Origin of the sequence: Roseobacter sp. (genome assembly GCF_045106495.1) — a bacterium.
Lineage (GTDB): Bacteria > Pseudomonadota > Alphaproteobacteria > Rhodobacterales > Rhodobacteraceae > Roseobacter.
Map to the genome: position 1 here is coordinate 57,672 of NZ_JBGCEQ010000021.1, position 45,706 is coordinate 103,377.

Annotated in this window: 50 protein-coding genes (1 of these 50 running past the window's edge); 28 read left to right on the plus strand and 22 right to left on the minus strand. The window is 54.1% G+C overall.

The genetic code is table 11. The annotated features are described in order from the left end of the window. Positions 1–894: the 5' portion of an NAD-dependent succinate-semialdehyde dehydrogenase gene (locus AB8B75_RS14555; protein WP_405363306.1), read on the minus strand. It extends 585 nt beyond the left edge of the window; only the first 894 of its 1,479 coding nucleotides appear in the window; it begins with the start codon at positions 892–894; its stop codon lies off the left edge, out of view. 83 nt (positions 895–977) lie between these two features. Between AB8B75_RS14555 and AB8B75_RS14560 the strand changes: the two genes are divergently transcribed. From AB8B75_RS14560 to AB8B75_RS14575, 4 genes are all read left to right on the plus strand, one after another. Further along, on the plus strand, positions 978–1,769 hold the full coding sequence (locus AB8B75_RS14560; protein ID WP_405363307.1) for an alpha/beta hydrolase: 792 nt from the start codon (positions 978–980) through the stop codon (positions 1,767–1,769). Positions 1,770–1,890: 121 nt separating this feature from the next. Beyond that, positions 1,891–3,114 (plus strand): aminopeptidase P family protein, encoded by a 1,224-nt coding sequence (locus AB8B75_RS14565; RefSeq protein WP_405363309.1) that lies wholly within the window; start codon positions 1,891–1,893, stop codon positions 3,112–3,114. Between the two features lie 261 nt (positions 3,115–3,375). Next, the gene (locus tag AB8B75_RS14570; RefSeq protein WP_405363311.1) at positions 3,376–3,642 is read left to right on the plus strand and encodes a hypothetical protein; all 267 of its coding nucleotides are present in this window, start codon (positions 3,376–3,378) and stop codon (positions 3,640–3,642) included. Positions 3,643–3,655: 13 nt separating this feature from the next. Further along, positions 3,656–4,306 carry a DUF1523 family protein gene (locus tag AB8B75_RS14575; protein WP_405363312.1) on the plus strand — a complete coding sequence of 217 codons (651 nt, stop codon included), beginning with the start codon at positions 3,656–3,658 and terminating at the stop codon, positions 4,304–4,306. Here AB8B75_RS14575 and AB8B75_RS14580 read toward each other — a convergent pair. Together AB8B75_RS14580 and AB8B75_RS14585 are read right to left on the minus strand one after the other, a co-directional pair. Then, positions 4,300–4,680, minus strand: coding sequence for an HIT domain-containing protein (locus AB8B75_RS14580; protein ID WP_405363314.1), 381 nt, complete (start codon positions 4,678–4,680; stop codon positions 4,300–4,302). The two genes, AB8B75_RS14575 and AB8B75_RS14580, sit on opposite strands and share 7 nt — an antisense overlap. Before the next feature lie 9 nt (positions 4,681–4,689). Beyond that, on the minus strand, positions 4,690–6,267 hold the full coding sequence (locus AB8B75_RS14585) for a DUF5928 domain-containing protein (RefSeq protein ID WP_405363316.1): 1,578 nt from the start codon (positions 6,265–6,267) through the stop codon (positions 4,690–4,692). 138 nt (positions 6,268–6,405) lie between these two features. Here AB8B75_RS14585 and AB8B75_RS14590 point away from each other — a divergent pair, with 138 nt between their 5' ends. After that, positions 6,406–7,224, plus strand: a complete 819-nt coding sequence (locus tag AB8B75_RS14590; protein ID WP_405363318.1) for a sulfotransferase family protein — start codon at positions 6,406–6,408, stop codon at positions 7,222–7,224. 8 nt (positions 7,225–7,232) lie between these two features. Here the strand turns inward: AB8B75_RS14590 and AB8B75_RS14595 are convergent, their stop codons facing one another. After that, the gene (locus tag AB8B75_RS14595; RefSeq protein ID WP_405363320.1) at positions 7,233–8,084 is read right to left on the minus strand and encodes a hypothetical protein; all 852 of its coding nucleotides are present in this window, start codon (positions 8,082–8,084) and stop codon (positions 7,233–7,235) included. Between the two features lie 161 nt (positions 8,085–8,245). Between AB8B75_RS14595 and smpB the strand changes: the two genes are divergently transcribed. The 3 genes from smpB (at position 8,246) to AB8B75_RS14610 (ending at position 10,930) form a co-directional block, all read left to right on the plus strand. Beyond that, positions 8,246–8,734: an SsrA-binding protein SmpB gene (smpB, locus tag AB8B75_RS14600; protein WP_405363321.1), complete on the plus strand. Its 489-nt coding sequence runs from the start codon at positions 8,246–8,248 to the stop codon at positions 8,732–8,734. A 157-nt stretch (positions 8,735–8,891) separates the two neighbouring features. Further along, positions 8,892–9,746 (plus strand): 3-mercaptopyruvate sulfurtransferase, encoded by an 855-nt coding sequence (gene sseA / locus AB8B75_RS14605; RefSeq protein WP_405363323.1) that lies wholly within the window; start codon positions 8,892–8,894, stop codon positions 9,744–9,746. Further along, positions 9,746–10,930 (plus strand): aromatic amino acid transaminase, encoded by a 1,185-nt coding sequence (locus AB8B75_RS14610; RefSeq protein ID WP_405363325.1) that lies wholly within the window; start codon positions 9,746–9,748, stop codon positions 10,928–10,930. Before sseA ends, AB8B75_RS14610 begins: the two co-directional genes overlap by 1 nt. Positions 10,931–11,027: 97 nt before the next feature. Here the strand turns inward: AB8B75_RS14610 and AB8B75_RS14615 are convergent, their stop codons facing one another. Beyond that, a complete protein-coding gene (locus tag AB8B75_RS14615) occupies positions 11,028–12,350 on the minus strand; it encodes an ammonium transporter (RefSeq protein WP_405363327.1) in 1,323 nt (440 codons plus the stop codon). 30 nt (positions 12,351–12,380) lie between these two features. Beyond that, positions 12,381–12,719, minus strand: a complete 339-nt coding sequence (locus AB8B75_RS14620; RefSeq protein ID WP_405363328.1) for a P-II family nitrogen regulator — start codon at positions 12,717–12,719, stop codon at positions 12,381–12,383. A 255-nt stretch (positions 12,720–12,974) separates the two neighbouring features. Between AB8B75_RS14620 and AB8B75_RS14625 the strand changes: the two genes are divergently transcribed. Next, a complete protein-coding gene (locus tag AB8B75_RS14625) occupies positions 12,975–15,176 on the plus strand; it encodes a transglycosylase domain-containing protein (protein WP_405363329.1) in 2,202 nt (733 codons plus the stop codon). A gap of 24 nt (positions 15,177–15,200) precedes the next feature. Here the strand turns inward: AB8B75_RS14625 and AB8B75_RS14630 are convergent, their stop codons facing one another. Continuing rightward, a complete protein-coding gene (locus AB8B75_RS14630; RefSeq protein WP_405363330.1) occupies positions 15,201–15,800 on the minus strand; it encodes a phospholipid-binding protein MlaC in 600 nt (199 codons plus the stop codon). Next, complete coding sequence (locus tag AB8B75_RS14635) at positions 15,790–16,569, minus strand: VacJ family lipoprotein (RefSeq protein ID WP_405363331.1); 780 nt, start codon at positions 16,567–16,569, stop codon at positions 15,790–15,792. The genes AB8B75_RS14630 and AB8B75_RS14635 overlap by 11 nt, the downstream gene beginning before the upstream one ends. A gap of 450 nt (positions 16,570–17,019) precedes the next feature. Between AB8B75_RS14635 and AB8B75_RS14640 the strand changes: the two genes are divergently transcribed. Genes AB8B75_RS14640 through AB8B75_RS14660 form a run of 5 tightly spaced genes read left to right on the plus strand, consistent with a single transcriptional unit; the run spans position 17,020 to position 20,618 of the window. Next, a complete protein-coding gene (locus tag AB8B75_RS14640; RefSeq protein ID WP_405363333.1) occupies positions 17,020–17,478 on the plus strand; it encodes a RidA family protein in 459 nt (152 codons plus the stop codon). After that, complete coding sequence (locus tag AB8B75_RS14645) at positions 17,475–18,242, plus strand: glycerophosphodiester phosphodiesterase family protein (RefSeq protein ID WP_405363335.1); 768 nt, start codon at positions 17,475–17,477, stop codon at positions 18,240–18,242. Before AB8B75_RS14640 ends, AB8B75_RS14645 begins: the two co-directional genes overlap by 4 nt. 49 nt (positions 18,243–18,291) lie before the next feature. Further along, positions 18,292–19,479: a GNAT family N-acetyltransferase gene (locus AB8B75_RS14650; RefSeq protein WP_405363336.1), complete on the plus strand. Its 1,188-nt coding sequence runs from the start codon at positions 18,292–18,294 to the stop codon at positions 19,477–19,479. Then, positions 19,476–19,772 carry a 4a-hydroxytetrahydrobiopterin dehydratase gene (locus tag AB8B75_RS14655; protein WP_405363337.1) on the plus strand — a complete coding sequence of 99 codons (297 nt, stop codon included), beginning with the start codon at positions 19,476–19,478 and terminating at the stop codon, positions 19,770–19,772. The genes AB8B75_RS14650 and AB8B75_RS14655 overlap by 4 nt, the downstream gene beginning before the upstream one ends. 3 nt (positions 19,773–19,775) lie before the next feature. Then, on the plus strand, positions 19,776–20,618 hold the full coding sequence (locus AB8B75_RS14660) for a mechanosensitive ion channel family protein (RefSeq protein ID WP_405363339.1): 843 nt from the start codon (positions 19,776–19,778) through the stop codon (positions 20,616–20,618). A 56-nt stretch (positions 20,619–20,674) separates the two neighbouring features. Here the strand turns inward: AB8B75_RS14660 and AB8B75_RS14665 are convergent, their stop codons facing one another. After that, positions 20,675–21,163 (minus strand): peroxiredoxin, encoded by a 489-nt coding sequence (locus AB8B75_RS14665; RefSeq protein ID WP_405363341.1) that lies wholly within the window; start codon positions 21,161–21,163, stop codon positions 20,675–20,677. Positions 21,164–21,261: 98 nt separating this feature from the next. On the opposite strand from AB8B75_RS14665, the gene AB8B75_RS14670 reads away from it, so the two are divergent. Next, positions 21,262–22,470 carry an NAD(P)/FAD-dependent oxidoreductase gene (locus tag AB8B75_RS14670; RefSeq protein ID WP_405363342.1) on the plus strand — a complete coding sequence of 403 codons (1,209 nt, stop codon included), beginning with the start codon at positions 21,262–21,264 and terminating at the stop codon, positions 22,468–22,470. Then, positions 22,467–23,024, plus strand: a complete 558-nt coding sequence (gene rsmD, locus AB8B75_RS14675) for a 16S rRNA (guanine(966)-N(2))-methyltransferase RsmD (protein ID WP_405363343.1) — start codon at positions 22,467–22,469, stop codon at positions 23,022–23,024. The genes AB8B75_RS14670 and rsmD overlap by 4 nt, the downstream gene beginning before the upstream one ends. A gap of 185 nt (positions 23,025–23,209) precedes the next feature. Here rsmD and map read toward each other — a convergent pair whose 3' ends face one another. Then, on the minus strand, positions 23,210–24,028 hold the full coding sequence (gene map, locus AB8B75_RS14680) for a type I methionyl aminopeptidase (protein WP_405363344.1): 819 nt from the start codon (positions 24,026–24,028) through the stop codon (positions 23,210–23,212). A 67-nt stretch (positions 24,029–24,095) separates the two neighbouring features. Then, entirely contained in the window at positions 24,096–24,803 is a 708-nt protein-coding gene (sfsA, locus tag AB8B75_RS14685; RefSeq protein ID WP_405363346.1) for a DNA/RNA nuclease SfsA, read from the minus strand. A 50-nt stretch (positions 24,804–24,853) separates the two neighbouring features. Between sfsA and AB8B75_RS14690 the strand changes: the two genes are divergently transcribed. From AB8B75_RS14690 to AB8B75_RS14705, 4 genes are read left to right on the plus strand one after another with little or no spacing between them, the layout of a single operon-like run. Then, a complete protein-coding gene (locus tag AB8B75_RS14690) occupies positions 24,854–25,579 on the plus strand; it encodes a competence/damage-inducible protein A (RefSeq protein WP_405363347.1) in 726 nt (241 codons plus the stop codon). Then, positions 25,576–26,289, plus strand: a complete 714-nt coding sequence (locus AB8B75_RS14695; RefSeq protein WP_405363349.1) for a GNAT family N-acetyltransferase — start codon at positions 25,576–25,578, stop codon at positions 26,287–26,289. The genes AB8B75_RS14690 and AB8B75_RS14695 overlap by 4 nt, the downstream gene beginning before the upstream one ends. A gap of 12 nt (positions 26,290–26,301) precedes the next feature. Next, entirely contained in the window at positions 26,302–26,874 is a 573-nt protein-coding gene (locus AB8B75_RS14700; RefSeq protein WP_405363351.1) for a peroxidase-related enzyme, read from the plus strand. Continuing rightward, positions 26,871–27,827, plus strand: coding sequence for an OmpA family protein (locus AB8B75_RS14705; protein WP_405363353.1), 957 nt, complete (start codon positions 26,871–26,873; stop codon positions 27,825–27,827). Before AB8B75_RS14700 ends, AB8B75_RS14705 begins: the two co-directional genes overlap by 4 nt. Positions 27,828–27,891: 64 nt before the next feature. On the opposite strand, the gene AB8B75_RS14710 is transcribed toward AB8B75_RS14705, so the two are convergent. From AB8B75_RS14710 to AB8B75_RS14725, 4 genes are all read right to left on the minus strand, one after another. Then, the gene (locus AB8B75_RS14710) at positions 27,892–28,797 is read right to left on the minus strand and encodes a LysR family transcriptional regulator (RefSeq protein ID WP_405363354.1); all 906 of its coding nucleotides are present in this window, start codon (positions 28,795–28,797) and stop codon (positions 27,892–27,894) included. Positions 28,798–28,944: 147 nt separating this feature from the next. Next, positions 28,945–29,685: an anti-sigma factor family protein gene (locus AB8B75_RS14715; RefSeq protein WP_405363356.1), complete on the minus strand. Its 741-nt coding sequence runs from the start codon at positions 29,683–29,685 to the stop codon at positions 28,945–28,947. Further along, on the minus strand, positions 29,682–30,176 hold the full coding sequence (locus AB8B75_RS14720; protein WP_405363357.1) for an RNA polymerase sigma factor: 495 nt from the start codon (positions 30,174–30,176) through the stop codon (positions 29,682–29,684). The genes AB8B75_RS14715 and AB8B75_RS14720 overlap by 4 nt, the downstream gene beginning before the upstream one ends. Before the next feature lie 163 nt (positions 30,177–30,339). Further along, positions 30,340–32,367 carry an FAD-dependent oxidoreductase gene (locus AB8B75_RS14725; RefSeq protein ID WP_405363359.1) on the minus strand — a complete coding sequence of 676 codons (2,028 nt, stop codon included), beginning with the start codon at positions 32,365–32,367 and terminating at the stop codon, positions 30,340–30,342. 270 nt (positions 32,368–32,637) lie between these two features. Between AB8B75_RS14725 and AB8B75_RS14730 the strand changes: the two genes are divergently transcribed. Both AB8B75_RS14730 and AB8B75_RS14735 read left to right on the plus strand, forming a co-directional pair. Further along, complete coding sequence (locus tag AB8B75_RS14730; RefSeq protein WP_405363361.1) at positions 32,638–32,934, plus strand: GNAT family N-acetyltransferase; 297 nt, start codon at positions 32,638–32,640, stop codon at positions 32,932–32,934. Beyond that, complete coding sequence (locus tag AB8B75_RS14735; RefSeq protein WP_405363363.1) at positions 32,931–33,413, plus strand: RNA pyrophosphohydrolase; 483 nt, start codon at positions 32,931–32,933, stop codon at positions 33,411–33,413. Before AB8B75_RS14730 ends, AB8B75_RS14735 begins: the two co-directional genes overlap by 4 nt. Here AB8B75_RS14735 and AB8B75_RS14740 read toward each other — a convergent pair. The 3 genes from AB8B75_RS14740 to nth are packed head-to-tail and all read right to left on the minus strand — an operon-like array spanning position 33,410 to position 35,636. Next, complete coding sequence (locus tag AB8B75_RS14740; protein WP_405363365.1) at positions 33,410–34,006, minus strand: GNAT family N-acetyltransferase; 597 nt, start codon at positions 34,004–34,006, stop codon at positions 33,410–33,412. The two genes, AB8B75_RS14735 and AB8B75_RS14740, sit on opposite strands and share 4 nt — an antisense overlap. Positions 34,007–34,008: 2 nt before the next feature. Beyond that, a complete protein-coding gene (locus tag AB8B75_RS14745; protein WP_405363366.1) occupies positions 34,009–34,995 on the minus strand; it encodes an adenosine kinase in 987 nt (328 codons plus the stop codon). Next, positions 34,992–35,636 (minus strand): endonuclease III, encoded by a 645-nt coding sequence (gene nth / locus AB8B75_RS14750; protein ID WP_405363367.1) that lies wholly within the window; start codon positions 35,634–35,636, stop codon positions 34,992–34,994. The genes AB8B75_RS14745 and nth overlap by 4 nt, the downstream gene beginning before the upstream one ends. 148 nt (positions 35,637–35,784) lie before the next feature. On the opposite strand from nth, the gene AB8B75_RS14755 reads away from it, so the two are divergent. The 4 genes from AB8B75_RS14755 (at position 35,785) to AB8B75_RS14770 (ending at position 39,241) form a co-directional block, all read left to right on the plus strand. After that, on the plus strand, positions 35,785–36,870 hold the full coding sequence (locus AB8B75_RS14755) for a Hint domain-containing protein (RefSeq protein WP_405363369.1): 1,086 nt from the start codon (positions 35,785–35,787) through the stop codon (positions 36,868–36,870). A gap of 52 nt (positions 36,871–36,922) precedes the next feature. Next, positions 36,923–37,789: a bifunctional helix-turn-helix domain-containing protein/methylated-DNA--[protein]-cysteine S-methyltransferase gene (locus tag AB8B75_RS14760; protein ID WP_405363371.1), complete on the plus strand. Its 867-nt coding sequence runs from the start codon at positions 36,923–36,925 to the stop codon at positions 37,787–37,789. A 133-nt stretch (positions 37,790–37,922) separates the two neighbouring features. After that, on the plus strand, positions 37,923–38,591 hold the full coding sequence (locus AB8B75_RS14765; protein WP_405363372.1) for an OmpA family protein: 669 nt from the start codon (positions 37,923–37,925) through the stop codon (positions 38,589–38,591). Positions 38,592–38,698: 107 nt separating this feature from the next. Beyond that, positions 38,699–39,241 carry an NADPH-dependent FMN reductase gene (locus AB8B75_RS14770; RefSeq protein WP_405363373.1) on the plus strand — a complete coding sequence of 181 codons (543 nt, stop codon included), beginning with the start codon at positions 38,699–38,701 and terminating at the stop codon, positions 39,239–39,241. Here the strand turns inward: AB8B75_RS14770 and AB8B75_RS14775 are convergent. Together AB8B75_RS14775 and AB8B75_RS14780 are read right to left on the minus strand one after the other, a co-directional pair. After that, complete coding sequence (locus AB8B75_RS14775; RefSeq protein ID WP_405363374.1) at positions 39,238–39,660, minus strand: VOC family protein; 423 nt, start codon at positions 39,658–39,660, stop codon at positions 39,238–39,240. The two genes, AB8B75_RS14770 and AB8B75_RS14775, sit on opposite strands and share 4 nt — an antisense overlap. Before the next feature lie 82 nt (positions 39,661–39,742). After that, entirely contained in the window at positions 39,743–40,774 is a 1,032-nt protein-coding gene (locus AB8B75_RS14780; RefSeq protein ID WP_405363376.1) for an NAD(P)/FAD-dependent oxidoreductase, read from the minus strand. Positions 40,775–40,837: 63 nt separating this feature from the next. Here AB8B75_RS14780 and mnmD point away from each other — a divergent pair, with 63 nt between their 5' ends. Beyond that, positions 40,838–41,515 carry a tRNA (5-methylaminomethyl-2-thiouridine)(34)-methyltransferase MnmD gene (gene mnmD / locus AB8B75_RS14785; protein WP_405363377.1) on the plus strand — a complete coding sequence of 226 codons (678 nt, stop codon included), beginning with the start codon at positions 40,838–40,840 and terminating at the stop codon, positions 41,513–41,515. A 249-nt stretch (positions 41,516–41,764) separates the two neighbouring features. Here mnmD and AB8B75_RS14790 read toward each other — a convergent pair whose 3' ends face one another. After that, entirely contained in the window at positions 41,765–43,738 is a 1,974-nt protein-coding gene (locus AB8B75_RS14790) for a lytic transglycosylase domain-containing protein (protein ID WP_405363383.1), read from the minus strand. A gap of 128 nt (positions 43,739–43,866) precedes the next feature. Between AB8B75_RS14790 and dapA the strand changes: the two genes are divergently transcribed. Beyond that, entirely contained in the window at positions 43,867–44,742 is an 876-nt protein-coding gene (dapA, locus tag AB8B75_RS14795) for a 4-hydroxy-tetrahydrodipicolinate synthase (RefSeq protein WP_405363378.1), read from the plus strand. Positions 44,743–44,921: 179 nt separating this feature from the next. On the opposite strand, the gene AB8B75_RS14800 is transcribed toward dapA, so the two are convergent. Then, positions 44,922–45,706, minus strand: a 785-nt coding sequence (locus AB8B75_RS14800; RefSeq protein ID WP_405363380.1) for a dimethyl sulfoxide reductase anchor subunit family protein, incomplete at its 5' end; no start/stop codon positions are given.

The following is a 45,706-nucleotide window of genomic DNA, read 5'->3' on the forward strand; positions in this document are numbered from 1 at the left end:
AGTCTGGCCATTATTGCGGAATTTGCAAAGCATCGCACCTTCGACGGCAGCATCCAAATCGGCATCGTCAAACACGATAAAAGGCGCGTTGCCGCCCAGTTCCATCGAGCATTTCATGACTTGATCTGCGGCTTGTTTCATCAAGATCCGTCCCACTTCGGTGGAGCCGGTAAAAGTCAATTTACGCACGGCAGGGTTTTCGCAGAACTCCTTACCAACGGCGGAAGACGAGGAAGAGGGTACAACGTTGAATACGCCTGCGGGGATGCCTGCCCGTTCTGCCAGCACACCCATCACAAGAGCGCTCAATGGTGTTTCGGCAGCGGGTCGCGCGACGAAAGAACACCCAACCGCCAGTGCAGGCGCAGCCTTGCGGGTGATCATTGCATTCGGAAAGTTCCAAGGCGTAATCGACGCCGCGACGCCAATCGGTTGTTTTAATACCGTGATGCGCTTGTCACGTTGGTGGCCTGGAATGGTTTCGCCGTAAACGCGCTTGGCTTGTTCACCCATGAATTCGATAAAACTGGCGCCATAAACTATCTCGCCTTTGGCTTCGGCCAGCGGTTTGCCCTGTTCGGCGGTCAGGATTGTAGCCAGATCATCCGCATTCTCCATCATCAGATCGAACCATTTGCGCATCACGGCTGCGCGTTCCTTCCCGGTCCAGGCGGCCCAGTCCTTTTGAGCCTTTTCGGCATGGGCAATGGCATCTGCCACTTGGGCACGGCTCAAATCTGCCACGGAGGCGATTACATCGCCGCGCGCCGGGTTGGTCACATCAAATGTCCCATCCGCGCCGTCGACCCATTGGCCGCCAATATAGGCGCGCGTTTCAAGAAGGCTTTGGTCCTTGAGAAGGGATTTCAGATCGGTGTTTAGAATATCTTTCATTTCGGGTCCTCCGCGAAAATGCTTGTGGTTCTCAAATCAACTCTGAGTATGTTTGTCCAGTTCTGAAAAACAGGAAGATGTGCATGAAGCCGTTGGATGATGCTTATGAAAATGGAGCCTACATTGCTGGGGCGGAGACCTATCCACCCAAATGGGAGAAGGCGGCAGCGCGGTTTCGCGACAGCCTTGGCGCGCGTGCGGAATTGAGTTTGTCCTATGGATCGGGTGACCGCCAGGTGTTTGATTTCTTTAACGCCAAGGGGACGTCGAAGGGCTCGCTGATCTTTGTACATGGTGGCTATTGGAAGGCTTTTGACCAAACCTACTGGTCTCATTTGGGGGCAGGGGCCCTCGCATCAGGGTGGTCCGTGGCGATGCCGGGGTATGATCTTTGTCCACAGGTGCGCATTTCCGAAATTACCAAGCAGATTGCGTCGGCTGTGGCCAAAATTGCCGATCGTACTTCTGGACCCATTGCGCTGGCGGGTCATTCGGCGGGCGGGCATCTTGTGTCGCGGATGATGGACCCCGCGATTCTGCCGGAAGCAGTGCGCAGACGCATCACCCGGATCGCTTCAATCTCCCCGGTCGCCGATCTTGCGCCTTTGTTGGAAACTTCAATGAACGACATCTTGGGTTTGGACGCCGTTGAAGCGCGCGCGGAGAGCCTTATCGCAATGGCGCCGCCGCAAGAAGCGGAGGTGAAGATCTGGGTGGGCGCAGATGAGCGCCCAGCGTTCCTGGAGCAAGCCACGGCACAGGCAAAGGCCTGGGGGTCCGAACAGACTATTTCACCGCAGAAACACCATTTTGATGTCATCGAAGCATTAGAAGACCCAAACAGCGATATGGTGCGTTACCTGACCGGGCAATAAGGCTTGATCGGTTTCGGAAAATCATTCATGGATTTTACTAGGCTGAGGGCGATGGCGTCGCCTTTGATGCGCCCGAAACTGTCCTGAACGCCGGGACCTTTCTGAGCAAGGAGGGTCTGACATGACCGCCCAAAATCTTCCCGACCGACCGGATATGTATCGCTATCATAATGGCGCCAAATCACCATTGCCCTTTGAAGATATGGAATATGAGGCGCGCCTGACGGAATTGCGCGAACGCATGGAGGCCGCAGGAACGTCTGCCGCTGTGTTCACCTCAATGCACAATATCGCATATTATTCGGGATTTTTGTATTGCGCTTTTGGGCGCCCTTACGGGCTGGTGGTGACCGATACGGATGCGGTAACCATCAGTGCTGGCATTGACGCAGGCCAGCCGTGGCGTCGCAGTTTCGCGGATAACATCACCTATACAGACTGGCAGCGCGACAATTTCTGGCGTGCGGTCGCCTCCGTGACCGGCAAGAATGCAATCATCGGATATGAAGGCGATCACCTGACGCTGATGCAGCGCGACAAGCTTGAAGACTTCCTGAGCCCGCTGACCATGGTGGATCTTTATGAGACCACGATGCGCCAGCGGATGCATAAATCCGATGCTGAAATCGCGCTGATCCGCCATGGGGCGCAAGTGGCTGATGTGGGCGGCTATGCGATCCGCGACGCGATCAAGGCTGGCGTGCGCGAAATAGATGTGGCCATGGCAGGCCGCGATGCGATGGAGCTGGAAATTGCCAAACGCTTTCCGGATGCGGAATACCGCGATACTTGGGTATGGTTCCAATCTGGCGTGAACACCGATGGTGCGCATAACCCGGTCACCGGACGGGTCCTGGAACGGGGCGATATCCTGTCGCTCAACACTTTTCCGATGATTTCGGGTTATTACACAGCCTTGGAGCGCACGCTATTCGTGGAGGAAGTCGATCCGGCAAGTCTGAAGATATGGAATGCCAACGTCGAAGCCCATGAATATGGCATGAGCCTGTTGGAACCGGGCGCGTCCTGCGCCGAGATTACACACAAGATCAACGACTTCTTTGCTGAGCGTGATTTGCTGCAGTATCGCACATTTGGGTATGGTCATTCTTTTGGTGTACTGAGCCACTATTATGGTCGAGAAGCCGGTTTGGAATTGCGCGAAGACATTGACACTGTTCTCGAGCCTGGAATGGTTATTTCAATGGAACCCATGTTGACCCTTGCAGCAGATCAACCGGGCGCAGGCGGATACCGCGAGCACGACATTCTGGTGATTACGGAAGACGGTCATGAGAACATCACCGGATATCCTTTCGGTCCAGAGTTCAACGTTGTTGGTTGAAGCATCACAGCAGACGGGGCGAAATTCAGGACAAGACGGAACCGTCAAGACGCCAATTCACTTCCCGTGCAGGCCTTGCTGGGCCAAGGCCTGCCAACGACGCCAAGTTTTTTTTGGGCCAAAAAGGTGGTTCGGCATGGTGCAATTGACCCTGAAAATGTGAGAAAATTGGTCAAGGACAAAATAAGAGGTATAGGCGCACGATGTAACATGCATTCAATTGCTCTATATTGGCCATGATGCACAGACTGGGGGTCAGGGATGTTCGCGCTGGCACGACTATTGGTATTGGGCTTTGTCGTTTTAACGGTGATTTATATATGCCTGTCTTTCTATTCGCGCGCGGTGAGACGCGGTAAACTGGAGGCTGAGTGGGACGATACGCAAGGCCCCGGCGACCGGAAGAGTTTTGTGCAAGCAGGTTTGAAAGACTACGATGGGTCATTGCGGCGCAAGTTGATTCTGGGTGTTTATGTGATACCGACCGTTGCAGTTGGTTTGCTGATCTATTTTACGAATTTCGCCTGAGAAAGGGCCTTTCATGTTTTATGTCAAATGGGGTTTCATCATTACCTTGTGGGCTTTGATTGGGTCAGTGTTTCACTACACGCTGCCGCAAGTTGATATTGTTCGAGTGACAGATACCTATGAAAAGCGCATTGATCCTGGCGAAAACCGCTGGTTCTGGGCGCAGGCGGATGCAGGGACGAACGCGAATGCCACCAGCAGGGATGTATTTTTCATCCAGTCCCGGCGCGTGGATGACAAGGTTATGGTCTACCGAAACGAAGATACGGGCTGGGGGTGGCCGCCATACTTCAAGTTCGATACGTCCAACCTGCAGGCTGAGGCCGCAGATGCTAAATCAACCGCGTCAGATCCGCAGTATGTTGCCATTCGGCACTACGGCTGGCGCCTGGAGTTTTTTACCATCTTCCCAAATGCCATTTCGCTCTGGTTTGTCGATGGTCCGGATGCCAGCAAGCCTCTGCCATGGTTAAACACACTGATCTTAGGCGGTTTTGCGGCGATTTTCTTCGGTATCTGGACGCGCTGGCGGCGGTTTCGTCAAGCGCGCATCGACCCAAAATTGGAAGAGATTCAAGACAACTGGGAAGCGGTTGAAGATACCTTTGCAGAAAAACGAGGCCGCTTGCGACGCTGGTGGGCCGCCAAACGTCGAGGTTACTGAGCCTTTGCCAACATACGACCCAAACCACGACCACCCAGAATATGGACATGCAGGTGGGGCACTTCTTGCACCCCATCTGCACCGGCGTTGGAAATCATGCGAAACCCTTCGCCGGCCGTCAGTGTGACACCTTCCATTCGACAGACTTCGCCGATGGCACGCGTATAGTCGACAATTTCCGCCTCCGAGGCTTCGGCTGCAAAATGATCGTAGCTTACGTAGGGGCCTTTAGGGATCACCAATACATGGATTGGTGCTTGAGGATACAGATCCCGGAACGCGAGGCTGTGCGTGGTTTCCAAAACGGTTGTGTTCGGGATGTCGCCACGCAGGATTTTCGCAAATATGTTTTCGTTGTCGTAAGTGTAACTCATCGGTTTTCCTCAATCAGCGAACAGTTGCGGATGACTGGCGATGTCCTGCACGACCTTCTGTGAAACAGATAAAAATTCGGCCAAAGCCTGGGTGTTGTCTGCCAGATTGCCGGTTTCGCGAAGACGGTTGTAGTTCTTGAAATCCGCGTCTCGTATGCAATCGCTTTCGAACAGAATGTCGTTGCGGATCGTGGGCAACAAACCAGACATGTTTTCCGGCGCGGTTGTCGCGCCTGCCAACCCTGTACGTCGGGCATGCCCGATCAGATATTCGTCTGAAAAAGCGCACTCGATGTCTAGCAATCGGGTGACGGACCGGTCGGCGACAAAGTCTTGTAAAAGTTCAAAGTTGCCAGGATCCATACACACAATCATGCGGTCTGTTTCGTAATAGTCAAACAACATCCGCATAAGAGCGCGCCTGTGCCGTGTGCGTTTCGTAAGGGAGGTTTGGATGCCACCTAAATCAGGTAAGGGTGTGTCATCTTCGTTGAAAACATATTCGACGGCCGGCAGGTTGGTCGCGTTGCGAATGAGTTCGAGCACCCGTTTGGCGACATGCCACTTTTTGCAGATAACGATCATCAACTCGCGTTTACGTCCAAGCGTTGATTCGGTTTCCCAAAATCTTGCGCCAAAGCGCTGTCCGATCCGACCCCGGCCCGTGAGGAACTTAAACAGATTGGCTCCCTCGCCAGAGATCTGAAATTTGACGTTTGACGCGGCATAGAGCAATCCAAGCTTGTGCTTGAGATCCTGCGCCTCCGGGCTGATTTTTCGCGCAAAAAGGAAATCCTGGCCAATCAGCATGTCGTAATGATCGTTGTAGAAATTCACCGGCATACCGTAATCGGTGAATAACAGGAAAGTTAGGGTCCGGCTGCGTATTTCGGGCTCAGGTACAAGATGTGGCACAAGGGTTTGAAAGAACGTTTCATCAGGTATCCACGTGGTTGAGAAAAAGCGTATCAAATCGCGGCGTTCTTGTGCGAAGGCCAGCACCTTTTTGATGGTCTCACGGCGCAGGCACCACCATTGGCTGCCAATCCTGATCTGAATATCTTGCGGGGGTTTGCGGTTTAACCTGATCCGTTTTTGCAGGTCCATCGCAGCATAAAACAGGCGTTTGTTTTTGCGCTCATTGAAGAAATGACGGTAGATCAGTCTTTCCTCCCGCATGCCCGTCTTGATCCAATCGCTATCGAAATAGTCAAAGTTTTCAATGTAATCAGCACCATTTTCATCTAGAAACTGGTGGGCATATTCCGCGCTCTTTATTGCCATGCAATCGCCCGAAAGCATGTAGAAATGTGTGGCTTGCGGATAGGTCTCAATCGCTGTCTGTACCGTGTTCAAAGTGGCCTGTACCAAGGACCACTCGCCCCATCCGCATTTTACCCTGCGCGAGGCAAACGTGACATTTGAATTTCCCTTCAAAGCCTTTTGAATCGTCTCAAAATCCAATGGGTCGGCCCGGGCATCGAAATGGATTGCCATGTAGTCGCCTGCCGCGGTGAGCTGTTCCGACTGCCGAATAATGGCGTCGGGGTCTTTGTGGCACAAAAGGATAAAGGCGATTTTTGCCAAGGTTAATCTACTCTTATTGAAGCCGCACTATACGTTGATAAGCGTGAACGAGCATTGAATAAACAGCATTAATTTTACTTTTCACAACCAATGCGTGAGTCAGTCCTTGTCCTGATCGACTAAGCTGGAGTTAGATTTATGGGTTTCCCGGGAACCTGGATGACCGAGAGCGAAAGCATGGTGTACCGTGTTGTGCCCAAATGCGCCTGCTCGACCATTGGTCAAATCATGTACTGTTCTGATCAAGGGCAATTCTACGACGGCGATATCCATGATTCGCGCGAGGGGCTGCACAAATGGGCGCAAGACGACAGTCAGGCGCTGATCCGTGAGAATGTTCGACACCATAAGTCTTTTGCATTTACCTGCGTCCGAAACCCCTATGCGCGCATATTGAGTTCGTTTTTTGACAAGATTTGCGGCATTCAGCGCAATGGTAAGCGGTACCGCGGAAATCTTGTTCCAATATTGACGCAAAAATATGGGATAGACGTCGGCGGGGATGACGGACAGGGTGACTTCGATCAGATCGCCTCTTTCAGACGTTTCCTGCTTTTTGCGCGAGATACGATCCGATTCCGCAAACCGATGGATCCTGACATCCACTGGTCTGCAATGTCAGGTCACATCAGCACCTTTATCGTGAACGGTGGCACATACGACAAGATCATATGGACGGAAGCATTCAACGATGGAATGCAGGATGTCCTTTCTTCTGTGGAAACGCCGCATTCGGTCTCTCTTTCGGAGGTTCCGCGGTTTAACGAGAGTGAAAGCCACGGACCTAAACGGGCGCATCCGATTGCGGACTATTTCGATGATTTGTCCATGCACCTTGTGTATGAAATCTATAAACGCGATTTCGAGTTGTTCCGGTATGACTTTGAAAATCCAAGCAACAAGATGCCGATGAGCGATATTGATTTACAAGAGGTGCACGCTAAACTGGGCGACTGAAATCGGGTTCATGCGCCGCTGAAAGGACCCAACACGCTGGTCCGATGATCCACCTGAAAAATATGATTGTAGAGTTGGGCAACCCATTGCTTTCCTTCCATGGTCTGCTCCAGGTGTCCCAATGCAGGCCCAATCAACGGCTGCACTTGCGACCAAAAGAAGTCTGGAAACTTTTCCATCAGATCCACAGCGCTTTGGTATCCAAGTTGTTCTGCCATGCCGGTTTCTTTGAATTCGAGAAAGAGAGCGCCAATTTTTCGATGATAAAACGGGTCCGCCATCTGTCCGATCAGGTCGGCAGCCCGCACCAGTGCAGGTTCACTTGAGGTTGAACGGTAGTATTCGTCCTCGGGAACGGGAAAGCGGGTGTAATCAAGGGCAGTTGCGATACGTTCCTCGTCGATGAGCATCGATTCAGCAAAGCGACGCCGCGCGTACATCATGCCGCGATCAACATGGTAGGGGGCCAGGAAGGCGTCAGAAGCACCACGCGGTGGCGTGACTGTATTGCCCTCGGGATCGATGACCACGTTGGCCCCTTCATCGCCCTCGCAGATATCGCGCAAATAACCAACGTCATGCACGAGCAAGGAGACGATGTAGTGTAGCCAATCCCGTGGTTGGATAGCCTCGGTCACCAATCGGCCACGCATGATCTGTTGCCCAACCAGCGTGACCATAATCGTATGTTCCGCGTTGTGGTAAAGCGCATCGGAGTTTGCAAGACGTTCCAGCACCATTTTTGCACAGCCATTGATAAAGGCTGCGTATTCCGGATCACGACCCGAAAAATACTGGAGAAACGTCTCCGACAAATGGTCTCCAAATGAAGATGCCAGCGTTGCCGTCGGATTAAACATCGGGACTCCCGCTCAAGTGGTGGAACCCGTCATACACCATTTTGATGCGATCGCATATCCAGAGATGGAATTCGACAAGTATTGGGTGGTGAATGCGCATTTGCCGGCTGTTTTTCGGGGTCAACTTGCACAGGCGAGCAACTCGGCCTACATCTGCGCGCATGGCGCAAGTGAAATCCGCATCCAAGTCCGACCCGAACTATAAAGTCGTTGCCGAGAACCGGCGGGCGCGTTTTGATTATGCGATCGAAGAGGATGTGGAATGCGGGATTATTCTGGAAGGGTCCGAAGTGAAATCGCTGCGCGAAGGCGGGGCCAATATTGCCGAAAGCTATGCTGCAGTCGAAGAAGGGGAGCTTTGGCTGGTGAACAGTTACATCGCGCCCTACAAACAAGCCAAGACGTTTCAACATGAAGAGCGTCGCCGTCGCAAACTGCTGATTTCACGCAAGCAGTTGTCTGATTTTTGGAATGCAACCCAACGCAAGGGTATGACTTTGGTGCCTTTGGTTTTGTATTTCAACCATCGCGGTATGGCAAAAATCAAGATCGGTGTTGCCAAAGGCAAGAAGCTTCATGACAAAAGGGAAACCGCGGCCAAGCGGGATTGGTCGCGTCAAAAGTCCCGCCTCATGAAAGATCACGGGTGACACCAAGGGTGCCCCAAGGACCAGCCTAGATGCGAGAAACTCTAGGTGTGGGGATTTGGTAAGGTAGGCGTTACACCACTTCTCGCCAACCAAGTGGCTTGATACCAATGCCAGTGGACGTTACCCAGAACGAGGCAAAAACTATAGGGGACCGCGCATGGTCGATGATCCGAAAACACTGGTTTCCACCACTTGGTTGTCTCAACATTTGAAGGATCCGGATCTGCGAGTGCTCGATGCGTCATGGTATTTGCCGGATGCCGGACGCAACCCGCGCGAGGAATATGATGCCGCTCATATTCCTGGTGCGCGTTTCTTCGACATTGATGATGTTTCGGACAACCGTTCAGATTTGCCACATATGGCGCCACCCATCGAGAAATTCATGTCCAGGCTTCGTGCTATGGGCGTAGGCGATGGTCACCAAGTGGTAATCTACGATGGCGCGGGTCTTTTGTCCTCGGCCCGTGTTTGGTGGTTGTTTCGCCTCATGGGTCAGGAAAACGTCGCAGTTCTTGATGGCGGCTTTCCAAAATGGCAATCCGAAGGCCTCGCTGTCGAAGACATGTCGCCTCTTGTTCGGGACCGTCATATGACGGTTCGTATGCAGAACCAGTTGGTGCGCGATGTCACACAGGTTTCATCAGCATCCAAACTTGGCGATCATGTCATTGTGGATGCAAGGGCTGCAGCGCGCTTTAGAGGCGATGCTCCAGAACCGCGAGAAGGGTTGCGTGCCGGGCACATTCCCGGTTCCAGAAATGTGCCCTATACAGCTCTTTTGAACGACAACATGACCATGAAAGATCCGCAGACGTGCCGCACGATTTTTGAGGCGGCTGGTGTCGATCTGACGAAACCGGTCATTACGACCTGCGGGTCCGGCGTGACAGCGGCCATTCTGGCTCTTGCTCTTGAGCGCCTCGGTCACATGCATTGGTCGCTCTATGATGGGTCATGGGCCGAGTGGGGGATGTTCCCCACGGTACCTGTCGCAACCGGAGACGCATGATGTTTGAAAGCCTGAAAGAGCAACCCGCTGACGGCATCCTTGCCCTGATACAGATGTACAAAGATGATCCGCGTCCAACCAAGATTGACCTCGGTGTGGGCGTTTATAAGGACGCCACAGGACTGACGCCGATCATGCGTGCCGTCAAAACGGCTGAAAAACAGCTTTGGGAAGAGCAGGACACAAAAACCTATACCAGTCTCGCTGGTGACCCAGCTTTTACGAACGCAATGACCCAACTTGTGCTTGCGGATGCCGTTCCGCTCGAAAACGTAGCGGCTGTGGCAACACCAGGTGGTACAGGTGCCCTGCGCCAGGCTTTCGAACTCGTGAGGATGGCGCGTCCGGATGCGAGGGTATTTGTGCCTGACCCGACCTGGCCCAATCATATTTCGATCCTGAACTATCTTGGTATTGAAATCGTCCGGTATCGTTACTTTGACGAAGAAAGCCGAGGTGTCGATTTCAATGGTATGATGGAAGATATCAAAACAGCCAAAGCAGGCGACGTAGTGTTGTTACATGGCTGCTGCCACAATCCGACAGGCGCCAATCTGAATATGACGGAATGGGCTCAGGTTGTTGATGTGTTGAATGACACAGGCGCTGTGCCAATGGTCGACATCGCCTATCAGGGTTTTGGAGACGGTCTCGAAGAAGACGCGGCCGCAACCAGACTTGTGGCGTCATCTGTTCCCGAGTGTCTGGTTGCCGCAAGTTGTTCCAAAAACTTTGGAATCTACAGGGAACGTACCGGTCTTTTGATGGCTTTGAGCAACAACGCCGACGGCCGCAAATTGCGTCAGGATAACATGACCTTCTTGAACCGTCAGAATTTCTCTTTTCCGCCGGACCATGGCGCACGCCTGGTCAGCATGATCCTGAACGATAACGTTTTGCGCGCCGATTGGATGTCAGAACTCGAAGAGGTGCGCACTGGCATGCTGAGCCTGCGCAGCCAGCTGGCGTCAGAACTGCAGCGCTTGTCTGGGTCGGATCGCTTTGGCTTCATTGCACAGCATCGTGGCATGTTCTCACGGCTTGGTACTACGCCTGACAAAGTCGCGTTAATGCGTGAGAAAAATGGTATCTATATGGTAGCTGATAGCAGGATGAACATCGCTGGTCTCAACGCAAACACCATTCCGATACTGGCAGAAGCGATAATTGATGCGGGAGTCTAGCACTGGATTGTAGCTTCAAAGCGGATAAAAATCTCCGTTTTTTGACAAAAAAACCCGGGCGCATCGGCCCGGGTTTTCTCTTTTTTTGCCAAAGAGCTTAACCTTTGGAGAACTCCGGATAGGCTTCCATGCCGAGTTCTGATGTGTCGAGGCCGTTGATCTCGGCTTCCTCGTCCACTCGGATGCCCATGGTTGCTTTGAGGATGAACCACAAAATCAGTGAGGCAAAGAAAGTGAACACGCCGTAGGCGATGATCCCGGTAAGCTGGGTCATCAAGGAAGCTTCGCCGTAGAAGATCACGGCAATTGTGCCCCAGATACCTGCCAGCAAGTGGACTGGGATTGCACCGACCACGTCATCGATCTTGAATTTGTCCAGCATGGGTACCGCCAGAACAACGATGATACCGCCCACAGCACCGATCCATAGAGCGCCGAAAAGCGTGGGTGCCAGAGGTTCTGCCGTAATCGAGACCAAACCGGCCAGAGCACCGTTGAGCACCATGGTCAGATCGACCTTCTTGTACATAACCTGTGTCATGATCAGTGCTGCGACGGAGCCTGCCGCCGCGGCCATGTTGGTATTCGCGAAGATGCGAGATACGTCCGAGATGTCGCCTACGGTACCAGCTGCAAGTTGCGAACCACCGTTGAAACCAAACCAGCCGAGCCACAAGATGAACGTTCCCAAAGTGGCAAGTGCGAGATTGGACCCAGGGAACGGGTTCACTTTCCCATCTTTGCCATATTTGCCGATGCGAGGTCCGAGCACAATTGCGCCTGCGAGCGCCGCCCAGCCTCCGACGGAGTGCACAACAGTTGAACCGGCGAAGTCAGAGAAACCTGCTTCGGACAACCAACCGCCGCCCCACTGCCATGATCCGGAGATCGGGTAGAATACGCCGGTCAGCACGATCACGAAGATCAGGAAAGGCCAGAGCTTGATGCGTTCGGCCAACGCGCCGGACACGATCGAGGCTGTTGCCGCGACGAACACAAGCTGGAAGAAGAAATCTGACCCGATCGAGGCATAATCAAGCGCTGCGTCAGCGGCGGCCACGCCAACCGGATCCAGGACGGTTTGCGAGAAGAATGGCCCAACCCAGCCCGCGATGGTCCAGCCGTCGCCCGGGTACATCAGGTTAAAGCCGATCAACCAATACATGATGGCCGCGAAAGAGAAGAGCGCCATGTTTTTTGTCAGCTGCATCGCAACGTTTTTAGATCGCACGAGACCCGCTTCGAGCATGGCAAAGCCAGCCGCCATGAAGAAAACGAGAAAGCCAGCCACAAGAAACAGCAGCGTTGTCATGATGTACGGGCCGATTTCATCGAACCCGGGCGCGGCATCCTGCGCCATTGCCAGCGACGGCAGCGCGACGAGCGCAGCGGCAGACGCAAGTGTCTTAATCTGTACCATAGTGTTTATCCCTTTTAGAGAAGTGCCGCTTCACAGCGCGTCTTCATTTGTTTCGCCGGTGCGGACGCGAACGGCCTGATCAACGTTCAGGACAAATATCTTGCCGTCGCCGATTTTTCCCGTGTGTGCGGTCTTGGTTATCGTCTCCACAACTTGATCGACAGCGCTTGCTGCTACGACGATCTCGATCTTTACTTTGGGTACGAAATTCACGGCGTATTCCGCGCCACGGTAGATTTCGGTATGGCCTGACTGCGAGCCAAACCCCTTGATCTCGGTTACCATCATGCCGCGCACTCCTGCTTCGGTCAGTGCTTCGCGCACCTCCTCCAGCTTGAACGGCTTGATTGTTGCAATGATGAGCTTCACCTCGTGTCCCCTTTAAATGGCAGATTTATCTGCGATGGTTGCGTAAGCAGAAAACGCTATCAGGCCGTGGACATGGAGGTTTTGGCAGAAAACTGACAGTAAAATACGCTGTTTGTGCCTAAAAATTAATCAATATTGCTAAATCGCATAAACAATATGCAATATTAAAATTGCGCTTATCTGTCACACTCTCTCAACAATTAACGCCATACCCGTTAGACTGGCAAAAACAACAATGGGCCGAGCAGGTTCTACATGAGTGATTCACGAAAAGGTAAACGGCCTCTGGTCGCGGACAAGCGCTATCCTGCGCAGCCGAAAAAAGTGCGTAAAGCCAAAGTTAAACCCAAGGCCAAGCCGCGCAAAACTGCCAGGCGCAAAAGACCCGCCAAACAGCGAAAGGGAATCGTCGGGTTCTTCCAGCGCTTGATCAGATGGATCATACGCTTGATCTGGCGGATCACCTGGCGAATTGGCGCTGTTGTTTGCCTGCTTCTTGGGCTTGCCGTTGGCTATTTTTATACCACTTTGCCGGATGTGAATGATCTACTCGATGCGCGCGCGCGCGGATCGGTGACCTTGCTGGACGATCAAGGTCAGGTGTTTGCCTGGCGTGGCGATCAGTTTGGCGGAGTTGTTACAACCGAGACGGTGTCGCCCTATCTGCGCGATGCTATTATCGCCACTGAAGACAAGAGGTTTTATCGGCATTTCGGGGTCAGTCCTCGAGGGATCGCCAGCGCTGTGCGCATCAATCTTAGCGAAGGGCGGGGCCCTCTGTCAGGTCACGGCGGATCTACGATCACACAGCAAGTTGCCAAATTGCTCTGTCTTGGCGTGCCTTATGATCCGACAACCCAAAGCGAAGCAGAATATGAGGCCGAGTGCCGGCGTGGCACAATCAAACGCAAAGCATCCGAGGCAATTTATGCGTTGGCCATGGAAGCGAAGTATTCCAAGAACGATATCCTGACCATTTATATGAACCGCACCTTTCTCGGCGCTGGTGCGCGCGGATTTGAGGCAGCAAGCCAGCGTTACTTTGGGAAATCGGCGGCCAATGTGAGCCCGGCAGAAGCCGCCATGCTGGCCGGTCTGTTGGTGGCACCGACGCGGTTTGCACCGACAAATGATCTGACGCGCTCACAGGGTCGGGCCGCAACGATTGTTCGACTGATGAACGAGCAGGGCTATTTGACAGACGCGCAGGCGCGCGATGCTCAAAACAAGCCGGCGCAATTATCTGAAGCTGCAGAGGCGCGGGCAGGCGGGTACTTTGCCGATTGGGTAATGTCTTCTGGTCCTGAGTTTTTTACCCGCAAGACAACCGAAGATGTGATTATCAGAACGACATTGGACCAACGTATCCAGCGCGCTGCCGATCAGGCAATGAAATGGGTCTTTGAAAACAAGATTCGTGAAGGCAGCAAGGCGCAGGCAGCCATCGTTGTCATGTCAGCGGACGGCGCCGTACGTGCCATGGTCGGTGGGCGCAAAACCAAGGTCTCCGGTGCGTTCAACCGCGCGGTACAGGCCAAACGTCAGACTGGTTCGGCTTTTAAACCTTTCGTCTATGCTGCGGCGCTGGATCTTGGATATTCGCCCAATGATACAGTGACGGATGAACCACTGACCATTGATATCCCAGGGTCCGGCCCTTGGTCGCCCAGAAACTACACGAACCAGTTTTACGGAAAAGTGTCACTGACCCGTGCTCTGCAGGACAGCCTGAATATCCCGGCAGTTAAGGTTTCGGAATTTGTAGGGCGTGATTTGGTGCGTCAGGTCGCCAGCGATTTTGGATTACAGAGCGACCTGGCCGCCGGTCCTGCATTGGCGCTGGGCGCCTCGGAAAGCACCTTGATCGACATGACGGGCGCTTATGCGGGTATTTTGAATGGCGGCTCATCCGTTGTCCCTTACGGCTTGGTAGAACTCCGCCTGCTGGGTGACGATGAGCCGCTGATGGGCACCGGCGGAGGTATAGGGGAGCGGGTGGTTCAAGAGCCCGCCGCGCGTCAGTTAATCTATATGATGGAAAAAGTGGTGTCCGAAGGGACTGGCAAGCGTGCGCAGTTCGGTGGACGTGAGTTGGCAGGTAAAACGGGCACGACCCAGGCCGCACGAGATGCCTGGTTTGTTGGGTTTTCAGCCGACTATGTCGCCGGTGTCTGGATGGGGTACGACGACAACACGCCACTCACAGGCGTTACTAGAGCTGGGTTGCCTGCGGATATCTGGCGCGAAACCATGATGCGTGTACACGAAGGCGTACCGCTGCGGCCGCTACCAATGATGAATCCATCTCAGGCGGGCGAAACGCGTGATACGTCAAGCAACGAACAAGCCAGCGGTGGCGCGGTTGGACTGCTGGAAGGTCTGCTGCGCGACATCCTTGGCGGCGGCGGTGGTGGTGACGGTCGCAGACAACCTACTGTGGAGGGTGGAGACCGCTAAGCAGCAAGTCTGTTCGAGCTGCCCCTAGCTGGTTTTCTTCAGATCGGCAATTAGTGCGTTGATATCGCCGCTGCGGCTGTCCAGCATGGAGCCGATCTCGCTGCGCTCGGTCAGCAGCAGATTTACACCTTCAATGAAAATATTGAAGAATTTATCTCGCCCCGATTTATCCGACACGTGAAACGAAACTTCGAAGGGTCCGTCGCCGCGAAGGTATGCAAGCGTTTTAACTTCGTAACCTGCCTTGATCTGGCGGGTAGATTGAATTTCGACCCTGCCTCCTACGAAATCACGGAACTGCTTGCCATATTTGCGCGCTATATAGCCGGTAAAGGCTTCGCTGAAAGCCCGTTTTTGTGATGCCGATGCAGACCGTCCGTCCGCACCAAGAGCGTATTGCGCCATGATGTTCACGTCGGCATATCGCACAAAAAGTTTTTCAAATTCGCGCAGAATGGCCGCATCGGATTTTCCAGAGGAAATGACGCGATCAATATCTGAAACGACCTGGTTTACCAGATTGCGTGCGGCGTCTTCCGTCAATGCCATCGCCGGATTTGCGATCAGCACTGACAAGGCCACCGAACTTAGAAAAAATTCGCGGCGGTTTAGACTATTCGGCATAGGGGTCCTCATATGGATCAACTGCGAATGGATCGATGTCGTCTGCTGCATCCAGTCCCAACTCAAAACGACGGTTCTGAAGATAGATCAGGCGGGACTGCGCATAGCTGTCGGCGCTGTCATAGAGCACCGAGTCAAAGCTGTCACTGAACCTTTCCCGATCATTTAGCGCTGCCACACCCTTTGATGCAGGCGGGATGATCCGTGCATCGCCGTCAATTGTGTTATAGGTCAGTGGGTTGGTAAAAAAGTCGACGACCAAACCAGCTGTTGCGCGTTGCGTTGACGGGCCCAGGAAAGGCAATTCGATGTAGGCACCTTCACCCACTCCCCAAACAGCAAGGGTTTCGCCAAAATCGGTCGTGTGAGCAGGGATATTGAACTCATCAGCTGCATCAAAGAATCCGCCAAGGCCGATTGTGGTGTTCATCAAAAAGCGAACAGTGGCGAGCCCGGTGCCGCGCAAGTCGCCTTGCAATAAACTGTTGATTGCCACGCCTGGCATGCCCAGGTTTTCCGAGAAATTGTTCACGGTATTTCGCATCTCAACAGGGACAACGCCATATCCTTGTGAGACTGGGCGGAAAATGTTCGTGTCAAATCCTTTGTTGAAATCATGAACTCTGCGATTCTGTTTCTCATAGGGATCGTTGATCCCATCGGAGCGAGTCGCGACGTCTTGGGATGTGGCACATGCACCCAACGACAGAACAACCGAAACTAGAATAAGAGCGCGCCAAGGGGCCGTCGGTTTTTTGGAAAGAGACACTGGGAGAATCCTGCGAATTTGATAAACGGGTAGGTAAGCTTTTTTGACGGTATGCCTAGAGGGCAAAAGTTAGGAATTAGTATCATGTGGCTGATGCGCGACATAACAACCCTATCGCGAATTCGCCTGCAACGTCCATAATCTCGGAAGTAGCTGCGGAAATGTAAGCGGAAATGTGTCCAGTAGACGCACGATGCGCGAGGCGATTACACTCCGTGCTGGCCAAAAGCCCTACGTTGATCGCGATAAGTTGATGCGCGGCAGTGGGCAAGTTCACATTTAGTTGGCAGAAAAACGATGCTGAAGCAGTGCAGTTGCTGCACAATTTTAGGAACGATGTGATTGTCACTAATCACCGGGCGCACCCAAAACATCAAATTGCGCCTGATTTCATAATCCGTCATTACTGTGAATCGCGACAACTCTCATGCGACCCAAAAGGACACTGAAATGAGTTTTTCTTCCCGCCTCGCCGAGCTTGGCGTTACCTTGCCCGATGCGCCAGCACCTGCGGCCAACTATGTGCCTTTCGTAAAGTCGGGCAACACACTTTATGTGTCTGGCCAAATCTCGAATGGTCCCGATGGTCTTGTTACTGGCAAACTGGGTGCGGACATGGAAGTGGCAGAGGGCGCCAGTGCGGCGCGCCTATGTGCGATCAGTCTGTTGGCACAAGTCAAGGCGGCGTGCGATGGGAATATCGACGGTTTGGTGCGCGTCGTTAAGTTGACGGGTTTCGTGAATTCCACTGCTGATTTCACGGACCAACCAAAGGTAATCAATGGGGCGTCAGATTTTCTTGTCGAAGCCTTGGGTGATGCGGGTCGCCATGCGCGCTCTGCTGTTTCCGCGGCGTCTCTTCCTCTCGGCGTGGCGGTTGAAATTGAAGGCATTTTCGAGATCAAATGAAGGTCGCTCTACCTGAATGCTTTTTGACGACGCCATTGGCGCACCGAGCCCTGCACGATGTGTCAAAGGGCCGCCCAGAAAACAGTAAGGCGGCCATTCGCGCAGCTATTGCTGCGGGTTATGGGATTGAGATTGACGTCCAACAAAGTGCAGATGCGCAAGCCATGGTTTTTCATGACTACACCATGGATCGCTTGACCGAGGCCACGGGCCCATTGCGAGGTTTTTCTTCGAAAGCACTGCGGAAAATACCGCTAAGAGGCGGGGACGAAGGGGTTCCCGCTCTCCCAGAAGTGCTTGAATTGGTTGAAGGGCAAGTGCCGCTCTTGATTGAGGTCAAAGATCAGGATGGGACCATGGGTCCGGACGTCGGCTGCCTTGAAGGCGCCGTGGCGCAAGCGCTGGAAAGTTATGCAGGACCTGTGGCTTTGATGTCGTACAATCCGCATTCCGTCAAATACCTGGCTACAGTCTGCCCTGATGTGCCACGCGGAATTGTGACCGAGGCCTATCCGGAAAGTGACTGGTCATTGCCGGTGGCAACCCGCGACCGCCTGCGTCAGATCCCTGACTATGAAATGGCAGAGTGCAGTTTTATCAGCCACGACATCGATGATCTCGACCGACCAAGGGTGGCGGAACTGAAAGCGCAGGGCGCGGATATCCTGTGCTGGACGGCTAAATCGCCTCAGGATGAGGCACGCGCGCGCAGGATCGCGCAGAATATCACATTTGAACATTACAACCCGGCGCTTTCAGGTTGAACCCGCGTGTCGGGGCCACAGATTGTTAGGCTGTGGAGAGCAAGAGTTGATGCAAAATCAGAAATTCGAAATTAGGATCATTCCGTCTTTGAGCGCCATTGCCGCGCAAGACTGGGATGCGTGCGCTTGCCCGGAAGCAAAGTCGGGAGGACGGCCAAACGATCCTTTCACAACCTATCGGTTCCTCAACGCTTTGGAGCAAAGTGGATCAGTTGGCGTCGGCACCGGTTGGCAGCCGCAGTATCTGACCGCCTATGTCGGCGATCAGTTGATTGGCGTGGCCCCGATGTACGTCAAATCGCACAGCCAGGGTGAGTACATTTTCGATCACAACTGGGCGCATGCCTACGAGCGTGCAGGTGGGCGCTACTATCCCAAGTTGCAGATTGCGGTTCCCCACACGCCCGCGACCGGGCGGAGGTTGTTGGTGCGGCCCGGATTTGAAGAAGTCGGCAGCGCTGCGTTGATCCAGGGCGCGGTCCAACTCGCAGATACCAACAATGTATCGTCGTTGCATCTGACGTTTTGCACTGAAGAAGAAGCGCAGCGCGGCGAAGCGCTTGGTCTGATGTTGCGTAAAACCCAGCAGTTTCACTGGATCAACGAGAAATACGCCGATTTTGACGCGTTCCTGGCCTCCCTAAGCTCAAGAAAACGCAAAAATATTCGCAAAGAACGAGCGCGGGCGCAGGGGTTTGGTGGGGACATTCATTCTTTCACCGGAGATGATCTTCGGCCGGAACATTGGGATGCTTTTTGGCGGTTTTATCAGGATACCGGAGACCGTAAATGGGGCACGCCGTATCTGACGCGGAAATTTTTCGACATCGCTCAAGCGACGTTGCGTGATGATATGATTCTCGTTTTGGCAGAACGGGATGGTCGCTGGGTTGCGGGTGCGCTCAATTTTATCGGGTCGCAAACCCTTTACGGCAGGTACTGGGGTTGCTCCGAACACCACCCCTGTCTGCATTTCGAACTTTGTTATTACCGGGCCATCGACATCGCAATTCAACAGGGCTTGGCGCGCGTCGAGGCCGGCGCGCAGGGGGAGCACAAACTGGCGCGCGGTTACTTGCCGACGCCAACGTGGTCCTTGCATTGGGTCAATGATAAGGGGTTTGCAAATGCCATCGACAGCTACCTCAAGGCAGAGCGCGATGCGGTGGACGAAGAAATCAACGTTTTGACAGAATATGGCCCTTTCAAGAGGGCAGAAATCGAGGAACGGGAATGACCGAGAAATTGAGCGATGAAACACGCGGTCCCTTACTGGAACCCCTTTTTGCCGTTGGCTGGCAAATGGTGGAGGGACGCGATGCGATGCAGAAAACCTTCGTTTTCAAAAATTTCATAGACGCGTTTGGGTGGATGACCCGCGTCGCAATCTGGGCAGAGAAGTGGGATCACCATCCCGAGTGGCACAATGTCTACAAAACCGTTGAAGTTGTGTTGACGACCCATGATGTAGGTGGCATCAGCGCGCTCGATGCGAAACTGGCGCGTAAAATGGAAAGCCTTGCGGAGTAAGAAATGGACGAACTAATGACCACCGAGATCTGGCAGGGGAAAACTGTGTCAGATGTTCTCACGATGGAGTTTATCATGGGCGCGGCAGGCTCGGTGTTTGCGGCCATCGCCATTCTGATCATCGGCTGGACGATATCAGCCTGGTTGCAGCGTCGGGTCAAGGCTTTGGGCGCAAAGCATGAACACCTCGATAGCATGCTCTTCGACTTTCTGGCGTCGATTGTACGCTATGTGGTTCTGGGTTTCTCGTTTCTGTTTGTTCTCAATACCTTCGGGGTGCAAACCACGTCAGTTGTGGCGATCCTTGGTGCAGCCGGTCTTGCGATCGGCTTGGCCCTGCAGGGCACGCTTTCCAACATTGCAGCGGGCGTGATGCTGATTCTTTTCCGCCCAATCAAGCTGGGTGATTTCGTGGATATTGCCGGTACGATGGGCTCAGTAAAAGCCATCACGCTGAATTTCACCGAGTTGGCAGATGTCAGCAATGTTCAGGTGATCATTCCCAACTCGCAGGTGTGGGGAAATGTCATCACCAACTATTCCACCAACCCAACGCGTCGTGCCGAGTGGACGTTTGGCGTAGGCTATGGCGTGAACCTTGCGGATGCAGAAAAGATCATCCTGGACACTGTGATGGCGGACCCACGGTCAAAATCCGATCCAGCGCCTTTTGTGCAAGTGAACAACCTGGGCGCAAGTTCAGTGGATTTTCTCGTGCGGGTCTGGGTCGATGCGTCTGAGTTCTTTGGCTATCAGGCCGATGTAAAGCGCGCGGTCAAAGAAGCGCTGGATGCAGGAAACATCGACATTCCCTTTCCGACGACGACAATCGTTCAAGCATCCTGACGGGCATACCCGGAGGGGCAATTGGCCCGGAACTTCTGCTCCGGGCCAGGTTTTTCTCACATGTTGTCCAGCAGGGCTTCGCCCGCGGAAACTTCGCATACACCAGGATTTTCTTCCGGCTGCAGCAGCGTGACTTTGCCGTCTTCCACCAGCATGGCATAGCGCTTTGAGCGGGCCAGCAAGCCTGCAGGCGGAGCATCAAAATCCATGCCAATGGCTTTTGTAAAGGAGCTGTCAGCATCACCCAACATTGTGATCCCAGCGGCTGAGGCGCCTGTGGCTTCACCCCATGATTTCATTACAAACGGGTCATTGACCGACACACAGATGATCTCGTCCACGCCTTTTGCGTCAAACTGATCTTTCGTGCGTACAAAGCTGGGCACATGCGCGGAATGGCAGGTCGGTGTGTACGCGCCTGGAACAGCAAAGATAACAACCTTGCGGCCCTTGGTCTTGTCGGCGAGTGAGACAGGCGCGGGTCCTTCTGCGCCCAATTCTACCAAAGTTGCGTCGGGAAGCTGGTCGCCTTGTGAAATCGTCATGGGGATACGCCTTTCTTGCAATTGCGTTTGTCGCTGTCGTGGATATAGGTTGCGATCTGCGGCAGGACCAGAAGAATTCGTGAGCAAGGGGAAGCGGCATGCGCCAAATCATCGTGATTGGAGCTGGACAGGCTGGGGCCTCTTGTGTGGCCAAGCTGCGCAATGGCGGTTGTACCGACCTGATCACACTCATTGGGGCTGAACCCGTCATACCCTATCAACGGCCACCTTTGTCCAAAGCCTATCTGATGGGAGATATGGACTTGGAGCGCCTCTACTTGCGCCCAGAGAGTTTTTACCGAGATCATGATATTTCGCTGCGCATGGGAACGAACGTAACGTCGATCCATTCTGATGCGCAGACCATATCGCTTGGTGAAGAAACGCTGTCCTATGATGATCTCGTGCTCACCACCGGATCTGTACCGCGCCGTTTGCCCGCACAGATTGGTGGCGATCTGGAAGGGGTCTATGTGGTGCGCGATCTGGCGGATGTGGATGCCATGGCCCCGCAGTTTCAGGCTGGTCAACGCGTCCTGATCGTGGGCGGAGGTTACATAGGGTTAGAGGCTGCCTCTGTTGCTGCCAAACTGGGTTTGAAAGTCACGCTGGTCGAAATGGCAGACCGTATTTTGCAACGTGTGGCAGCGCGGCAAACCAGTGATTATTTTCGGGCGTTGCACCGGTCGCATGGCGTAGAAATCCTCGAAGGCGTTGGCTTGAACCGGTTGGTGGGCGAAGATGAGGTGCGTGGTGCGATCTTGAGTGATGGATCCGAACTTGACGTCGATTTTGTGATCACCGGCGTGGGTATTGGCCCGGCCACGGCATTGGCCGAAACCGCAGGTTTGAAGATCGACAACGGCATCAAGGTCGACGCGATGGGTCGCACATCATGCTCGAATATATGGGCTGCTGGGGATTGTACGTCTTTTCCTTATCAGACAGGCCGCATCCGGTTGGAGAGTGTTCCCAATGCCATCGATCAGGCCGAGACCGTAGCCGAGAACATCATGGGTGCTGAGAAAACCTATGTCGCCAAACCTTGGTTCTGGTCCGACCAATACGATGTGAAATTACAAATTGCGGGTTTGAATACCGGCTACACAGAGGTGGTCAGCCGCATCGGGGAAGGGCAAACGTCCTCTTTTTGGTACTATCGCGATGGCCTATTGGTTGCTGTGGATGCGATGAACGACCCAAGGGCGTATATGATTGGCAAACGTCTGATCGAGGCTGGTAAGTCGGCAGATCCTGCCGTCGTTTCCGACCCAACCGCCGATCTGAAACCGCTTTTGAAAAAGTGAGGATCATTGCCGGACAATATCGCGGTACGGCTCTTGCAAGCGTTGGCAAAGGCGACAAGGGCGCGCATCTGCGCCCGACTGCGGACCGCGTGCGCGAGAGCCTTTTTAGCATGCTGACGCACTACGGAGTGTTACACGATGCACGGGTTTTGGACCTTTTCGCCGGTACCGGCGCCTTGGGATTGGAGGCTTTGTCGCGCGGCAGTGTGCATGCAACCTTTGTCGACGACGGGCGAATCGCGCAAAAACTCATTCGACAAAACATTGGCAAATTGAGCGTGGAGGAGAAGACGCAAGTGGTATCCCGTGACGCGTGCAGTCTGCCTCCCAACGATACTTTACCCTTTGATCTGATCTTTCTGGATCCGCCTTACGGCAAGGATCTTGGTTCCAGAGCTTTGATGCAAGCTGAAGGCGCTGGATGGTTGGCGCAAGACGCATTTGTCGTTTGGGAAGAGGCCAGCCCGATGCGCCCGCCAGAAGGATTTGACCCGGTAGATCAGCGCAAATACGGGGATACCTATGTGACCTTATTGTCGAAGTCGGCACGTTGATGTGCTACTGTCGTTCCAATGATTGCTTCACGTCTCGCCTTTTTCTGGCCAACGGCTGCGCCGGAACGCGCGGTTGAGAGCCCACCCACAACACGACCGTCGCCTGTATTCATAGGCGACGCAGTCCAGCCGTGGGGTCAAGAAACGATGCTGTTGTCGATTCTGCGCCGCGACCAGGAAAGCGATCAGTCAGTGGAATAGGTGGGGTGAAACATGCCCTTTGGTGAGAGCGTAAAGATCTCCGCACCGGCAGCTGTTACGCCAATTGAGTGCTCAAATTGGGCCGACAGCGATTTGTCTCGGGTCACAGCTGTCCAGTCAGCCGCAAGCGTCTTTGTCTCCGGGCGCCCCAGATTTACCATTGGCTCAATGGTGAAAAACATACCTTCTTCAAGTACGGCGCCTGTGCCTGGGCGACCATAGTGCAGCACGTTTGGGGGGGCATGAAACACCCGGCCCAGCCCGTGACCACAAAAATCACGCACGACCGACATGCGTTGACTTTCAACAAATGACTGAATGGCGTACCCAATATCGCCGAAGGTATTGCCAGGTTTGACCGCCTCAATGCCGCGCATCAGCGCGTTGTGTGTGACTTGAACAAGGCGTTCGGCCTTGCGGGGCAGTTTGCCTGCAACATACATGCGGCTGGTGTCCCCGAACCATCCATCGACAATCACCGTGACGTCGATATTGAGAATATCGCCGTCCTTCAATGTTTTGTCGCCAGGGATGCCATGACACACGACATGATTGACCGAAATGCAGCTTGCGTGTTTGTAACCCTTGTATCCGATGGTCGCAGATGTCGCACCGGCAGCGTCAACCATGTCCGTGATGGCTTTGTCAATTGCGCCGGTGGTTTGGCCAACGAATACATGAGTTGCAATCTCGTCCAGGATATGCGCGGCCAAGGCGCCCGCTGCATGCATGCCAGTGAAATTAACTCTTTCGTAAATGCGTATACCGTCTTTGGTGTGACGGCCCCGAAGGTCTTCGTTCACGCACGTGCTCCATCTTAAGTGTTCTTTGCGCTTTTAACGCGCATGTTGTTCAAGGACCAGAGGGCCTTCAGATCGAAATTTCCAACGTGTCGGCTACCATTACTCCCTTGGTCGAGATATCGGCACGATAGCAGAAAGTTTCAACACCTGCTTCTCGAGCGGCCCGATAAGCGGTCGCGTAGGTCGGATCGATGTCGGTGGCCAGACCGAAACAGGTGCAATCGGTGCGTTGAACCAGATAGAACATCACGGCGCGATGTCCCGCAGCAACCATATGCGCCAATTCACCCAGATGTTTCGCGCCACGTGCCGTTACACTATCGGGGAATTCGGCAAGACCGGGTTGGCGCGACAGCGTCACGCTTTTGACCTCCATGTACACGTCCAGAAGCCCATCTGCCTGTAGTAAAAAATCGATCCGGCTGTTTTGGCCATATTTCACCTCGGGCCGGATGCGGTCATATGCGCTAAAAGGCGCAATGGCGCGGGAATTCAGTGCCGATTTGAGGGCGCGATTCGGAACCGCGGTATCAACGCCAGTGAAATGCCCGTTTTCGTGCTCAAAAAGCCGCCAGCCATACTTGAGTTTCTTTTTGGGATCATCATTGGGTTCCAGCCAGACCCGAGTGCCGGGTTCGGCCAGGCCCATCATGGAGCCCGGGTTGGCGCAATGCGCCGTGACTTTTTGACCTGTGTCTTCTAGCACGCAATCTGCAAGAAAGCGTTTATAGCGACGGGTCAACCGCGCGGGGACAAGTTCGGTTTGAAAGCGCATGGGCGCAGGTCTATACCTCGCATGAGGTGAGACGCAAGGAGTGCCACGTGATGCCCAATCCAACGGCCGCAATGCTAGTAATCGGCGATGAGATTTTGTCCGGCCGCACACGGGATGCCAATATGTTCCATCTGGCAGGTCAGTTGACGAAAGCCGGTATCGATCTGAGGGAGGTTCGGGTTGTTAGCGACGATCGTGAAGCAATTGTTGGGGCTGTCCGATCCCTTTGCACCGTTCACGACCATGTCTTTACAAGTGGCGGAATAGGCCCGACACATGACGACATAACAGCGGATTGTATTGCTGCTGCGTTCGGCAAAGCCATTGACGTGCGCGAGGACGCGCGCGAGATTCTGGAACGGCACTACCAAAAAACCGGCATAGAAATGAACGCAGCGCGCCTGCGCATGGCACGTATTCCCGATGACGCCCATCTGATCGAGAACCCGGTGTCCTCAGCGCCTGGGTTCACGCTTGAGAATGTACATGTCATGGCAGGGGTGCCGTCGGTATTTCAAGCGATGGTTGAGAGTTTGCTGCCGACACTGATAGGAGGCGCACCTTTGGTCTCAGAAACCCTGCGCATAGAGCGCGGCGAAGGTGATATCGCCGGGCCGCTCGGAACCTTGGCGGCGGAATATCCAACGCTCAGCATGGGGTCTTATCCGTTCCAGCTGAAGTCCGGGAAATACGGGTCAAACGTCGTTGTGCGTGGTTCAGATGCAGATCTGGTCCGAGTTGCAATTGAACGCCTTGCCGCGTCCTTTCCGAAATGACGCGCGATAAGGTTTTTGCAGCGATAGACGCCACCTGGCCTGCGGCTGAAAAGGCCACGGTAGGCGCTTTTACCATTCGCCGTGGTGACGGCGGCGGCAAACGCGTTTCAGCGGCAACTCTTGAGGGTCAGATGCAACTGGCGGACTTGGCGCAGGCGGCGGCGGCGATGACGGCATGGGGGCAGGACCCGCTTTTCATGGTTCGCCCGGGCGAAGAAGCGTTGGACGCGCGTTTGGCTGAAGAAGGATACCGCACCCTTGATCCGACAAATGGCTACTGTCTCGCAATTGATCGGCTAACCGGCATTCCCTTGCCGCGCGTGACCACCTTTTGTGTCTGGGAACCCTTGGCCATCATGGATGAAATTTGGCAACAAGGCGGAATTGGTGCCGAACGCCGCGCCGTGATGACCCGTGCTGGAGTGAAAACCGGTATTCTTGCCCGTTGGAATGAAAAGCCCGCCGGGGCGGCGTTTGCCGCTCTGCATGGTGATACCTGCATGGTGCATGCGGTTGAGATTCTGCCTGAGCAACGCCGTCAGGGTGTCGCGCAGTGGGTAATGCGCGCGGTGGCTTTTTGGGCGCAAAAGCAAGGCGCATCTTACATTGCGGTACTGTGCACGGAAGCCAATACCCCAGCAAACAAACTCTATTCCTCTCTGGGCTTTGGGCGGGTGGGGCAGTACCATTACCGTTACAAAGCAGCGTAAGGAACGTCTGATATGGCTGATACCGCACTCCCAACGGCTCTAAATCTGCCCATGTTGGACCCGCTGCCAGAGCCGACGCAGAAATACTTTGACGTCTGCCAGGAAAAACTGGGCATGATCCCGAATGTCCTGCGCGCCTATGCCTTCGATATCGAAAAACTGGACGCGTTCACTGGGATGTATAACAACCTTATGCTGGCTCCTTCTGGTCTGAGCAAGCTTGAACGCGAGATGATTGCGGTTTTGGTCTCTTCGATCAATAAGTGCTTTTATTGCCTTGTAGCACATGGCGCTGCGGTTCGGGCGATGTCCGGTGATCCAAAACTGGGCGAGGCGCTGGTCATGAACTACCGCGTGGCGGATCTCGACGCGCGGCAGCGGGCAATGCTTGATTTCGCGGCCTTGATCACGACTGCCAGCACGACGATAGAAGAAATTGATCGCGAGCGCTTGCGGCTGGTTGGGTTCTCGGATCACGATATCTGGGACATTGCCAATGTCGCCGGGTTTTTCAACATGACCAACCGAGTGGCCAGCGCAACGGCTATGCGTCCGAATGACGACTACCACGCGCAGGACAGATGAACCTGCTGCGCGCGGTCCTTTTGGCAATACTGGTGAGCGGCGCGGGCCATCTGTCAGCTGCTGATCTGGCGCTACCTGTCTCGGCGCGGATGACCGTGGAGCGGGCCACGGATCTGGACAGCTTCAATGCGCCGGTAGCGGCCTATGCAAGCGGAGCAGTTCCCACACAAACGCTGGAAGGTTCGGTGACCCGCACAGCCTGGCGGCTCGACAACGGTGGCCAGACACCGCTTCAACTTATGGCCCCTTTGCGCAGCCAGATAGAGGCGCTTGGATATGCGGTTGTCTTTGAGTGCGAGAGCAAATCCTGCGGTGGATTTGACTTTCGGTTTTTGATCGAAGTGTTGCCTGGCCCCAATATGTACGTCAATATTGCGTCTTTCCGGTATCTGACGGCCTTCAAGGGCCCACGTGATGACCCAACCGAAGCTATCACCGTACTGGTCAGTTCGACTGCCGCCTCGGCCTATGTACAGATCATCAACGCCACGACGAACCGGTCACTCGCGGCGATTCCCGATGTCAATGAGAATACGTCGCCTTTGATCACCGCGACGCCGGGCAACGACCGACCCGGGCCGGAGGCCAACACATTGCTGGAACAAGGGTTCGTTATCTTGCGGGACTTGGAGTTCGCATCGGGCACGTCACGGCTTGGTCCCGGCCCATTCCCCTCGCTGGCACAATTGTCTGACCTGCTTGCGGGCCGCGGTGATTTGCGAGTGGCGCTGGTCGGACACACCGACACTGTTGGCAATCTGGAAGGGAACATTGCCCTCTCGCGTGAGCGCGCGCGCGCCGTGCGCAGACGATTGATCGAGGAATACGGGATAGACGCCGCACGGTTGGATGCCGAAGGAATGGGTTACCTGGCGCCTGTGGCTTCCAATCTTACCCCCGAAGGACGGAGTCAAAATCGCCGCGTCGAAGCCATTCTACTGAATGTGGAGTAAAACCATCAAACGGCCTATGCGGGAATTAGGACTCAAGATCTTGAGCCCAATTCAAAAACGCAGCCTACCAGTCCGAAGGGCCTTTTTCGGAAAAGGAGTGTACCAGGAAATCGATAAAGGCACGAACCTTCGGCTGCGTAAAGCGGCCAGGTGGGTAGACCGCATAGATGCCTTGCGTTTCCATGGGCAGGTCAGGGATCGCATCTTCGATCAGGCCCTTTTCCATGGCGTCGGCATAAAGAAAGCTCGGTAAGTAGGCAATGCCGAGGCCGGATATCGCGGCATTCAAGAGCGACTGACCGTCATTGACACTTAACCAGCCAGCGGTGCGCACTTGGCGTTTTTCGCCAGACGGCGCTGTCAGTTTCCATACATTGCCAGATGATTGGTTGGAGTAGTGCAGAAGCTTGTGATTGTTCAGATCGTCAATTCTTGCTGGACGACCATGTTTTTCAAAGTACTCGGGGCTGGCAATCATGCGTTTTGTCGTCTCGGTGAGCTTGCGGGCCCGCAAAGAGCTGTCTTCCAGCTCGCCCACGCGCACCGCCATATCAAACCCTTCGGAAATTAACTCCACGTATCGATTGTTGAGCACCATATTGACCGTAATGTCCGGAAAATCGGACAAAAATTCGCTGAGCACGGGCGACAGATGGTTTACGCCGAAATCTGTTGCGACAGAGATGCGTAACAGTCCGGAGGGTGCGCTTTGCATCGAAGTTACCAGCGCGTCTGCCTCACCGGCATCGTTCAGTACACGGCGCGCACGATCGTAGTAGGCAAGCCCAATTTCAGTTGGGCTGACCCGGCGGGTGGTTCGGTTCAGCAGGCGCGCGCCAAGACGCGCTTCGAGTGAAGAGACATGTTTCGAGACAGCGGATTTGGAGATCCCCATCTTTTTGGCAGCGTCAGTGAAGCCGCCCTGGTCTACTACCGTGGCGAATGCTTCCATTTCTGTGAGGCGGTCCATCGCCTTCCCCTTTGCTGCTTACCAGTTCAGGACAAGTTGTGGCGCCCAAAAAGGGCATTAACGCGGCAGGGGTGAGACAGTATCGCGGTTTTTGAGAGGATCGTTCATGGCATGGAAACAGGAGTTCACAGTCCTTTGTAAACGTGGTCAGAGGGTTGCTGCAAATATCTCGGCGGCCTCTCTCAACGGTTTTGGATCCATATCTCCAATGAGCAAAAACCCATGTCCATCTTGGGTCCACCGCACGGTTTGCAACCCTTTGGATTCGCCTTCGGCCATCGTGTTAGTGGGCTGCGGATCAGACTGAATAATGCAAAGAGCTACAGGCGTGCCGTCCGGGCGTTGATAGGCGATTTGGATTAAAGGCGCGCCACGGAAACCCAAAACCTGCGCACGCTTGAACGTGAGCCCCGCGATGTCTGGTAGCGCGTTCAGATCCAGACCGACAGCATCCGAGACGTGGCGCAATTGGGCGGATGTATCAGAGCTGCTGGGGTTGGCTCGGTTCAATGTCTCTGCAGTATAGAGCATTTGATAGCTGGCGACGAAACTCGCCCAGCCTTCTTCTGTCGGCTGTGGGCGCGACAAAAGAGTTGCAAAGATGAGGACACCGATGGTTGCACCAACCGCGATACCAGATGCAAAAATACGGCCAGATCGACTGGATGGCCTCTGAGGCGGCAAGATCGGCATCGCGGGTGCCGCAGGGTAACTGGACAGCACTTCTTGCTGAAGAATGGCAATATCCAAGGTCAAGGCGGAGAGACGGTTTTTCAAGTCATGATCAACTTGCATTGCCGCTTCGATACGCGTTTGCAGAGCATCATTGGCCTCACCGTCAAGGTAAGCCGTCAACTCTTCATCCGTGATGTATGCAGCGTCCGTCATCTCGCAGACCTTTTCTCATCTGGCATTTCCTTGTTCAACGTCTTTCGTGCCGCCGCCAGACGACTCATAACCGTACCTATGGGGATCTCCATGATCTCGCCAGCTTCGCGATAACTTAGCCCTTCCACATAAACCAGAGTGACTGCATACCGCTGGGCGTCCGGAAGGCAACTAATCTGGGTAAACACTTCAGAAACGAAAATATTCGATTCCGGGCTGCGGTTTTTGTGATCTTCCAGATCATGTTCTTCAACGGGTACAAGCCCTCCTGCGGTACGCACCTTGCGCGCACGCAGTTCGTTGAGCCAAAGCCGGTGCGCTATACGCATCATCCAACGGTCAAGATGCGTGCCCGGTTCAAACCCGTCCGACTTTTCGATAGCCCTAAGGCAGGTAGCTTGAACAACCTCTTCAGCCCAGTCTCTGCGACCTGTGAGACTCACGCAAAAGCGCCAAAGTGCAGGATAAGCATCTGGCAACCCGTCTCGCACGGCCTTGTCGCTGGATTTGCTACCGAAAAAAGTGATGTGCCCGATCCCACATGTCTGCGGGGAACTTTATGCCAAGTCAGGAAAACCAACAATGACAATGAAGTGACATCGGCGTGATTGAACCTTTGTTACAGGAAGGATCCGGCATGGGGTCTGCAATGGGCTAGAGTGTTGCCGCCAGTCGGGTTCCTTGATCAATCGCGCGTTTCGCATCCAGTTCTGCCGCAACATCAGCCCCGCCGATCACATGGCATGTTGTGCCGATTTCGGCCAAAGAGTCGGCCAGTGATCGGTCAGGGAGCTGTCCGGCGCAAAGTACGATAGTATCCGCCTCGATCAGCTTCGGGTTCTCACGTGCTTCGCCGTGCGAGATCAAAATGCCGCCTGTTTCAATGCGCTCGTAGTTGACGCCCCCAATCATTTGAACATTTTTCATGGTCAATGCGGCCCGGTGAATCCAACCTGTCGTCTTGCCGAGGCGCTTGCCTGGCTTTTCGGCTTTGCGCTGTAACAGCGTAACCTGGCGGGCGGGTGCATCAGGTTGCGGGCCCTCAGGTGCAAGCCCTGCGCGGTGTTCGGAGGGATCAGCCACGCCCCATTCGCGCATCCAGTCGGGCAGGCTGGTGGTCGGGCTGATGCCTTTGTGCACCAGATATTCGGCGACATCAAAACCGATACCGCCCGCGCCAATGATGGCCACGCGCTGACCCACTGTGACCTTGCCACGCAATACATCGATGTAGTTGACAACGCTGGGCGCGTCTTGTCCGGGAATACCCGGATCACGCGGTATGACCCCGGTAGCAATGATCACATCGTCAAACCCTTGAAGGTCCGATTTGGAAACTTCCCGGCCCAGACGCTGCGTGATCTCAAGATCACTGACCATTGTGCGATACCAGTCAACAAGACCCCAGAATTCCTCTTTGCCGGGCACTTGTTTGGCCATGTTCAATTGCCCGCCGATTTCATCGGCTCGGTCAAAAAGGGTCACGCTATGACCGCGTTCCGCAGCCGTTATGGCGGCAGAAAGGCCCGCTGGACCGGCCCCGACCACAGCGATGGATTTCGGGTGACCTGCTGGATTAATTTCGAGTTCGGTCTCATAGCAAGCGCGCGGATTGACCAAACAGCTTGAGATTTTGCCGCTGAATGTGTGATCCAGGCAGGCCTGGTTGCAAGCTATGCAAGGGGCGATTTGGGCCGATTTACCCGCCATGGCTTTGGCCACGAAATCTGCGTCCGCCAACATCGGACGCGCCATCGATACCATGTCGGCACAGCCAGTCGCCAAGACTTCCTCAGCCACTTCAGGTGTGTTGATGCGATTGGAGGTAATGATCGGGATGCTGACTTTGCCCATTAGTTTTTTTGTGACCCAAGCGAATGCTGCGCGCGGCACGGAGGTCGCGATGGTTGGAATCCGAGCTTCATGCCAGCCAATGCCGGTGTTGATGATCGTTGCCCCCGCTTTTTCGACCTCTTGGGCCAGTTGGACGATCTCCTCATGCGTTGAACCATTCGGGACCAGATCGATCATCGACAGCCGGTAGATCAGGATAAACTCAGCGCCTACAGCTTCTCTCACGCGACGCACCACTTCAATCGGCAAGCGCATCCGGTTTTCATAGGTTCCGCCCCATGCGTCATCGCGTTTGTTGGTATGGGTGACAAGGAACTGATTCAGAAAATATCCCTCCGAGCCCATTATTTCCACGCCGTCATATCCGGCTTCTTGTGCGAGCCGGGCGCAAGTTGCGATATCACTGATTTGTTTTTCAATTCCGTCGGCATCCAGTGCTGTGGGCGGAAAGGGAGAGATAGGTGATTTGACAGCGGAAGGGGCGACACACTTAGGGCCATAGGCATAGCGACCCGCATGCAAGATTTGCATCGCAATTTTGCCGCCGGCGTTATGCACCCGCTTGGTGACAACGCTGTGATTGCCTACATCCTCCCGGCTGACCATCATTGCTGCGCCCGGTAGTACCGATCCTTCGAGGTTGGGGCCGATGCCACCGGTGACCATCAAACCCACATCGCCTCGGGCGCGCGCCGCGTAGAATTCGGCGACACGGTTCCAGTCTTTTGTTTCTTCCAGACCGGTATGCATAGATCCCATCAGCACGCGGTTTTTCAATGTGGTGAAGCCCAGATCCAGCGGCGCCAGAAGATGTGGGTAGTCGGTCATTTGATATCCCTCCCCGGAAATGGTTGTGTTGAGATCACATTTTCACATATCAGGTGTCACGTCGAACGCGGCGTCACTTGGGAAATCGTTTCCAGGAGGGAGTACGTGGATCTAAGATGGGCCAGGCCCGCTGATGCCGCAGAATTGGCACAAGTTTATTTTGCTGCGATCCGGGCAGGAGCCAGCCCCTATTCAGAGCCGTAACGCGCCGCTTGGGCCTCTGAGCCGCCCAAAGGCCCTGCTTGGGATGACAGGCTCGCCAGACAAAACGTGATTTTGGGCGAGACACAAGGCGCGCTTGCTGGTTTCATGACTATTGAACCGGGCGGTTACATTAATCTGGCTTTTATCCGACCCGTTTATCAGGGCACTGGTCTCTTCAGGCAGCTCTACGAAAAGATCGAAGACTGGGCTCATCTGCGCAAGGAGCCGCTTTTGTGGACCTATGCAAGCCTTATGGCGCAACCCGCCTTTCAGGCGATGGGCTTTTTGGTTATCCATCACGAAATGATCCTGCGCAGTGAGCAAGAGCTGAAGCGCGCCAAAATGGAGAAATCGTTGGCATGACACCTGAGGAAATCGCGAAGCTGCCCTACCGACCCTGTGTGGGGGTCATGCTGACGAATGCGAATAGGGAAGTGTTTGTCGGCCAACGCCGTGACAGTAAGACAGTGGCCTGGCAGATGCCACAGGGTGGCATTGACAAGGGAGAACCGGCGAGAGACGCGGCCTTGCGCGAGTTATGGGAAGAGACGGGCGTTACCTCTGATTTGGTGAGCATTGTTGCTGAAAGCAAACAGTGGCTGCCTTATGAATTGCCCTTTGATTTGGTGCCAAAGCTGTGGAAAGGCCGGTATCGCGGGCAGAAGCAACGCTGGTTCCTGATGCGTTTCAATGGCGACGATAGCGCCATCAACATCGCGACCAAACAGCCGGAATTCTCGGAATGGCGCTGGCTTGCGGCACGCGATTTGGTTGACAATATTGTGCCCTTCAAACGGGATGTTTACGCGGCAGTAATGGCCGAATTTGGCGAGATGATCTAAGGTCGCAAGGTCGGCACATTGGGTGCCGCGGTATCCGGCAAAAGACCTGTGAGCCGCGGATCATCATCAATTTCTACGGCTTGGCGTACCGGTTTGAAACCGCTGCGTTGATAAAAACTCAACGCCTGAGGGCTGTCGAGTGTGCAGGTATGTACATGAAAGCACTTTATTGGTTTCTGCCAGGCACGCTCGATTGCTTCGTTCATCAGGGACCGCCCCGCGCCGGTGCCGATCAGCTGTGAGGTCAGGCCAAAATAGGCCAGTTCGCAGGCGCCCGCCTGCCGAAAGTCCAGTTCTAAGATCGCTTCGTCTCGCCCTTCAAGCGAGAGCGTAAAAATCTCCACTTTGGGGTCCGAGATAACAGACGCGAGATCTGCGTCGATTAGCGTCAACCTGCCATACCACAACCAATCCAGCGACCCAACACGTCGAAAAATGTCGCGGTACCAATCGAGGTCAGGTCTGACACGCCTGAAAGTGACGCCGTCGGGCCAAGGTCTGGATTTGACCGCAAGCTTTGAGGTCATTTCCATGTGCGTCACGATCATCGCGACTTTTCCCGGTGGGATGTCGTGAAGACCATTTTCCATCATGGTCAGACAAGTCCTTCCTTGTGAAAGACTGCCTTCATGTCGATCTGAGGTCGTGGGCCGACGTGGCTGATCACTTCTGCGGCGCAGAGATTGCCCATCCGCGCGCAAACTCCCTTGTCGCGGCCTGTTGCGAGCCCATAGAGGAACCCAGCAGCAAATTGGTCTCCTGCGCCCGTGGCATCCACCGGGATGACCTCTTGCACCGGCACGTCCACACGTTTGCCGTCTGACAAAACGGTCACGCCATCACCTGAGCGCGTGCAAACGACCAGAGGGCAAATCTCTGCCGTCTTGGCCAGAGCCGTTTCGAGGTCAGTTTCGAACAGTGATTTAATCTCGTGCTCATTGCCGATCACATAGTCCAGATCATGTTCGATCAGAGACAGGAAATCAGCACGGTGACGCTCCACGCAGAACGGATCTGAAATGGCGATTCCTGCAATCCCGTTGCCAGCTTTTGTTGCGCGTGCGGCTTCGCGGAAAGCGGTTTTGCCGGCGTCGTGGTCAAACAAATAACCCTCAAGAAACATAATCCTTGCGTTGCCTGATACACTCAAAGGCACGTCAGCTGAGGTGAGCCCCGTGGAAATCCCAAGGTAGGTGTTGAGCGAACGCTCGCCATCCGGTGTCACAAAGATCATGCAGCGCGAGGTTGGTGTGTCGCCGTCTGCTACTGGCGGGTTCACAAAGTCGATCCCGTTGTCTGTCATGGCGCTGGCGTAAAATTTGCCCAAGGCGTCGTTGCGCACGCGGCCAATGAATGCGGTTTGAAGGCCCAGTGATCCTACGCCCGCCACCGTGTTTGCCACCGCGCCGCCCGGGGTCTGCAAGCGGTCGTTCATAGACCCAAAAAGCTTTTCGGACCGATCCTGATCAACCAGCTGCATGATGCCTTTTTCAATGCCCATTAAGTCCAGAAAAGAGTCGTCAGAGTGTGTAATGACATCGACCACGGCGTTACCGATGCCAACAACTTCGTAGGTTTTCATAGTGTTTTATCCTCAAAAGGGCAGAGATCTCGGATGATGCAGGTTGGGCACATTGGTTTGCGCGCCTTGCAGTGATAGCGTCCGTGCAAAATCATCCAATGATGGGCATGAAGCTGAAAATCTGCGGGAATGTTATCTTCGATGGCGCGTTCCACGGCTTCGACGGTTTTGCCGGGCGCAATGCCAGTGCGGTTTCCTAGCCGGAAGATATGTGTATCAACAGCCTGCGCAGGAAACTGCCACCACATGTTCAATACGACATTGGCAGTTTTGCGCCCGACGCCGGGCAGGCCTTGCAGGGCGGCCCGGCTGTTTGGCACCTCGCCGCCGTAGTCGCGCACCAAAATTTCGCTCAGTTTAACGACGTTCTTGGCCTTCTGGCGGAAAAGACCAATCGTCTTGATGTGTTCGGTCACCCCATCAAGGCCTAAATCGAGCATTTTTTGCGGCGTGTCGGCAATTTCAAAGAGCTTGCGAGTTGCTTTGTTAACGCCTGCATCCGTGGCTTGTGCACTGAGGGCGACAGCAACGACAAGGGTGTAAACATTCACATGTTCAAGTTCGCCTTTCGGTTCCGGGTCCGCATCCTGAAACCGCGTGAAAATCTCACGGATTGAGTGATATCCTAGCTGTCTTGCCATCGTTCCCGTATGCGAGGAATTCTAGCTCGGGGCAAGACCATCCAGTGGCATTGATTAAAATCCATGCAAAATCGAAGCTTTTTTCTAAGCGTGATCTTTAGCAATTTATGGCATTGCTAACCGAAATTTAAATGAACTGGACATCGAAATGGCAACAAGTGTGTTTTTCGGCTATTCCTCGAGCGCACTTGTCTACGATGCCGTTACGGATTCCTTTACGCTGGATCCGGACTATGATTTCACCAACGGTCGCGTGCGATTTGAGATCACCGACGGCGATGATTTTTTAGATGGCGATGAATACAACGATGAGGTCGGCGAAGATGCTGACCAGACCGGAACTGTTACAACACCAGATGGCACGCCCGTCGCATCCGGGAAAATCTATGGCGAGCAATTCGCCATTTTGCAGGCACCGGACGGTTCGCAAGTTACAATTGATCGGATTGAAATTGCTGGCGTGAAAGTAGGTTATGTACCTTCCGAACCGCTGCAGCCGGGCGTGACCTATTCGTATGTCGGCGGCAATGATATTGACAATGCACTCATGTCGCAGGGCGGCATCGATACTCGACAATCCTATGCCGACTATGAGGCGTTGAGCGTGCCTTGTTTCGGTCCGGGCACCATGATCATGACTCAAGACGGCGAAATCCCAGTTGAATGGCTTGAGACCTCTGACATGGTTTTGACTCGTGACAATGGTTACCAATCTATCGCCTGGATCGCCCGTACGCGGCTGCCGCCCAGTTACTTTCTGCGCAATCCGAACGACAAGCCTCTGTGTTTTCCAGCCGGATCCTTGGGAGAAGGCCGTCCAACGCATGACCTGCATGTCACAGGAGACCACCGTATCCTGCTTTCCTCTGCAAAAGCGGAGTTGATGTTTGGCTCTCATGAAGTTCTTGTACCTGCAAAAGCGTGGTTGGATTCAGGTTATGCACATCAGATCACGCCTACGCAGAATTACACCATTACTCACATCATGTGTTCGCGCCACCAGGTCATTGTGGCCGAAGGTGCCTGGGCAGAAACCATGTTTCCAGGAGAACAAGCGCTGTCGCGGCTGTCCAAAATGGATCTTGAGCGACTGCAGATTGCGCTGGGTCTGGAGTTGCATCTACAGAAAACAGCGCGCCCTTGCATCGGTAGAAAAGATGCGCGGCTGCTCATATCGCAGAACCAAGGCGAGAAAACGATGGAACATATCGAACCGGAACCACGCAGCGCCTGAAAACGCAGGTTTCGGGTCGTGCTGGGTGCCAAGTTTGTTCTAAGAGAGAGGTATGACACAGCATTCAGCCCTCCCCGACGCCTCAGAGACGACATACCACTATAAAGTCGTGCGCCGCGCCATTGATCTGATTGATCAGGCCGAAAACCCGCTATCACTCGACGAAATCGCAGCCGAAATCGGAATGAGTACGGCGCATTTTCAGCGCGTCTTTTCGCGTTGGGTGGGCGTTTCCCCAAAAAGATATCAACAATACCTGACCCTGGATCATGCGAAGTCCCTTCTGCGCGACAAATTCACAACTTTGGGCACATCTCACGCCTTGGGATTGTCCGGCAGCGGGCGATTGCACGATCTCTTTCTACGTTGGGAGGCGATGAGCCCAGGCGACTTTGCCAGAAGTGGCGCCGGGCTTACAATTTACTGGGGTTGGTTCGAAAGCCCTTTTGGACCCGTAATTGTTATGGGAACCCAAAAGGGTATTTGCGGAATGGGGTTTGCGGGCGAGATGGGGGAGGTGGCGGCATTTGAAGATCTCACCTCACGCTGGCCAAAAGCACAGTTTGTAGAAGACACTGTGATGTTGCGTCCATGGGTGATGCAAGCATTGGGCAAAAGGAACGGAAAACAGGATGCGACACCCCTCCATCTGATCGGCGCACCGTTTCAAATCAAGGTTTGGGAAGCTTTGCTCAGCATTCCGTCAGGACAAGTCACAACTTACTCTGAAATTGCAAGTGCCATCGGCTCACCACGCGCCGCCCGCGCCGTGGGGACTGCCGTGGGGCGTAACCCGATCAGTTGGTTGATCCCTTGCCATCGGGCTTTGCGTAAATCTGGTGGATTGGGCGGGTATCACTGGGGTTTGCCAATGAAACGCGCCATGCTTGCATATGAGGCTGTGCACGCGGAAAATTGATTGTCTGTGACGGGAACGAGATCTGGCCGATGCTTTTCCCCCTTGGTTCGGATTGGAACACATACCATATGTAAAGCGTTCACAAAAAGGCGCCCCGCCCGAACGGGGCCGTAACAATCGAAAGCAGTACAATATGAAATTCGCAAAATCCTCCTTGATCGTGGCATTATCGGGCACGGTGGTTCTGGCCGCTTGTACCGATCCAAACCAAATTGGTGCAAACTCCACCAATCCAAAGGCACAGCAGGGCGCCCTGATAGGCGCAGGAGCTGGCGCACTTTTGGGTGCGATCTCAAAAGGGGATGGCAATCGGGGTGACGGTGCCATTGTTGGTGCGGTCATCGGCAGCGCTCTTGGAGCCGGCATTGGTTATTCTCTGGACAAGCAAGAAGCGGACCTACGCGCCCAGTTAGGCAATGACAATGTTACGATCACCAATACTGGTGACCGGCTGATCGTAAGCCTGCCGCAAGATATTCTTTTTGCAACCGACAGCTTTGCCGTTCGTCCTGATCTGCAAAACGATCTTTACTCCGTGGCGGGCAACCTGCAGCAATACCCGGAGTCCACCATTCAGATCATTGGTCATACCGACAGCGATGGTGAGGCCGGGTACAACCAACAACTTTCGGAACGCCGCGCTAGCGCAGTTGGAACGGTGCTTTTGAACGCCGGTGTTTCGGGTGCGCGAATTCAAACCGTTGGCCGGGGTGAAAGCCAACCTGTTGCCAGCAATCTGAACGCTGCGGGCAAGGCGCAAAACCGGCGCGTCGAAATCGTCATTGTGCCGAACGTGGCCTAGTTTGCGGGTGTAAGTATAGCAAAGAGCTTCATTTTTGCTGAAGCTCTTGCCTTTTGGATGATCGGCATCAGGATAAACATACCGATTTTCTGTCTGAAAGGCCTAACATGGCAAAATACTCGCTCCTTGGATTATCCGGATCTCTTCGGAAAGATTCTGCCAATACAAAACTACTGATTGAAGCGGCGCGCTTGTTTGACGCGCACGACTTTCGTCTCGCGAACCTGAACTTGCCGCTCTATGACGGTGATCTGGAAAGCCGAGAAGGTATTCCTGAGGCAGTACAATCTCTCGCGGACAGTATTTCGAGCGCGGATGCGGTTCTGATATCGACGCCTGAATACAACAAGGCCCCGTCGGGTGTCCTAAAGAACGCATTGGATTGGATCAGCCGAACCAAATCCAAGCCTTGGAGCGACAAACCCCTTGCGGTGATGTCTGCGTCGGCTGGTCGATCAGGCGGCGAAAGGTCTCAAATGGTATTACGCGGGTTCATGGTCACATTTCGCCCGGCGATTCTGCAAGGTCCTGAAATTCACCTGGCGGATTGCAACAACCAGTTTGATGAAAACGGCAGATTGATCGGTGAAATCTACATTCGCGAACTCACGGCACTAATGCAGCGTTTGCATTTGGAAATCGAACGCTAGCCCCGAGGAACAGATATTTCGATCAAATTGTTGTCGGGATCTCTTACGTAGACCGATACCATTGGTCCTATCGCGCCTGATTTATGAACCGGGCCGTCTTCTATATCAATTTGGTGCGTAGTCAAATGCGCCACCCAAGCTTCAATCGGTGCCTCCGTCAAAAAGCACAGGTCTGCCGAACCAGGCATGGCATGCGCCGCTTTGGGTTCGAATTCGCGGCCGTGTTGGTGAATATTGATTTTGTTTTGCCCAAACAAAAGTGCCCATCGGCGGGTTCCATCCGCAGCTTTGAATTGCTCGCCGCGCATGCCAAGGACTTGCGTGTAAAATCGGACGGTTTGGGGAATGTTCTTTACAGTGAGAACCAAGTGGTCCAGTGCGCGAACGCGACACTGAATTTCAGAGTGCGTTATTGGCATATCTTCCCTCGATCATTTTGGTTTTCGGCCGTAGCGTATTTCAGTACAGCTATAAGTTGCACGCTGCGAAGAAGTATTACAGTTAAAATGATGCGTTCACTTCAAATCCCTGCGGAATTTCGTTGCGGTCTTCCAGCAGTAGGTCTGCCATCACTTCTGAAATTTTTGGCGCCATTCCAAACCCGATCTTGAAACCGCCATTGGCAATGTAGTGACCTGTGCGGCCCGGCCATTCACCCAACATGGGTGCTCTGCTCCGAGCACGCGGGCGCACACCTGCCCATTTCCGAAGGACCGGTGCATTTTGCAGCATGGGCACCGCCTGACGTGCTTTGGCAATGATCTCATCAATCTGTGCGTCAACTGAATGCGGGTCGTCGTACTCCAGCTCTGAGGTTGAACCAATGGCAACCGTGCCATCCAGATGCGGAATGATATGGACCGCATTGGCGAAAATTTGCGCGGCACCCGGTGCGGAATAATCCAAAAGAGCTGCTTGTCCTTTTACGCCAGTGCCAACACTGCGATCCCGACCTTCGTTCAGTTGGGCCAAACCATCTACTCCTGTTGCCCATAGTACGCGACCCTGATTGGTGCCTTGAGCCTTGATATTTATCCCTTTTGCAGCAAGCGCCGCGACCAAGGCGGCGCATGCACTTGCAGGATGAAGATGGGCACTTAACGTATCGCGGATGAACCATCCTGTGGGTGATAACGGCCCCCAAACGCAACCGGAACAGGTTTCGACTTTCCAAGTCGCGTGGTGTTTCCAAAGCGCGCGCGCGGTTACAGCCCGTCTTTTTGCAATATCCAACGCGGCCTCATCGTAAATCGGCTGCACTCTGCCGGACCTAGTATACCCAGATGCAACTCCGCCTGTTGTTTCTACTTCTGACCAAAACTCAGAAGCCATGATCAAACTATCCAACTGGAATGCCTTTTTTAGGTTCCAATTCTCCGGGACGTGCGGCGCCAAAGCGCCGACAACTCCCCCGCTGCTACCTGATCCTGCTCCGTTTGGATCGATGAGCTTTATTCTAGCGCCTCGTTTTGCGCAGGCCCATGCGATTGACAGACCAAAAATTCCCGCGCCTCGGATCGTAACGTCGACCATTGCCAAAACTCTCAACCTCCGTGATCATCGGTTTGGACTTCAGTTTGTATCCCAGGCCAACTTATGCAAAGCGCTTCAAAAGATGTGACATGGAATGCAAATGGGGTCCCCATTTGCAGCCGCTTCGATGACCCGTATTTCAGTCTTGAAAACGGATTGGAAGAAACGCGTTACGTATTTTTGCATGGAAACAGGCTGCCTGAACGATTTTGCGATGGCTTTCATATTTGCGAGCTTGGTTTCGGGACAGGTCTGAACTTCCTGGCGACTGTTTTGGCATGGCGCGCGTCTGGTGTTTCGGGCGTATTGCACTTCACAAGCTTCGAAGCGTTTCCTTTGTCTGCGCAACAAATAAGCAAAGCACTTGCGGCATTTCCTGAGCTAAACGAATTAGCGACATGTTTTACAGGTAATTGGCGCCCAAAGGGTGGCCATTTTCAAGTCTGTCAGGACGTAAATCTTTGCGTTGTGGTTGGTGACGCACTTTCAAATATCGTCAATTGGCCAGGAAAAGCCGACGCTTGGTATTTGGATGGTTTTTCTCCTGCAAAAAATCCTGACCTTTGGTCTGATGAATTACTAGCCCAGGTTGCTGAACACACTGTTGTTGAAGGTACCTTTGCAACATATACCGCCGCCGGAGCCGTAAGGCGGAGTTTGAAAAAAGCTGGGTTTGACGTAACCCGCACCAAAGGCTTTGGACACAAAAGACACATGACCACTGGTTTTCTGATAGACTGACAAAGCCTTTTTGAGTCTATCTTTGAGCGTCATTTTCGGCCATCCACAATGCCCGTTTCCATTGCACTGATCGTTGACAGTAGATTTCTCACACGCGTTAAAGAAATGGACGAAACCGCTATTCTGGTGTTGGACATGGTTCCAATACAGATTTGAAAGGCGTTATTGGGTTTCTTTTTGGGCTGGCGGTTCGATTTTTCGCATCGCGCTTGATAGGAAACTTCGACGGGCCTCAGTCGATGCATCGCGTCATTTGATCTTTGGGGCGTAGGCAAGAAGCGTTGCACCGGTCAACTCTGAAATGAAGGGTTGGGGCATCGGGTCTTTACCCAAGCGTGCTCGATAAACCGGCAGGCTTTCAGCCACGCGCATAACGTAATTTCGTGTTTCGCGGAATGGAATGTGTTCAATCCAGTCGATCATGTCCGCCTGGTTTGTCCGCGGATCACCATATGCAAGCATCCAGCGGTCGGGGCGGCTTGGTCCCGCATTATATCCAGCGGACATCATGACAACGTTCCCGCGAAAGCGCGCTGCAAGTCCTGATAGGTATTGGGCCCCCAGTTCCGCGTTGTAAACCGGGTCTGAAATCAGACGGTTGGTGCTGTGTTCGCTGGCTCGGCCCATGGAGCTTGCAACTTCACGTCCCGTGGCCGGCATAATTTGCATGAGCCCACGAGCGCCAACACCGCTTTGCACTCTCGGGTCAAATTCGCTTTCGCGACGGGCGATCGCAAGTACCATCTCCGGGGCCATTGGCAAATCTTGCTCAGCGATGGGGTGCAAAGGGTAGTAACCGCTTGGAACAACAATGGCGCGCTGCGCCGTGCGTTTGCCGATCATGACAGCCAGATGTGGCTCTTCAAGATCCAATGCTGCTTGCGCAAGTAAACTTGCCTCTTCCTGATTCAGACTTTCAGCGAGATGGGTCCAAAACCTCTCCGCCAAGTCGAGTTCGCCCGAGGCGCGCAGTAAGAGACCTGCAACAAAAACGTCAGACTTTGCCAAGGGTGCATCACGCCAATTGCCTGGGACTTCATCTACAAGCAACGCCTCATCGAATGGCAAATTGGCACGATCTGCAGCAAGCAGGCCATAAAACGAAGTTTGGTGCTGTGCTGCACGCGTATAGGCCTGATCGGCTGCAGCCACTTCGCCCATTGCTTCCAAAGCGCGTCCTTGCCAATAGCCAGCGCGCCCTTTGGAAATGGGGGACCGAACTGCAGCATCGTGATTTTTGAAATGCTGCAGCGCTGTTTCTGGTTCATTCAACTTCCTTAAAGCGATAAAGCCAGCAAGCCACTCCAAGTCTGCATAGTTCGAGCCGCTTGCTAGGAAATGCCGCGCCGCCAATTCATACGCGCGTTCTGCATTTCCGTCGCGCATCTCATCTCGAGCCATCGATCGGCGACGGTTGCTCCAGGCTTCCGGGTTGCCGAGTGCATCGGCGCTTGTGGAGCTGGCGAGCAAAAGGGATTTTGCATCGTCCCATCTCCCCTTGCGCGCGCGCCAGACAAAACGTTCGTATTGCAACCCGGGATTTTTGGCATGGCTATCAGGTACGCGCGCAATCAATGTGTCCACACCCTTGGCGCGCGCGCGCAGCGCAATGCGCGCTTTGGCCACAGCTACATCCGCAGCAGGCACAAGGCTGTACATCCGGCGCGCGTTTTCAAATGCGCCGACCCAAAGCATTGCGTCTAGCCGCGCGGTATGATGTTTTTTTAGAAGCGTTTTATGCGAAGCGAGGAAAGACGCCTGAGCTGTTGCTCCCATAGGCATTGTGCGCCACGCGTCTATCACAATTTTTGTCGCGGCGTCTGGCGAGCCTGTGCGTGCCAATGCCTCAGCATGTCTCAAAACGCCTTCCGGTGTCTGAGCGCTGTGCTCGGTAAAAAATGCCATGACTTCAGAGTCTTTTCGGCTGATAACAGCGGGTTCGGACCTTTTGCGCAGATAGGGCTCCCCGGGCCAATCGGGACGCCGCTCAAGAAAGGAAACAACATCATTGAATGTACCTTGCCCGGACCTCAGGCGCGACCATTCGACGATGTCCGCTGCAATCTCCCCATCACGCGCGGCAGCTTTTGAGGCCGCTTGCCAATTCCCGTTTCGCACAGCATCCATTGCCCAGGCCAGCGGTCTCGGGCGTTCCGCCGAGGCGGGTACGGCGACTAGAAAAATTACAGTCAGTGTCGTCAGCCAACGTCTGATCACTTGCATTTCCCGGTGTTTGGAGGCTAGAGCCTCTGATACATACAGTTTCATCATCTGGTATCAAATCACGATCATGCTGATATGTCGTTAATCTCAGGCCTTTTGCCGGCCAAAACAGAAAAAGGAGCGTGCAAATGTTTAAAGGCTCAATGCCTGCCCTCGTCACGCCGTTCAGGAACGGCGAACTGGATCTTGAGACACTCAAGAAACTTGTAGAGTGGCATATCGGCGAAGGCAGTAGCGGCTTGGTGCCGGTTGGGACAACTGGTGAAAGCCCGACCCTCACGCACCGTGAACACGAAATTGTGGTTGAAGAAGTTGTTAAGGCAGCCGCCGGCCGGATTCCGGTAATTGCGGGTGCAGGGTCAAATAATACCATCGAGGCGATGCGTCTTGCGCGACATGCAGACAAAGTCGGTGCCGATGCGGTGCTGGTGGTGACACCATACTACAATAAACCCACACAATCCGGTTTGATTGCGCATTTTACAGCTCTGCATGATTGCTGCGAGCTTCCAATCATTATTTATAACATACCGGGCCGTTCCGTCGTCGACATGACACCGGAAACCATGGGCCAACTGGCGAAACTTCCGCGAATCGTTGGCGTCAAGGATGCCACAGGCGATTTAGCGCGTGTGAGCGATCAGCGCATTACATGCGGGCCGGAATTCATACAATTGTCGGGCGAAGACGCGACAGCACATGGTTTCAACGCCCAGGGTGGTACGGGATGTATTTCAGTGACGGCCAATGTTGCGCCCAAACTCCTGAGCAATATGCAAGCGGCCTGTATGTCTGGAGACTATGCCGGAGCGCTTCAAATTCAGGACCGTTTGATGCCCTTGCACAAAGCGATTTTCACAGAGCCCGGCCTTGTCGGCGTGAAGTATGCTATGTCGCGTCTAGACCTGTGTTCGGATGAAGTTCGGTTGCCTCTCACGGGTCTGTCTGATGCAACGCGCGGCCTTGTTGATGATGGCTTGCGTCATGCCGGTCTGATGAACTGACATTTCGAGCGGGGCAGGTCCCCGCTCGTTTGGTTGCTAAATTCCATTTGTGCTGTTGTACCCACCTGTACACAAGCCGGTACTTCGAAACTGTCTCTCGTCTGGCCTGCAAGGACCAATGCTAAATCCATTGCGAGGGGAGCGCAGGCTGCCGCGCGACGCCGAGCGGCAGCGACCTTTTAGCGTTTACCGTAGTAGAGACCAACGACATGCTCTGCTTCCGCGAAGAAAAGCCAACGCGCCACGAGGACGCCTGCGATATGGCTGACGACAGCCAGCAAGACAAAAAAGTGCGAAAACGGCAGGAGCAGGAGAAGAAAAGGCAAACCCACCATCAACACCAAGGATACGATGCGCAGTTTCTGGCTGTGTTTGCGACCGACTTCATGTACGAATTCTCGCAGCAGGTAGTTGGTCCCGGTATGGGGTGGTTCAAAAGCACGGACGCTGCCAATACTGCCAAGACCGGTTGCGGTGGCCATATCCGTCCCGGAGCTTTCAAGGGCTTTGTCCCCTTCCACCCAAGTCAAGATCTGAACGACTCCCGCAATGGTCAAAAGCACCAGCGCCACGGAAACCTGGCCCGCCAGCAAGGCACCACCGGCGAGCGACAAGGACAAAAACTTGATGGGTGTAATACCCATGTTCCAACGCGGGATGGTTTTGAGCTGCGTGTAGATCACCGAGGTTGTGAACACTGTGGCCAGCGACAAAATGCTGCCAAGCACGCCCAAAATCCCCCAACGCGTTCCGAAAAAGACCAAACCAGCGCCGTAAAGGGCCATAACGCTCAAAGCGCCAACGGCACACCACGCTTCGCGGCTGAGCCAGCTTGAGCGCCATTGTGTAAATGCTTTGACTGCCCGTTCCGGGCGACCAAGGTGAAACGTGGAGGCCAAAAGACCTCCAACCGCCATCACATAGGCAATGGCGAAAAAGGCAAAGGCAGTCCATCCGGTAACGT

What these genes read in the sequence shown, in the direction of transcription:
- AB8B75_RS14560 (WP_405363307.1), top strand. Translation starts at nt 978, where the DNA reads ATGAAGCCGTTGGATGATGCTTATGAAAATGGAGCCTACATTGCTGGG.
- AB8B75_RS14565 (WP_405363309.1), top strand. Translation starts at nt 1,891, where the DNA reads ATGACCGCCCAAAATCTTCCCGACCGACCGGATATGTATCGCTATCAT.
- AB8B75_RS14570 (WP_405363311.1), top strand. Translation starts at nt 3,376, where the DNA reads ATGTTCGCGCTGGCACGACTATTGGTATTGGGCTTTGTCGTTTTAACG.
- AB8B75_RS14575 (WP_405363312.1), top strand. Translation starts at nt 3,656, where the DNA reads ATGTTTTATGTCAAATGGGGTTTCATCATTACCTTGTGGGCTTTGATT.
- AB8B75_RS14580 (WP_405363314.1), bottom strand. Translation starts at nt 4,680, where the DNA reads ATGAGTTACACTTACGACAACGAAAACATATTTGCGAAAATCCTGCGT.
- AB8B75_RS14590 (WP_405363318.1), top strand. Translation starts at nt 6,406, where the DNA reads ATGGGTTTCCCGGGAACCTGGATGACCGAGAGCGAAAGCATGGTGTAC.
- AB8B75_RS14595 (WP_405363320.1), bottom strand. Translation starts at nt 8,084, where the DNA reads ATGTTTAATCCGACGGCAACGCTGGCATCTTCATTTGGAGACCATTTG.
- smpB (WP_405363321.1), top strand. Translation starts at nt 8,246, where the DNA reads ATGGCGCAAGTGAAATCCGCATCCAAGTCCGACCCGAACTATAAAGTC.
- sseA (WP_405363323.1), top strand. Translation starts at nt 8,892, where the DNA reads ATGGTCGATGATCCGAAAACACTGGTTTCCACCACTTGGTTGTCTCAA.
- AB8B75_RS14610 (WP_405363325.1), top strand. Translation starts at nt 9,746, where the DNA reads ATGTTTGAAAGCCTGAAAGAGCAACCCGCTGACGGCATCCTTGCCCTG.
- AB8B75_RS14615 (WP_405363327.1), bottom strand. Translation starts at nt 12,350, where the DNA reads ATGGTACAGATTAAGACACTTGCGTCTGCCGCTGCGCTCGTCGCGCTG.
- AB8B75_RS14625 (WP_405363329.1), top strand. Translation starts at nt 12,975, where the DNA reads ATGAGTGATTCACGAAAAGGTAAACGGCCTCTGGTCGCGGACAAGCGC.
- AB8B75_RS14630 (WP_405363330.1), bottom strand. Translation starts at nt 15,800, where the DNA reads ATGCCGAATAGTCTAAACCGCCGCGAATTTTTTCTAAGTTCGGTGGCC.
- AB8B75_RS14640 (WP_405363333.1), top strand. Translation starts at nt 17,020, where the DNA reads ATGAGTTTTTCTTCCCGCCTCGCCGAGCTTGGCGTTACCTTGCCCGAT.
- AB8B75_RS14645 (WP_405363335.1), top strand. Translation starts at nt 17,475, where the DNA reads ATGAAGGTCGCTCTACCTGAATGCTTTTTGACGACGCCATTGGCGCAC.
- AB8B75_RS14650 (WP_405363336.1), top strand. Translation starts at nt 18,292, where the DNA reads ATGCAAAATCAGAAATTCGAAATTAGGATCATTCCGTCTTTGAGCGCC.
- AB8B75_RS14655 (WP_405363337.1), top strand. Translation starts at nt 19,476, where the DNA reads ATGACCGAGAAATTGAGCGATGAAACACGCGGTCCCTTACTGGAACCC.
- AB8B75_RS14660 (WP_405363339.1), top strand. Translation starts at nt 19,776, where the DNA reads ATGGACGAACTAATGACCACCGAGATCTGGCAGGGGAAAACTGTGTCA.
- AB8B75_RS14665 (WP_405363341.1), bottom strand. Translation starts at nt 21,163, where the DNA reads ATGACGATTTCACAAGGCGACCAGCTTCCCGACGCAACTTTGGTAGAA.
- AB8B75_RS14670 (WP_405363342.1), top strand. Translation starts at nt 21,262, where the DNA reads ATGCGCCAAATCATCGTGATTGGAGCTGGACAGGCTGGGGCCTCTTGT.
- sfsA (WP_405363346.1), bottom strand. Translation starts at nt 24,803, where the DNA reads ATGCGCTTTCAAACCGAACTTGTCCCCGCGCGGTTGACCCGTCGCTAT.
- AB8B75_RS14690 (WP_405363347.1), top strand. Translation starts at nt 24,854, where the DNA reads ATGCCCAATCCAACGGCCGCAATGCTAGTAATCGGCGATGAGATTTTG.
- AB8B75_RS14695 (WP_405363349.1), top strand. Translation starts at nt 25,576, where the DNA reads ATGACGCGCGATAAGGTTTTTGCAGCGATAGACGCCACCTGGCCTGCG.
- AB8B75_RS14700 (WP_405363351.1), top strand. Translation starts at nt 26,302, where the DNA reads ATGGCTGATACCGCACTCCCAACGGCTCTAAATCTGCCCATGTTGGAC.
- AB8B75_RS14705 (WP_405363353.1), top strand. Translation starts at nt 26,871, where the DNA reads ATGAACCTGCTGCGCGCGGTCCTTTTGGCAATACTGGTGAGCGGCGCG.
- AB8B75_RS14710 (WP_405363354.1), bottom strand. Translation starts at nt 28,797, where the DNA reads ATGGACCGCCTCACAGAAATGGAAGCATTCGCCACGGTAGTAGACCAG.
- AB8B75_RS14715 (WP_405363356.1), bottom strand. Translation starts at nt 29,685, where the DNA reads ATGACGGACGCTGCATACATCACGGATGAAGAGTTGACGGCTTACCTT.
- AB8B75_RS14725 (WP_405363359.1), bottom strand. Translation starts at nt 32,367, where the DNA reads ATGACCGACTACCCACATCTTCTGGCGCCGCTGGATCTGGGCTTCACC.
- AB8B75_RS14735 (WP_405363363.1), top strand. Translation starts at nt 32,931, where the DNA reads ATGACACCTGAGGAAATCGCGAAGCTGCCCTACCGACCCTGTGTGGGG.
- AB8B75_RS14740 (WP_405363365.1), bottom strand. Translation starts at nt 34,006, where the DNA reads ATGATGGAAAATGGTCTTCACGACATCCCACCGGGAAAAGTCGCGATG.
- AB8B75_RS14745 (WP_405363366.1), bottom strand. Translation starts at nt 34,995, where the DNA reads ATGAAAACCTACGAAGTTGTTGGCATCGGTAACGCCGTGGTCGATGTC.
- nth (WP_405363367.1), bottom strand. Translation starts at nt 35,636, where the DNA reads ATGGCAAGACAGCTAGGATATCACTCAATCCGTGAGATTTTCACGCGG.
- AB8B75_RS14755 (WP_405363369.1), top strand. Translation starts at nt 35,785, where the DNA reads ATGGCAACAAGTGTGTTTTTCGGCTATTCCTCGAGCGCACTTGTCTAC.
- AB8B75_RS14760 (WP_405363371.1), top strand. Translation starts at nt 36,923, where the DNA reads ATGACACAGCATTCAGCCCTCCCCGACGCCTCAGAGACGACATACCAC.
- AB8B75_RS14765 (WP_405363372.1), top strand. Translation starts at nt 37,923, where the DNA reads ATGAAATTCGCAAAATCCTCCTTGATCGTGGCATTATCGGGCACGGTG.
- AB8B75_RS14770 (WP_405363373.1), top strand. Translation starts at nt 38,699, where the DNA reads ATGGCAAAATACTCGCTCCTTGGATTATCCGGATCTCTTCGGAAAGAT.
- AB8B75_RS14775 (WP_405363374.1), bottom strand. Translation starts at nt 39,660, where the DNA reads ATGCCAATAACGCACTCTGAAATTCAGTGTCGCGTTCGCGCACTGGAC.
- AB8B75_RS14780 (WP_405363376.1), bottom strand. Translation starts at nt 40,774, where the DNA reads ATGGTCGACGTTACGATCCGAGGCGCGGGAATTTTTGGTCTGTCAATC.
- mnmD (WP_405363377.1), top strand. Translation starts at nt 40,838, where the DNA reads ATGCAAAGCGCTTCAAAAGATGTGACATGGAATGCAAATGGGGTCCCC.
- AB8B75_RS14790 (WP_405363383.1), bottom strand. Translation starts at nt 43,738, where the DNA reads ATGCAAGTGATCAGACGTTGGCTGACGACACTGACTGTAATTTTTCTA.
- dapA (WP_405363378.1), top strand. Translation starts at nt 43,867, where the DNA reads ATGTTTAAAGGCTCAATGCCTGCCCTCGTCACGCCGTTCAGGAACGGC.